The sequence below is a fragment of the Methylomusa anaerophila genome, assembly GCF_003966895.1.
Lineage (GTDB): Bacteria > Bacillota > Negativicutes > Sporomusales > Sporomusaceae > Methylomusa > Methylomusa anaerophila.
Map to the genome: position 1 here is coordinate 1,533,014 of NZ_AP018449.1, position 57,671 is coordinate 1,590,684.

Consider the following 57,671-nt stretch of genomic DNA (forward strand, 5'->3'; position numbering starts at 1 on the left):
TATCATTATGCTTTCCGCCGCCTATCTTGGTCCCAAAATTGACCGTCAGCGGCCGGTAACACTCTTTTCTTGGCCGGTGGCCGCGGCTCTGGTCATAGGCGGACTGGTTTTAAGACAGCCGGATATGGGAACGGCAGCGGTCATTGTAGGCCTTAGCCTGTTTTTGTTCCTTATGGCCGGCATTCCTCGCCGGGAGATAACCATCCTGTTTGCCGGCGGGGCAGCTATGGCGGTGTTTTTTATTCAGGCTGCCGCCTATCGGGCTGAACGGATTGCGGCCTGGTTTGATCCTTGGTCCTACCAGCAGACAACTGGTTATCAGACTGTACAGTCCCTGCTGGCCATCGGTTCGGGCGGGCCGTTTGGCATGGGATTGGGTATGGGCGCCAGCAAATTTCATTATCTGCCTGAGGCTCATACCGATTTCGCCTTTGCCGTTTTATGCCAGGAAATGGGATTTGTGGGAGCTTTACTTGTTCTGGGTGTATTAGCCGTGTTCGGATGGTATGCTGTTAAAATCGCCTGCCGGGCAGTTGACGGATACGGTCTGACGCTGGCATTAGGAATTACTGCTTTGATAGTGGGTCAGGCAGCCGGGAATATTGCCATGGTTGTCGGGCTGCTGCCGGTAACCGGCGTTCCGCTGCCGTTTATCAGTTTTGGCGGGACATCTCTTTTAGTTAACATGGTGGCCCTCGGTCTGCTGATAAGTATCGGGCGTCAGGCCAGCGGTAAAACAGACCCGGATTCCGGCCGCAGGGAAAGGCTGCAGCGAAGTCGCCGGCGACCAGTCAACAGCTCCGGTCCAACAAGTGCATAGAATATGGTAATATGTGGAAATTGATGTATGTTAAGTCCCCATTGTGGCAATAATGGTAGTAAAGCAATATACCGCCATTATTCTGAAAGGATGGTGCGACAGGCGCCATCCGGCTAGGGGGCGCTACAATGGGATGGCTGATTCGCGCCGGAGTTTATCTCTTGAGTGGTTTTACTATTTGGCAGTTTGTCCAGGGACCCGCAGACGTTGCAGGACTTCATAAACATTTGTCCCTAGACCAGGTCCACGGTATGGTATTGGGTGTTTGTGCCGGTATCAGCAATTATACAGGCATTGATGTGTCATTAATACGGTTGGTGTGGGCCCTGTCTGTCTTTTATCGCGGTATAGGCATTGCCTTATACATACTGGCGTTTCTGATTATGCCGGTATCATAAACGGATAGTCACGCAGCTTGTTTTTAAACAGCCAGCTAATTTTGCCCAGAAAAAGTCCGGTTACAGATTTTATCACTGTAGCCGGACTTTTTACTTGTGACATTTTCTCAATCATTCACATAAAATACATTAGGTAATAAAAAGGAGGCATTCTTTTTTATGAAAAAAACCAGAAGTCGTGGGTATTCTGGATCATCTAAACTGAAAAAAGTCAAAACAGAGATGGATATAATGGAACCCGACGATATTGATGAAATGGAAGAAATGGAAGATATGGACGTGGAAGGCATTGATAGGGATGAGGATGCCGGACAATATATGGAAGACATGGACTGCGAAGATAGAGAACCAAAAAAGAAAATGAAACACACGGAGTGCAAATGCACGGAGACGGGGATTCTTGCCCATGCGTATGTGCCATGGCAATGTTATGAGACGGCTTTTAGTCCCTGTGAAGCATTGATGAAAGGCACTCTTTTCCCCGAACTTTGGGGCGTATATCCTATCCCGGAATAATACAGGCATAGAGGGAGGTGCGGATGAATGGACGATGACAGACAAAGGGCATTGCTATTAAAAGTTCAGGAAATGGAATTCGTGGCCGTAGAACTTAACTTGTATTTAGATACTCACCCCTGTGATGCGGACGCGATAAATGATTACAATTGCGCCGTAAAAGAGTTGCGAAAATATAAGGAAAAATATGAATCTGAATATGGTCCGCTCTTAAATTTCGGATTCGGCGGTTTCAGCCGAAAACCATGGCAGTGGATAGAAAGCCCATGGCCGTGGGAACTGTAAGCGAATTAATGTAAGGGAGCAGTGAATATGTGGATATATGAGAAAAAGCTGGAGCACCCCATACGGGTTACATGCCCGGACGTTAAGTTTGCCAAGCTTGTCATTACCCAATATGGCGGTCCCGACGGAGAACTGTCAGCTTCGCTCCGATATTTGAATCAGCGGTATAGTATGCCGACAGATAAGGCGAAAGCCCTACTTACGGATATTGGGACAGAAGAATTGGCACATATGGAAATGATTGCCGCGCTTGTATATAAATTAACCCAGGGGGCAGACTGTGAAGACTTTAAGGAAGCCGGCTGGGGCGGACAGTTTGTGCAGCATGACTGCTCGCTTTTCTGGTCGGATGCCAATGGAATACCCTGGAGTGCCAAATACATCGCCTCCCTGGGCGACCCCATCACCGACCTGACGGAAGATATGGCGGCCGAGCAGAAAGCCCGGACCACTTATGAACATTTAATCGCCTGTACCGACGACCCTTGCGTGAAAAGCAGCCTGCGCTTTTTGTGGCAGCGGGAAGTTGTTCATTTCCAGCGTTTCGGCGAGACCTTAAACGACGTCCAGGAATGGATGGCCAAGTCGCACGTCTGGACGGGGCACAAGTGCGGGTGCGAGTAAAAAATTCATTACTTAAGAATCTTACACTAAATTGGGCCTCCGAAAATATTCGGAGGCTAAATTGGTTTTTCCTCATTGAAAAGTCAGTGGGAAACAATGGCTTTTCAATATAATATAATAAACACCTGACGGACAAGCCGGTAGTTATTCAGAGCTATGTAAGTAGCGCCTACAGATCTACTCCCCAGTATTTACGGTACTTAAGAAGGAAAAATGTAAAAAATAAGAATATTATTATGATATAATTGTTTCATGCTAAAAGTTGCAAATTCCCTATGAGGTGTTAAGGATGAGTGATCTACAGGCTGGAAGTTCCAATATATTGATGTATCAAACCGAAGATGGAAAAACCAAAATTGATGTTAGACTTGATAATGAAACAGTATGGCTTTCGTTAAATCAAATGACTGACCTTTTTCAAAGAGATAAATCAGTTATTTCCAGGCATATAAAAATGTTTTTGATGAAGGAGAGCTTGATTATAATTCAGTTGTTGCAAAATCTGCAACAACTGCTTCGGACGGAAAAACATATCAAGTAGAGTGAGGATTGTGCCCAAGTAAAAACATAAAGGTATGGCTTAGAGGAGGATGCATATGGCGGATATGGAAGGAATCGTGGATAGTGATATTATTTTTTATACGGCACCGGACGGGGCGATTCGTATTGAAGTCGTATATCAAGATGAGACTTTTTGGCTTACCATAAATCGCATGGCAGAGTTGTTTGGCACGAGTAAACAAAATATCAGTCATCACCTACAAAATATTTACAGTGAGAATGAGCTGGATCGAGAAGCAACTGTCAAAGAAATTTTGACAGTTCAAATGGAAGGGCAACGGGAAGTTTCCCGTAAGCTTGAATATTATAATCTGGATGCCGTTATTGCGGTTGGATATCGGGTGAGCAGTCGTCAGGCAACCCAATTTAGGGTTTGGGCAACACAAACCTTAAAGGAATTTATTATTAAAGGATTTGTTCTGGATGATGAACGCTTAAAACAAGGCAAGCGTTTTGGCAAAGATTACTTTGATGAATTATTAGAACGCATTCGGGAGATTAGAGCTTCCGAGCGGCGTTTTTATCAAAAGATTACTGATATTTATGCGCAATGTAGTATTGATTATCAACCCAAGGCCGAATTGACCATACAGTTTTATAAAACCGTTCAGAATAAATTGCATTGGGCTATTACTGGTAAAACAGCTGCTGAACTCATTGCGGAGCGAGCGGATGCCAACAAGCCTAATATGGGTCTTACTACTTGGAAGAACGCGCCCCATGGGAAAGTTTTAAAATCAGATATTACTACAGCTAAAAATTATTTAGTTGAATCAGAGATTAAGGAACTGGAAGGCATTGTCAGTATGTATCTTGACTATGCAGAAAATCAGGCCAGGCGTCAGATTGTCATGAAAATGCAGGATTGGGTTCAGAAATTAGATGCCTTTTTACAATTCAACGAATACGAGATTTTACAGGATGCGGGCAAAGTATCGCACCAGGTGGCCGTAACGTTAGCGGAAAAAGAATATGCCAAATTTAGAGTCGTCCAAGATCAAAATTTTGAATCGGATTTTGATAAAACAATTAAGAAACTGGAAAAGCGTTTAAAATAAAAAAACAAATTATGATCATTATTGAAAAACGCGGTGAAGCAACAGAGCAATATTAGAAGTAGGTATTTGCTTTAAATAAGTAATTGTGATACTTCTATCGGGACAGAAGAATTGGCATATATGGAAATCATCGTCGTGCTTGTATATAAATTAACTCAAGGGGCAGACTGTGAAGACTTTAAGGAAGCCGGCTGGGACGGACAGTTCGTGCAGCATGACTGCTCGCTCTTCTGGTCGGATGCCAATGGAATACCCTGGAGCGCCAAATACATCGCCTCCCTGGGCTATCCCATCACCGACCTGACGGAAAATATGGTGGCCGAGCAGAAAGACCGGACCACTTATGAACATTTAATCGCCTCTGCGTGAAAGCAGCCTGCGCTTTTTGTGGCAGCGGGAAGTCGTCCATTTCCAGAGTTTCGGCGAAGCGAACCGTACTGATTTAAGTAGATTTAAGGTCAAATCAACCACGCTGGAATGATCCAGTTGTTCTTGTCAATGGGTAGGACTTTGTTATACAAACATACCACCGCTCCCTCGCCCACAACGTTGCCGGAGTTTTCTAACACTCCAAAATTCTTGACCGCATCCTTGCCGGGGTTGCCGGTCTTTTTTATCTCAATCGGATACGCCGTACCGTTGTATTCCAAAATCAGGTCTATTTCCTTTCCGTCCGTATCCCTGTAATAATAAATGGGTGGGCGTTTACCGGCGTTATGATAGGATTTCAAAATTTCACTCACTACATATGTTTCAAATATTTTACCAGACATCGCCGAAGCCTCCAACGTTTTCGGACTATCCCAACGGGTGAGATAGACCGCCAGCCCGGTATCCATGAAATACATATTCGGAGACTTAACAGCCCTTTTTAGTCTATTGTTAAATAACGGCTGAACTAATTCCACAACGCCGCTTGACGCCAAAATCGACAGCCATTGCTTGGCGGTAGGGGCGCTGATGCCGACATCTTTAGCAAGGTCGGCATAGTTTACCATCTCACTTGTCCTAGCGGCGCAGGCGCTCATAAAGCGGAAGAAATCGAGTTCATCCGCCACTTGGGTAAGGTCTTTTATATCTCTTTGGAGATATGTGCTGACATATCCCGAATAAAACTCTTCCCGGTTAAACCCTTCTGAATAGGCGGCAGGCATGGAGCCTTTGAAAATCCGCTCATATATGTCGTAGAGCCCCATTGGTTTACGCGTTTTAAGACGTTCTGCCATAACCTCATGGTCACAGACGAAGGGTTCGCCGGAAGGTCTGGCGCCACTGTCCACGGCCTCGATCTCGCTCTGGGACAGCCCATACATCTCTATGACCGCAATCCGTCCGGCGAGGCTCTCGGACACGTTTTTCATCACATGAAATTTCTGCGATCCCGTCAACCAAAAGTCCCCTTTTTTTTGATGAGTATCCACATACATTTTGATGTAAGGCAGAAGGTTCGGTGCGTATTGGATCTCGTCAATGATAACCGGAGGCTTGTGGCGTTCTAAAAACAGCGCCGGCTCGCTAACTGCTGCCTCACGCTCCACGGGATCGTCAAGTGTGACATACTCCCGATCCGTATCAGCCAAATGTTTGAGTAACGTGGTTTTCCCAACCTGACGGGGCCCGGTTACAATCAAGGCACGGAACTGTTCGCTTGCGGTTAATATTCTTTTTTCCAAAGCCCGGCTTATATACATGGACGGCACACCTCGTTAAATCTAAAATATGCCTTTATTATAACCGTATTATTGCGAAAAAACAATCCTTAATTCTTGCCAATGGCCTTATCAGAGTGTACAGGAGTTGGAACGTCAGCTTGGAATGAACCGGGTAACGGGGTTTATAGAGAAGATACCGGGCTTTCGCACCGGGATATGGTGGAAACAAGTAGCCGCATCGGCTGTTTATATCATCATAGCGGTATCTATAACGGGCGCAGTTTTATATAGAGCGGAAAACAAACAGCCGCCAGTAGACAAGAAAGAGCACCCTGTAACCAAATGGCAGAAAAGGCCAATTATTCCTCTTGATCAAGTCAATATCACAACCTCTTTCGCAGGCATGGAAATGAAAGGGGCTAAATCCTTTGATGTGGCTATTGTTAACATTATGTTTCTGGCTGATAATTATTTGCCTATACAGAAGATACTGGTTAATTTCAAGTTAGCTGATCTGTAAACAGATAACTAATCCGACGTAATGGCTATCTAACAACGCACCAAAAAACGGTTGCTTTGCAGAGCAGCCGTTTTTTGTTACTCTCCTATCCTACTTCACCAGTTTTTTGATCTGATCAAGCATCGACATTACTTCATTAGATAATTTCTCAATCTCCGCCGCCATTTTTTGCGACCCGGCATAATCTTTTCGTTGGTAAAGTTCAATAGCTTCCGCGCAATATTCATGAAATTTATGATGAACCCCGTCCATATTTTTATATATCGCAATGTGGCCAAACAGCTTTTGTCCTTCTCCGAAATACCATTTACCCAGGCGGCATGCGTGATGATTTCGTACATTAGCCACCTCCAGCGTGAGGAGTCCTCGCAACATATAGTTAATGTGAGCCTTCCAAATCAGATGGTCGGTTTTCGCCAGTTCAATAATGTCAGCTGCCTTGTAAGGCAAATGCATACTGCTGACTTGGGTTCGAACCCCATTGATCTGATTCATAACACTCAAAACACCCGCATTGCACTTTTGAGTACCCTCATTCAATATGGCCGTTCTATCCGAAATATCCCGTATAGTAGCGCTAATTTCTTCAAACGTGGCCGATTGTTCCTCGGCGATAGGGGCAAGATTTTGCACCGCCTCGCCAATTTTATCAAATACTTCCATCAGTTTTTCCGTACTTTGAGTTGCCATGCTCACTGCATCTGCATTATGTTCAAAAGCTCCTCCCATCTCCTTGAATGCGAGACTGATATTCTCCACCTCATTGCGAATGTCCATAAGCTGGTTAGTAATCTCCCCCACCGACTGTCGTGACTGATCTGCCAGTTTACGGACTTCTTCCGCCACTACTGAAAATCCCCTGCCGTGTTCACCTGCACGAGCCGCTTCAATGGCGGCATTAAGGGCCAGGAGGTTTGTCTGATCTGATACCCCTTTCACCACCGAAACTAACCTATCGATATAGGCAGTCGAGGTATTTAATTGAGTAACTCGATTCGTCAGCTCCGTTAAATGAGTTTGCGACCGATCTGTCTCATTCGCGACTATTTGATATATAGGGAAGATAGAATGATTATAGGTAGTTATAGGTAGTTATATAAAATATTTTACGGAAACGGTTGTTATTAAACGTTTATATTAGTATAATAATGGTAATAATCGAATAAAGAGGTGATTATTTTGATGTTACCTAATCCATATACCCCGGGTGCTGGACTAGTACCGAGCTATTTAGCTGGACGTGACGATACAATAAGTGAAGCAAGAGAAGTTATTGTTAGTGTTGCCCATGGATTTCCTACACGCTCTATTGTTTATTATGGGTTGCGGGGTGTTGGTAAGACTGTACTGCTAAACAGAATAGAAGAAATTGCAGAAGAAAATCTTGTTTTATATGAACATATCGAAGTATCAGAGCGTTCTTCCTTTAAAATATCCATATCTTTTCATATCCAAAAACTGATTAGACAGTTGAGTACAAAAAAACAAGCCAAATTTTACTTAGATAAAGCACTTTCGATACTAAAAGCATTTCAAATTACCTATTCTCCTGAGGGAGAAGTAAGTTTAGGTTTAAAAGATAATATTGATGCAGCTGTGGGTGTCTCGGATACAGGTAATTTTCAAAATGATCTTACAGAACTATTTGTGTCATTAGGTACATTAGCTCAAAAGAATGATAATGCAGTCTGCTTATTTATTGATGAAATACAATATTTAAAAGATGATGAGTTTGAAGCTTTAATTGCAGCGATCCACAGAGTCAATCAAAAAGGATTACCCGTTACTTTATTTTCAGCAGGTTTGCCTAAAGTTGCCAAAATTGCTGGGGATATTAAGTCTTATGCAGAAAGATTAGTTAGTTTTATTTCCATTGATTCTCTAGAACCAGAGGCGGCCAAGCTGGCATTGACTGAACCTGCAAAAAAGTTAGGTGTTACATACACAGATGAAGCAATTGATAAAATTATTACAATAACAGATGGATATCCTTACTTTCTTCAAGAGTATGGAAAGCAAGTTTGGGCTTTTATTAAGGATAATAAGATTGATATTACATCGGTAGAGGCTGCTTATCCGATATTTGAAAAAAGTTTAGATGATAGTTTCTTCAAAGTTCGCTATGATAGAGCTACGCCTAAAGAAAAAGAAGTTATGATAGCCATGGCTGAATGTGGGGCGTTGCCATGTACTATGGCACAAATTGCCAGCAGGATGCAAACGAGTGTTCAAAGCATTTCACCAGTTAGAGGACAGTTGATTTATAAAGGTTTTATTTATTCGGCAAGGTACGGAGAAGTTGATTTTACTGTGCCTCAATTTAAACAATATTTAAAACGTATACAAAAATAATTAACAAAAGTTAATTCTAGTACTCTGCGTCACTTAAAACATTAGATAAGGTTGCAAGGCATCCGCAAGGAGAAAGTTATGTTAGGTGAAAACCAGCAATATATACGAAGCATGCAGCTACGCCGCCACGAAATTAATGATTATGAGAAATATCCTTTCTGTTTACCAGCCATTCATGACTTAACCGAGCTGCATTTTCATCCCCGGGTTACTTTTATCGTAGGGGAAAATGGTACCGGAAAATCAACAATACTTGAGGCAATAGCGGTTGCCTGGGGATTTAATCCGGAAGGCGGCACTATCAATTTTTCCTTTTCCTCCCGCGCGTCACATTCCAACTTGTATGAGTATGTCCGTCTAATCAAAGGAGTAAAAAAACCCCGTAACGGTTTTTTTCTGCGGGCCGAAAGTTTTTATAACCTGTCTACCAACATTGAGGAACTTGATGCCGGATCCGGCGGTCCTTCCATTATTAGTTCCTACGGGGGCAGGTCTTTACACGAGCAATCCCACGGCGAAGCTTTTTTCGCTACCTTCAACCATCGATTTGGTCCGCAAGGATTATATATTCTCGATGAACCTGAGGCTGCGTTGTCTCCCTTGCGGCAGATGGCGATTATCTCAAGGCTGCATAACCTGGTGCAGCGAAATTCACAGTTTATCATTGCGACTCATTCACCGATTTTAATGGCGTATCCCGATGCCGCTATTTTACAATTTAATCAGAATGGATTTACTGAAGTAGAATATGAACAAACAGACCATTTTCTTATTATGAAAGACTTCATAAATAATCCTCAAAAAATGCTGAAGATATTGATGGATAGTGACTGCTAAGTCTAAGGGAGCAATTGGCTATTATACTTTGCTGTTAGTGGGGCGACAAAGGATGTTTATGTTTATTCTGGCATTATTGATAGGAATATATATCACATTTCCAATAATATTGACAGGATATTTATCCGGCATTTTCCTATGTAAATCAGGACCCATGAAGTCTTCCGATTTACGAATACTACTGGGTCTATTTTTCGGAATTGCAATACTATGGATATATATCAAGCAAGTTTTCAGCGAAACCATACAACCTATAACTGAAAACTTGTTTTCCATAGCAAGTCATTATATGGTATCCTGGGAAATATTATCTTTTTGCCTTTTAATACTTTCTGCTATTATAGTTCAGCTTTTAGTTAACCTTGGGAAATCAAAGCGTTTCCCTTTCTTCATGGTGCATTCAATCACAGGTAATGTGTGTAATGCTCAGAATGAAGAGGGGGAATATTATATTTATGTTAAGCATATTGTCCAAATTGGCCCATGTAATCCAGAATATCCAATATCCGGTTAAATATGATCTTGGCTCCTACATACAAGTTCTAAAAGAAATCAATGCTGTCAAGCTCGACTCTTTCAGTGATCATGAACTGAAAGAACTGTCTTCGGACCTTAAAAGGCAGGTCTGCAACGGGGTCTCACCCGATAAACTTCTTGTGCAGTCTTTTGCTCTTGTTCGCCAGGCTGCCCGGCGTGTGTTAGGAATAAAGCCTTTTGATACGCAGGTTATTGCGGCTATTGCTCTGCACCAGGGCAAGATGGTGGAAATGCAAACCGGTGAAGGGAAAACATTGGCTGCCGTAATGCCGGCATACTTAAATGCGTTGACGGGTAAAGGCGTCCATGTGCTGACTTTCAATGATTATCTTGCCCGCAGGGATGCCCTGTGGATGGGGCCGATATATGAATTTTTGAGTCTTTCGGCGGGGTACGTAAATGAAGGGATGAGTACCAGCGAAAGACAGAATGCCTATGCCGCTGACATTACATATGTAACTGCAAAAGAGGCGGGCTTTGATTACTTGCGCGATTTCCTGTGTATGGAAAAAGAGATTGTTGTCCACCGGCCATTTCATTATGCCATTGTGGATGAAGCTGACTCAATCCTTATTGACGAAGCCCGGATACCTCTTGTTATTGCGGGAAATGTAGCGGCAGGCGAGGAAAATCTCCTTCATTTATCAAAGATAGTTCGAGGCCCCAGGCACGGCTCGTATTGGGAACTAACTACCATGATAGTCGCAGGATAGATAATCAGTTAAGAGGCAGAGCCGGTCGTCAAGGTGATCCGGATGAAAGCAGATTTTTTATTAGCCTGGAAGACCATCTGATAAAAAGATATGATATTGCGCAACTCATTCCTGCCAGCAAATTTCCGTTGAAACAAGAAGATCCGGTTAATGATCCCGCTGTATCCCGTGAGTTGCTAAAGGGGCGGCGGATTGCGGAGGGATATAATTCCGACATCAGGCGTCAATTATGGAAATACTCTTTTATCATCGAACAGCAGCGCCGTATTATTTACAATAAGCGTCAGGATGTCCTGATGGATACGGTGCCTTTAGTGCTATTATCATCGAAAGCTGCTGAACGTTATGATGCGCTCAAGGCTCAGGTAGGTGAGAAGGTTTTGCAGAAGGTTGAAAAACAGCTTACTCTGCACTATATAAACAAATGTTGGGCGGATTACCTGGATTATATCAATTATGAGCGGGAAGGCATACATTTGGTTGTCATTGGCAAAAAGGATCCTCTCGCCGAGTTTCACAAAATTGCCATCGAAGCATTTGATGAGATGATGGCCAAAATTGACGCAGAAACAATTAGGACATTTAATACGGTTGCGGTCGGCGAGGACGGGATTGATATGGTGAAAGCGGGGCTTAACGCTCCTTCATCCACTTGGACCTATCTTATTAGCGATAATCCGTATCAATTCAGCAGGCTATCCGGTTTAATCAAAGCTTACATCAGGTATGATTAACACAGGCCGCATTGTCTTTCAAGATAAACAGCGGTTGCAACCCATGTCTCATATAAGTAAAATATAATTCTATAAATTTGATGAAAATACGGCCTCCGAACTAGTCGGAGGCCGTATTTATGTTGGACGGAGCGAGGCGGCTTAAGGTATACGCATTAAAATTTTGTTAAAAAGTTCTAAAATTCGACAAAAACACGAAGGAAAATGGGAATTTGTAGCGAAAATTGTCGATATTCACCCAAAAAGAGGGTGACCGTAATAAGGACACGCTCCATCGGTTGCTACAAACAAGATTAGAGACAACTAGCTAATGGTTCAATGATCATGCATGTGGAGGTTGCCTGTGAAACAAAAAAGTACTGTTCAAAATAGTATTCTCGGCCTGTTTTTTCTGCTGCTTGTGTTGATGCCGGTATATGCCGCTTGCGCCGAAGAATATCATTTAGGCGTCGGCGACGTGTTTACCGTGAGTGTGTGGGGACTGGATGAACTCCAGGTAGAAGATATCATTGTCGGGGCTGAAGGAAACATCAATTTTCCGGTGGTTGGCCAACTTAAAGTCGCAGGCTTATCCACAAATGATCTGGCTGCGAATATAGCGGCCGGCCTGGCCAAATATGTTCGGGACCCTAAGGTATCGGTTATCATTACCAAATATCGTACAACGCGGGTTTATGTGCTGGGCGAGGTGGTTAAACCGGGAATGTATGAAATTGAGAAATACTGCAATATCCTGGATGCTTTAGGTGCGGCCGGCGGCTACACAGATAAAGCAGCCAAAAGAAATGTGTTTGTAATTCGCAGCAATCAGCAAGGGAAGCCGTTAAAAGTGAACCTGCTTAACCTCCTTAATAAGGGTGACATGTCCCAGAATTATGCTTTGGGCGATGGCGATGTATTGTACCTAACCCCCAATAATAAGATTGATATTTCGTCGATAATTTCTACTAGTCTTACATTTAGTAGAGGCAGTGCCAGCTATCAAGTGGGAAGCGGCATCAAATAACGCCGAAACGGATGTGCGTGCTCGCTGGGGGATTACATGGTGAATGGCTCAATATGGGATAAACAAAACATAATCCGGATAGCTATACAACGGAAAGGCTTGATCTTAGCCGTTTTCATACTGACTGTTATGTTGACTGTCGGCATGAACGCTTTGCTCCCGAAGGTTTACGAGGCGGAAACTACTGTCCGGATCAAGCAACCCAAAGCATTGGCAAACTCACTGTTAGCTGATCAACCTGTTGAAGGCGGCAATACCAAACAATTGATGCAGTCAAATACAGAGATTCTGAAAAGCCGTACTGTTGCGCAAGCGGTTATTGCCAAGCTGCCCCAGGACAGATATGCCGCAATTTCTCCTAACGATATTCTCAGACGGATATCGACTTCCTCGATAAATGGAGAAATTCTGAAAATTAAAGTTCAGGGCAAGACACCGGAGGAAGCACAAACCATAGCCACGGCGCTAATGGATGCTTTTGTCCAGCGCATTACCGGTTTAAGCCGGCGGGAACAAAAAGCGGCGCGGGAATTCATTGGGGAACGTTTGCTGGAAGCAAAAGCGGAATTGGAAACAGCGGAAAGCGCCTTTGAGGACTATAAGCGGGAACAGAAGATTGTGTCGCCGGCGGATGAGACCAAGGTCATGGTTGAAAATCTGGCCGGCATGAAAAAAGCTAATGACGAAAATACCACCGCGTTAGCTGCGGCGGCAGCCAAACTTAGTAATATCCGTGAGCAGTTGAACCGCCAAAAACAGGGAGTCTTGGCCGACAATCAGCTTATCCAACAGCAGAAGAACAAGTTGGCGGAATTGGAGGGGGAAAAAGCTGGTTTGCTTGCCAAATATACGGCTGACCATCCGCAAGTGCAAAGTGTGCAGGCGTCTATCGACAAAATAAAAGTCGATCTCAATGAGGAAATATCACGGGTTGTCAACGGCGACGCACCATCGACCAATCATCTCCGGCAGGGTTTGTTGGAAAATGAAATTCAGGTGGGAGCCGAACTTTCCACCGCAAGCGCCCGCAAGACAGCCACGGAACAAATCATTGCCAGCGATCAGCAGGACCTGGCCAAAATTCCGGCTAAAGAGCACGGATTAGCTATTGTGGAGCGGGATGTGACAGTTGCCCGGGAAAAATACGTCATGTTGGCCAAACGGCACGAAGAGGCCCGTATCAATGAGGTTATGCAGCCGCTGGAAGTTCAGGTGATAGACGAACCGGACGCTTCTCCCTCGCCGGTACAGCCCAAAAAGACGCTAAACCTCTTACTGGGAGCGGTCATCGGTCTCGTCAGCGGTATTGGATTAGCGGTTTTGGGCGAGCATGTGCAAAAGAAAATGGCCACGGAAGAGGATGTTAAAAGATATCTTGATTTGCCGGTTATCGGTATGGTTCCTGACTTTACTGATGAACCAAGGCCGGGATATATCCGGTATCGGAATAAATTGCGGGCTGTGTTCAAATGGTTAAGCGGCCAGGGCTAACCAGCTAAATACAAATATAGGAAATAGAAAATAGGAACGTATTAATTCAATTTTAGACAAAGAGGATCGGGGATAGTATGCCGCAAGATTACCAAGGGGCTTTCAGCGATCGTACCCAAGTATCGATTGCCGACGCTTATCGAATTATTAGAACAAACATTTATTTTAGTAAAGGCGAAGATCAGCCCAAGATTATTATGTTTACCAGTGCGCTTCCCGGTGAGGGCAAATCCACCATTGCGGCGAATACCGCCATTGCTTACGCCCAGACGGGGAAGAGAGTTATTCTCGTGGACTGCAATTTGCACCGGCCAGTGCAGCACAAGCTGCTGAACAAAGACAGCGGGACAGATCGTAATTTGGCCAATGCGGGCCTAGGGGACTATCTGCGAAAAAAGGTTGTCCTCAATCATATCATAAGCGACACCGGTACCAAAAACCTCCGCTTAATATCCAGCGGCTATTTGCCGCTCAACCCGGCGGAATTTCTGGCTTCCGCCGATATGGAAGCCGCCCTTGATGATTTGAAGACCAAAGCGGATATTATAATTCTGGATACCCCGGCGGTTACCTTTGCCACGGATGCCTGCATACTGGCAGCCAAAACAGATGGGATCGCGGTGGTGGTCAATGTTAACATGGCGCGGCCGGAAGTTGTTCGTAAGGCCAAGCAGGTATTGGAAAAAGCCAACGGCCAATTACTGGGCGTGGTATTAAATCGTGTCAAGTCAACTCAATAATTGTTTAAAGAATTGGGAGTGATTTAACACTGGCGGAAAATTGGCGCAGGGGGGGTGACAGCGTGAACAATGCAATCCGATTATTGTCAATGGTGCTGCTTGATGGTTTTATCGTGGGAACTGTTCCGTACATCGCCGCACTGATTCGTTTTGAGGGAGCCATTAGTGAGTTTTATAACAGTGTAATACTCTATACTATACCGCTTACTATTTTTATCCGGCTTGGGACCTTCTATGCTTTTGGTTTTTATAACCGGCTGTGGCGGTATGCGGGTGCCAAAGAACTGCTGGTTATTGTCGGGGCTGTTACCGTCAGCTCGGCAATTATTGCGGTGATTTCAGCGCTGACGGTCTATCCGATACCCAAGAGCATACAATTGATGTCATGGTTTATCAATATTGTTTTTATCGGTATCACCAGAGTCATAGCCCATGTTAGTAATTTTATGCCCCAGGGCTGGAGCGAGCATGATATCGGGGTATTGATTATCGGGGCCGGCGACACGGGCGCAATGGTTGCCAGAGCCTTGAGCAGGCAGGACCTTGCTATGCGCCGCAACGGCATCCGGAAACTGGTCGGCTTTATTGATGATGAACCCTACAAGCAAAACCGGCTGCTTTTTGGCGCGAAAGTATTAGGTAAAAGAAGTGATTTGCGGCGTATTATCAGCAAACACAATGTCCAGGAAATTATTTTGGCAATACCGTCGATTAACGGTGAATTTGTCCGCGAAATTCTCGCCGACTGCCGAAAAGAGCGGTGCCGGCTGAAAATAGCGCCTAACCTGGACGAATGGATTAAAAGTGGCGGCAAGACGCTTCAACTGCGCAGCCTTCAACTGGAAGATTTACTCCGGCGCAGCCCTGTCGAACTTAACATGGGGCAAGTGGCCGAGTTTTTGAAGGATAAAAGTGTATTGGTTACGGGGGCCGGCGGCTCTATCGGCTCAGAGTTATGCCGTCAGATTGCATCTATGTCGCCCCGTATTCTTTATCTGCTTGGCAAGGGCGAAAACAGTATTTACGCTATTGAGAGTGAGCTGCGGGAAAAATATCAGGATTTAACCATTGAACCGCTGATTGTGGATGTACGGGACAGCAAGCGGATAAACCTGATTTTCTCACGCTGCGCCCCGCAGGTGGTTTTTCATGCTGCCGCCCATAAACATGTTCCGCTGATGGAAAAGCAGCCGGATGAGGCTGTGAGCAATAATATTTTTGGGACCAAGACGGTTGCTGAGGCAGCCGACAGATTCGGCACCGAGGTATTTGTCATGATATCGACGGATAAAGCGGTCAACCCCACCAGTGTAATGGGGGCGACCAAACGGATGGCCGAATTGATTATTCAAGACATGAACAAGACCAGTCGTACTACCTTTGCGGCGGTTCGCTTCGGCAATGTGCTGGGCAGCCGCGGCAGTGTGATACCCCTTTTTCAGAAGCAAATTGCCGCCGGGGGACCGGTTACCATTACGCATCCGGATATGAAACGCTATTTTATGACCATCCCGGAAGCATCATCCTTAGTGCTGCAGGCAGGCGCCTTGGCCCAGGGCGGGGAAGTATTCGTCCTGGATATGGGCGAGCCGGTAAAAATTTTGGACATGGCTTGTTCTATGATCCAAATCGCCGGCCTGATTCCCCATGTGGACATCAAATTTGACTACATTGGTTTAAGACCGGGAGAAAAGCTGTTTGAAGAGTTATTAACAGCTGAAGAGGGCGTAAATGTCACTAAGCATGAAAAGATTTATACGGCCAAGCTGAAGAATGTTGACCGGCAAAACTTGCAAAAGGGGTTAACATTGTTGCAGCAGGCGGCTTCATTTTCGGAAATTATTCAGATTTTGTCCTATTTGATACCGTCTTACCGGCCACCGGCGATGGTTAAGGAAGCAGCTTCGTGAAATGGCCGGAAAGGAACCCCAAAATGGATTGCCATAATGAGCTCAATTACGGAAGTTTGCTGAAGAAGGTCATGGAGTATGCGCCGGGAAGCTTACTGCCGGCTTTGCTGGGACTATTGTCGGCCGCCGTTTTTACCCATATATTTGCGGCATTTGAGTACGGCCGCTATAGTTTGGCTTTGAGTATAGCCGCCTTTGCTTCCGTTGCGGCGGCTGCGTGGCTGCAAACCTCACTTGCCAGATACTTGCCGTCACTCCAGGACCAAGGGGAGATAAACAAGTTAAAAGAATGCATAGCCGGTGGTTTGGCGCTGATTGTCGGCGCGGAAGCTATCCTTGCCGTTATTATGGCGTATGGAGTTTATTTGTTTCAGCCGCCTGGCTGGCAGGATTTATATTTACCCACGGCAGGACTAATTATCAGCAGTTCTTTGTTTACTTCGTTGAGTGTCGTCCTGCAGGCTGAGATGCGGGCCCGGGAATATTCCCGCTATAACATACTCACTACCGGCCTTAAACTGTTGTTCAGCTTAACTTTTGTTCTTCTGGTGGCGCCGAAGGCAGAGTGGATAGTCTACGGCGCTGTGGCCGGTACTATTATTCTTATTCCTGTTATGTGGCGGGAAACTAAGCTTCTTCCTTTTGGTTCCCTGCTGCAGCTTAAGATGGACCGGCCGTTTTGGTCAGGGATCAAGCGGCTGGCTGCATACGGGCTGCCCATGATCGGCTGGTATTTGGCCGTAGCGCTGTTGGGAACAGGGGATCGCTATGTTATCCAGTGGTTCCGCGGGGCGGCGGAAGTAGGTATCTATTCTGCCAATTATGTCTTGATAACAGGTGCTGTGGGCCTGTTAAACGCCCCGGTAATATTGGCCGCTCACCCTTTTCTCATGAAGGCCGGCAGTGAGGGCGATCGCCGGCAGACAGGCCGTTGGCTGGGCAATATCATCGATTGGTTTATTGCGGCGGGGATTCTGCTTACCGGTTTTATATGGCTATTCAGCGGCGACTTTGCCCAATGGTTTCTCGGACCGCAGTTCCGGGAGGGGCACGTTATAATGCCGGTGATTACCGCCGGGTATGTTGCTTTTCAGCTCAGTATGTATACACATAAACCGCTGGAGTTTGCGGGGAAAACCCATGTCATGCTCATAGTCGCCGTATTGGCGGTTGTTGTCAGTGCGGTGTTAAATATATACCTGGTTCCCCGAATGGGTTATGGGGCGTCCGCCTATGCCGTCCTGGCCGGCTACTTGTTTTACAATATAATAGTAAGCTATGCCGGACGAAAAATGGTGCCTTGGCAGGTGCGGTGGCAGCTGCTGGCCGGCATAACCGCCATAACGATTCTCGGCAGCATATTTATCGCTTATGAGCGAAACTCGATCCAGTCCCAATGGGGCTATGCAGCCGGAATAATTGCCGCGGCAATTCAATTTTTACTATTAGGCGGCGGTATTTTTTATCTGTTTGGTTTTAGAAAACTGTTTAACGTAAGACCGACATAGACCACTAGCCTGACAGAGGGACAGCGGCAAGAGGAGGGAAGTTATGCGCCCGGGAAGATTGCGCGTCGTGATATTAAATTACAATCAACCGGCTATGACCGTTAAATGTGTTGCCAGCCTGCTGGCGCAGTCTTATCAGCCGCTGGATGTAGTAGTTGTCGATAATGCTTCCGCCCCCGCGAATTATGAGCAATTGAAACAAAGTCTGCCAGAGCGGGTGGTGTTAATAAGAAATGCTGTCAATGCCGGCTATGCCGCCGGCAATAATGTCGGCGCCCGGCTTAGCGAAGGACTGGAACCAGCGGAATATACCATGATTTTAAACAACGATGTATTCTTGCCGGAACCCGCGGCGTTGAAAAACATGGTCACTGCCTTGGAAAAAGATGCGGACCGGGTTGCCGTATCGCCCCTGGTACAGTTAATGGGGACGGACCTGGATCCGCTAACCGGCATACAAGTCCGGCGGGACGCCGACTTCACAACATGTTTGGTAGTAGCCAGCTGGTGGCTCAGACGCCTGCCCGGCGGCAGTCGCGTTTACGATCGGCACGTCTATCAGGACCATAAGCCTTATCAGCCGGGCCGGGAGTATGAATGCGACAGTATTAACGGCTGTTGTTTTATCATCCGTACCAATTTCTTGGCAAGTATCGGCTATTTTGATGAGGGTACATTTTTATACTTTGAAGAAATCATTCTCGGCCGGCAAATAAAATTGGCCCAAAAAAAGTGCTGCCTGACTACCGCCGTAACCGTACATCACTTTCACGGCGCGACTACCAAGCAACGGTTAGGAGTCTTTCGCTTCCATATGTATAAGGAAGATGTGAAAAGCCAGGTATATTACTGCCGTAAATACCTGAACGCCGGCTGGTTAGCCTGCAGCTTGCTGGTTTTTGTGCGGGCTGTGGATTTCATTTCCAAGAAACTGATACAGTCCATGCTGTTACGGCCGGCAGCCAGGGGGAAGAAGGTTATAAAACAGTGACGTACTACTGGCTTATTACCGTCCTTGGCTTTACGGTAGCAATTATTCTGTCACTGTTTATTCACCGGCTTACCCGGGACTTGTTTGTTTTTACAAATATATTTTCCCTGTTATGGGGGGCATCCATCCTTATTAATATCTGGTCATTAAACGGAATGATAAGGGTCGAGCCGGAAACGCTCACTATTTTGTTCGGCGCCTGGTGGTTGTTGTTAATCGGAGCGTTGTGCATACTGCAACCGTATGATAAACCGATGTTTGCGGATAAAATCGATAGAAAAAAGACGGTTTACCTCTTCCTTTTTTTAATAGGCGCCCATTTGCTGGCTTTTAGCATTGAAATCGCCAGCATGGGTATTAACCTGCAAGATCCGGTTGGCTCGCTGGCGGCCGCCAGAGTCAATCAAGATATTGATCTTAATGCCATACCCTGGTTTATGCAGCCATTTCGCAACGGTTACACCTTTTATATACCCCTTGGGGTCATCATGTTGCGCAAAGGGTGGATTTCAGGGAAGCTGCTGGCCGCGGTGTGTGTTATGGGCGCCATAACCAGTCTGGTTTTTTTTACCCGGGGACCGCTGTTTAAAGTGATAATGACGATTCTGGTATCGCTAAACGCGGTATTTCCCAAGGAACAGAACCGCATTATCCTGATATGCGGCCTGCTGGGATTGCTGGGGTTTTTGGTCTTTGGCTATATGCAGTCGGTTATTGACGATGTTCCTGCCGGACAGGCGGGAAATGGCTCCCAAACGCAGGCTTTTGCTTCGTATATAGGCGGGCCGATGCTGGCTTATGAGACTATCCTGGAGGGTAATTATCTGGCCAGTGAGTACGGCCTATACTCCTTTGATATACCAAATTATATATTGAAAAAGATGGGCTTTATTCACGACTACACAAGTTTGATCCGCGAGTACATGGAGTTTCCCATTGTTACCAATGTATATACCTTTCTGGACTGTTTTACCCTGGATTTCGGCATTGCCGGCGCCATGGCGGGTGCTTTGGGGATTGGAATGCTGGCGGCCGCCGCTTACAATCTGATGAAGGCCAAGGGAAGTTTCTTCGCCATCGCCGGTTACTCCATGGTGTCATATTGTCTGCTTATGGCTATTGCCAACAATGAGTTTATCAGGTTCTCCTTTTTCCTGTTTATTTTCAGCAGCTGGATTTTTGACAGGTATATTGCCGCGGATAGTGATGTTTAGAATGTATCGGGGTGAGATTTTTATGTTTTCCGAACCGTTGGTCAGTATCGCTCTACCCGTTTTCAACGCTGAAAAAACCATTGGCGCCGCCGTCCAATCCATTCTGAACCAAACATACCGGCGGTGGGAATTGCTGATTATGGATGACGGCTCTACCGATGCCAGTCTGGCTATAGTCGCTGCCTGGGATGACCCGCGAATCAAAGTTGTAGCGGCAGGATGCAACCGGGGAATTGCCTATCGGCTAAATCAGGCCTTGGATATATGTGAAGGAGAATATTTTGCCAGAATGGATGCCGATGACATTTGTTTTCCTCAGCGCCTGGCCGCGCAGGTGGATTATATGCGGGAACATCCTGAGGTTGATTTGGTAGGCGCTAACATTATATTTTTTCAGGGGGACGGAGCTGTTCAAGGTATTTTGCCGGCGAAGCAAAGCCATGAAGAGATCTGCCGTAGGCCCTGGGCCGGTTTTTATCTGGCTCATCCCACCATGCTTGGCAAAAGGGACTGGTTTAGAAAACACCGTTACCGTTCCGAGTATAACGGGGCGGAAGACCAAAACTTGCTTTTCCGGGCATACCAATCCAGTTGCTTTGCCTGTATTCCCGAAGTCTTGCTAGGCTATCGTCAGGAACGACGGACGTTAAAAAAAATGCTGCGCGGGCGGTATGCTTTTCTGAAAGCCGTAGGTTGTGAAGCAATGGCGGCTAAGCGGTATGACGTGGTTGTGAAAAATGCGGTCATCTTATTGCTAAAAGTGGTGGCGGATATATTGAATATCCAATTTGGCGTCAAGAGTCTCCGCAATCCCATGTTGCCGGCAGATCCGTTGTTGCTGCAACGCTGGCATGATGTCTGGCTTTGTTCTCATTCGTCAAGAAGCTGATTAGAACATGATTATGCATATAAGGAATGATCTACGTGATGAAGGCCAACCATAAACCACTCATACTGCTGGCGGTAACGGCGCCGATAAGCATGATGTTCTTTAAAGGACAGATTACCCATTTGCAAAAAGCGGGATTTCAGGTTGCCGTGCTTTGCTCGCCGGGCTGGGCGCCAACGGAAGAGGTGGAATATTTCCCGGTTGCCATGGAACGGCAAATTGCCGTCTTTAAGGATTTTGTCAGTTTAATCCGCATAATCAAATTATTGCGCACCGTTAAGCCTGATATCGTCAACGCCGGAACTCCCAAAGCCGGTCTTTTGGTAGGTATGGCCGCTTTTATAAATCATGTGCCTGTGCGCATCTATACTTGTCATGGGCTGCGGTTGGAGACGCTGACCGGTTTAAAACGCGCGATACTTTTGGCAACAGAATATATAGCCGCTTTTTGCGCCCATAAGGTGGTTTGCGTTAGTGACAGCCTGAAGCGCAATTTTATTAAATTCCGTTTGGCGCCAAGCCAAAAAGTTGCGGTAATCGGCGCCGGCAGTTGCAACGGCATTAACATGGAGCGGTTTGTAAATTCAAATGCCAAAACCGGCCGGCGCGAAAAATTGCAAGCGGAGCTGGGTATTCCGCCGGCGGCAACGATAATCGGTTTTACCGGGCGCTTTACCAAAGACAAAGGAATATACGAACTGATTGCTGCCTATGAACAATTAAAAGACAACCATGCTCAATTGTACTTGCTGCTCGTCGGTGATTATGACGCCGATGACCCGGTTGCCGCGGAATTGCAGCACAGGATCCAACAAGATCCCGCTATTGTTGTTACCGGGTTTGTCGCTGATGCCGCGCCCTATTATTCGTTAATGGAAGTACTTTTGCTGCCAACCTACCGGGAAGGGCTGCCGACGGTTGTTTTGGAAGCGGCAGCAGCCGGGAAGCCGGTAGTGGCTTTTGCAGCAACAGGCTGCGTGGATGCGGTTGTCGACGGGGTGACCGGGTTATTGGTTCCGGTGGGTGATTGGCAGGCTTTGGCCAATGCTGCCGCCAAGGTGCTGGCGGACCGGCAACAGGCTTTGCTTATGGGGCAACAGGGCCAGGCAAGAATCGCCGCGGAATTTCGCCAAGAACTGGTTTGGGAAAATACGGCCATATTTTACCAACGTACCTGGCAGGATAAGACGGGACAGAGGCCCACAGCTGAAAGGACCGTATCATGAACAGCGGGCTAAGGGTCAAACGAATTTTTGATTTAGGCTTCTCGGTGGCCTTAATTATATTGTTGCTGCCGCTCATGGGCGCGGTGGCCGCACTAATTAAAATAAACCTTGGCTCACCCGTAGTTTTCCGGCAGCAGCGGCCGGGGCTTAAGGGGAAACCATTTTATATCTACAAATTTCGTACCATGACAGACGCCGTGGATGGAAAGGGGAATCTGTTGCCGGATGAACAGCGCCTGACAACCACGGGACGCTTATTGCGCCGGCTTAGTCTTGACGAACTCCCACAACTGCTTAACGTTATTAAAGGCGATCTGAGCCTGGTGGGTCCCCGGCCCTTGTTAATGGAGTATCTGCCACGCTATAACAGGGAGCAGGCCAGACGGCATGATGTGAAGCCGGGCATAACCGGCTGGGCCCAGGTACAGGGGAGAAACGCGCTTACTTGGGAAGAAAAGTTTCGCCTGGATGTATGGTATGTGGATAATTGGTCCCTTGGGCTGGATATAAAAATATTACTTATGACAATATTGAAAGTAGCCAAAAGGGAGGGCATTAATCAGTCCGGACATGTCACAATGCCTGAGTTCAAGGGAGAACAGGGAGGTGATCTTTCTTGCCGGAACTGAAAAATAACGTAATCCTGGTGGGGGCGGGAGGGCATGCCAAAGTGATTATTGACATACTGCGCAGCCGGCAGCAGTATACAATTGTTACTTGCGTTGACCGCCCGGAGAAAGCCGGTGGAATGGTAGGCGGTGTCCCGGTCGTGAGCGATGCTTCCAGTGTGGACCGGCTGTTTGCTACCGTAGGACCGATGCTCGACAGCGGCATTACCAAAGCGTTTGTGGCCATTGGCGATAACCGGCGGCGAATGGTTATCGTTGACAAAATGCGTGAATGGGGCTTTACCCTGGTCAATGCCATTAGCCCTTTTGCCTATGTGTCCGAGACTGTAAAATTAAGCGACGGAATCGCAATCATGCCTGGTGCTGTCGTCAATGCCGATGCGACAATCATGGCGGATGCAATCATCAATACCAATGCTTCGGTGGATCATGATTGCATTATTATGAACTGCAGTCATGTTGCCCCCGGTTGCAGTATCGCCGGCAATGTGACCATCGGGCAAGGGACATTCGTCGGTATCGGCGCCAAAGTAATTCCGAATCTTTGCATTGGTGACTGGAGCGTTATTGGCGCCGGTGCAACAGTAGTATCGAATTTGCCTGCCCATGTGGTTGCGTTTGGTGTGCCGGCTAAAGTACAAAAATTTTTGGCGAAAATTTAATAATACCCCAAATTATAAATTATGGATAATAAAAAAATAAAAATCAAGCAATTGCGAGGAATTTTCATGCACAAGTTCGGCGTTATATTTCTGTTGCTTGGCGTATTGCTGACCGCTGTTATCTTTGCGGGACGAATACTGACTATCGATGAACAGCCCCGGCCAGCCGACGTCATCATTATTTTGTCAGGGGACCATGGGGCTCGTACCGAAAAAGGGGTCGAGCTTTGGCGTCAAGGATATGCACCCTATGTGATGGTTTCGGGGGGAAATATATATCATACCACGAATATTGCCGAACTCATGGCGGCCCATGCAAGCGAGCTTGGAGTACCCAAGCAGTCAATTGTCATCGAGGCCCGGGCTATGTCTACCTTCCAAAATGCCATTTATTCCAAAGCCTTAATGGAGCAACATGGCTTCCGGTCCGCGATAGTGGTGTCTTCTAATTATCACATGCAAAGAGCCCGGTTGATATTCCGCAAAGTATTTGCCGGCAGCGGTGTCCAACTTGCCTATTGTTCAGTGGGCGATCCGGAGTTTGCGCCAAACTATTGGTGGACCAATAACCGAAGCATTATGGTTGTTATTAGTGAATATGTGAAATTGACAGGCTATGCGTTAGGTCGGTCGCTTTAACCACCCCATGGGATCACGAGATATTGGGATATTGGGATATGAATGATAATATGTAATGGAGGCAGTTACCGATGGATACCAGTAACCGTATTTATTTGTCCCCGCCGCATATGGGAGAAATGGAGCAGCAGCTAGTTGCCGAGGCCTTTGCCACCAATTGGATAGCACCTGTTGGGCCGCATGTAAATGCTTTTGAAGCCGAGCTTGCCGAATATGCCGGCAGCGGCGGCGCGGTGGCGCTTAGTTCAGGCACAGCCGCTATTCATTTGGCTTTAAGCCTGCTCAATGTTGGTCCGGGGGACACGGTATTTTGCTCAACGCTCACATTTATTGCCAGTGCCAATCCGATTACTTATCAAGGCGCCATACCGGTATTTATTGATTCCGAGCCCCAAACCTGGAATATGTCGCCGGCAGCGCTAAAACGGGCGTTTAAAGACGCGGCAGAAGCGGGTAAGCTGCCCAAGGCAGTCATTGTTGTTGATTTGTACGGGCAGAGCGCTGATAAGGATAGCCTATTGGCGATATGCAACTCCTATGGCGTACCTATGCTGGAAGATTCCGCCGAGGCGCTGGGAGCCACCTATAAAGGGAAAAAGGCGGGAACCATCGGCAGGTTTGGCGTATATTCCTTTAACGGCAATAAAATAATAACCACCTCCGGCGGCGGCATGCTGGTTTCCGAAGATATTGCATCACTGGAAAAAGCGCGCTTTTGGGCAACTCAGGCGCGTGATGCGGCCAGGCATTATCAACATAGCGAAATTGGTTATAATTATCGTTTGAGCAATGTATTGGCGGCTATTGGGCGCGGACAGCTAAGAGTCCTGGAAGATCGCATCCAGGCGAAACATGCCGTCTACAATCGCTATTTTGAGGAACTCTCCCCCATGGACGGTATTGAATTTATGCCGGAGGCGTCTTATGGACGGGCAACGCGCTGGCTGACGGTTATGGTGGTAGATCCGGCCGAATGCGGCTTAACGGCGGCTGTTATCATGGATGCTTTGGAAAAAGAGAATATCGAATCGCGTCCGGTTTGGAAGCCTATGCACCGGCAGCCTGTTTTTGCCAACCACCGTTATTACCCCCATACAGACGGGAAAAGTATTTCAGATTATCTGTTTCAGCGCGGAATTTGCCTGCCGTCCGGTACAAGCATGACTGCCGGCGATCAAGCAAGAGTAATAAATAGCATAAAAAAAGTTTTCCGCCTGCAACAAAAACGCAAAATAAGTTAGCACCATCTTGGACAAAGCGGAATGGGAAATGGAAATAGTGAGGATAACTATGCGCGAAAGTATACGCAATGATGTATGGCGGAAACTGTTTTGGCTATGGCTGTCTTTGGCAATAGGAAGCGGGGCGGTTATAGCTTTTGTGGAAAGAAATGGCCAGCCCCTGAAAGCATTACTGGAAGTGGAAGCTGCCATTCTTGTTACCGTTGTGGCTGTATACCCCCTTATGCTGTTTTGCAACAAAGCGTTGATTGACCATTTACAGGAATTGGTTTCGGCCAATATCGAATTACTTGAGGTAATCGGGGCGGCTATCGCCCAGCGGGATAGCGAAACAAGCCTGCATAATTACCGGGTTGCTATCTATGCCATTCATTTGGCTGAGGCCATTGGTTTGCCGCCGCTAAAGATCGCGGAATTGATTAAGGGTGTATTTTTGCATGATATTGGAACCATTCTGTTTAGCGATGAACTGTTATTAAAGCCGGGAAAACTGACTCCTGATGAATTTGAGATCGTAAAAACCCATACCATCAAGGGCAGTGAGCTAATTCGAAAAACGTCCTGGCTGACGGAAGCGGATGAAGTGATTCGATTTCATCACGAAAAATATGGCGGTACAGGTTATATGGAAAACCTGGCCGGAAAGTATATCCCCCTGAATGCCCGTATCTTTTCCATCGTGGATGTTTTTGACATATTGACTTCCAAACGGCCGTATAGAGAAGCTTACACTTTCAATAAGGCCATGCGTATACTTGATGAGGGAAGCGGCACTCAGTTTGATCCGGAATTGCTGACCTGCTTTCACAAAATCGCCAAGTCCTTATATGACAGCGTTGTTGATATAAATGAAGAAGAAGCCAGGGAACAATTGCGTGGGTTGTTAAAGCAATATTTTTAGAATTTTAACCCCCAGGATGCCGAGAGTCAATGGCTGCCAGGGGTTCTTTTGTGAGGCAATCGTGGGACAATACGTGTATAAGAAAGTAAAAAAGGCTAGCTTTCAGACTGATTAGGAATATTTTTTTACCGAAAAGGTAAAAAATAATTGTAAGAAATTCCTGGCGGTGCTATACTTAAAGTATCCGGGGAAAGGGCTTTCTTTGTTTATGATAATCGAATATAAGGACAAAAAGCTTGAGAAGATATGTACTAACTTAAGGGAGGCAAAAAAGAAATATAGCGGTAGAATACCGGAAGCCCTGCTGGCAGCTATAAATTTTATTAATGAAGCAGAAACTTTGCGCGATGTCATTCAATATCCTCCTTTTCATTTCCATGACTTGGGCGGTAATATGGCTGGGTTGTATACAATTGACATAGCAGGTAGAAAATCTGGCTTTTGAATGTTGCTTATTCCTAAACGTGATGACGGAAAGCCCTGCAGTAATGCCGAAGTGTTTGGAGAATATGCAATCCGTATTGTCGTTGTACATATCGAGGAGGTGACAAAACACTATGAGTAAAATCGAATATGAAGAGCTAATTGCTTTTCACCCGGGATATTATCTACGGGAAATCATCGAGGACATGGGAATTACTCAAAGTGAGTTTGCCAAACGATTAGATACTACGGACAAAACACTGAGTAAATTGCTTAATGGGGAAATTCCTTTGTCAAACGACATTGCCCAAAAACTAGCACAAATGCTTGGAACTTCTGTGAAAGTTTGGTTAAACTTACAAAATGCATATAATGAAAAGCTTGTAGAAATTGAACAAAGAAAAAAACTCGATCAAGAGAAGCATTATCTTAAGTTTATTGATTATAATTATTTCTGCTGCTTAAAATTAGTCAAAGAAACTAAAAAAGTGGAAGAAAAAATATCCGAGTTGCATAAATTTTTTAAAGTGTCATCATTGAGTGTATTGACCAAAAAAGATTTTTTGGTTGCTTGTAGAACTGCCGTTTCGGATGTTGCTGAAAAAAATATTGTTAATTCTAATGCTTGGATTCAAACGGCAATGAATATGGCAGAGAAAATTAATTGTTACCCTTTTAATAGTAAAAAACTAAAAGGATATCTGCCTGAAATTAGAGGAATGACATTACAAGATCCACAAGTTTTTTGTCCGCGGCTATGTGAGATTTTTAAAGAGTGTGGAGTTGCTTTTGTCTTATTGCCACATTTGAAAAATTCTGGTGTTAATGGCGCCGTAAAATGGATTAGCTCTGAAAAAGTACTGTTGGCAATTAATAATAGAAGAATGGATGCTGATGTATTTTGGTTTTCTCTATTCCATGAAATTAAACATGTATTGCAGCAAAGGCTAAAGGAAACTTTTATTAGTTTTGATAAAGGTGAGAATTTTGATAGACTTGATGTAGGGTTAGAGCAGGAGGCGGATACCTTTTCCGGCGATTATTTGATACCAGGAGATCAATATTCTAGTTTTATTGAAAGCGGGAACTTTAGTGAAGGCAGTGTTAAACAATTTGCTTTAGAAATCGGCGTTCAGCCGGGTATAGTAGTTGGAAGATTGCAGCACGATAGGTTTCTGGAATTTAATAGATTAGCTCATTTAAAAGAAAGATATAAGATAGAACTTTGTTAGTGACCATCTGAGCCGATGTTATAGAAGCAAAACCTAATAGCCTGAGGCATTAAATTGCAGAATGCCCAGCGGGGATTCCTTACTATCATTTATGGTAACTTCCACCGTATCCCCCAACTTAACCAGGGGGATTTTCGGCGACGTATTTACCGTACCGATGAATATACGGGGATCATTCTCAATCGTAAAGTAAAAGTAGGATTCGCCGCCCTTTACCACTGGGGAAAAGCGGGTGACTTTGCCCTGCAAAGTAACTTGTTTGGTTTCATTACCGGGAACGTAGAGGTTTCCCTTGTCGATGAGGTTTTGCTGATAGGCGCGCGAAGCACTTTCGATATCCGGTCCGACCCCCACGATATTATAGTTTTCAACGGAGACGAAAGAAACGAGTTTTAAGAGGCCTTCCTTATCCTTTAGCGAGGCAATGTATGTCGCTGTTCCATTGATATTGTACAGTACCGGATCACCGGCGCGGTAGCCTTTTTCCTGCACTTGCCCTTCGGCCGACCGTTTGGCGGCGTCTTCGGTGGCGCCGGCCAGTTTGTACCATTTGGCTTCCTTATTACGGGAATCGACCAAAACAAAGCCGACGGTGCTTTCGTCGCGGCCGGCGGAAGTGATGCCGGTATACCAATAGGTCCGGTTGTCATTGCCGTATATCAGATTCAAATGGTCTCCTGCCGGTCTCAAGATGCCGGTTTTGGCAAAGATGGCATTCCAGAATCCGTTAATGTATTCTCCCCAGTCCCGGATTTGCTTATAAATAAACCCTTCCGGCTGAATACGGTCAACCCAGGCGGGAACGTCATTCATCCCATATTGGCTTATTGCTCCCGTCTGGGCATTGACCAGTACGGCGCCGACAGTGTCCGGCCCATTGTAGCCGATTGTATTCTTATATAAGGTAACGACCCAGTAAGGGTTCAGGTCGTCGTCGATTTCGAAAGAATAGTCGGTCATCCCAATATTAAAAAAGCCGTGAAAGTACAAATATCTCGGCAAGTAGTCAAACAAAAAAGCGTTGGTCTGATACTTAAGATAGATATCATGTCCCTTTACGTTCTCGATAAGCCGTACATCCTGGGGATCAGTCGCGGATACCATGATATAACCGCGGCTGCCCTGAGAGAAATTGCTCAGCCACTGAAAGAAGCCGCGATGTTCCAACGGCGCAACATAGAATAACTTATCCTGAACCTTTTGGAGGTCCATTTCACCCAACCGGGTTGCACTGCCCAGCGCCGGGATTTCACCAATTTTTTTATCAGCCAGTTTGATCGCTGTTTCCTGATCAATTATCCTGATTTGTGATAATTTTATCGGTTCGACGTCGGCGGTAAACGAGCTTTCCTGTACATTGCCAATCAAATTGCGATAGGCTTGATTGAAGAATAGCGGATTGCTTGCCAGCATGGGCAATAGCAGGGAATTGAGAAGGCTGATTATGATGAATGCAATACCAATTAGGGCAATGCGCTTATACTTTTTTACAATTTTTTGCACGGTAATATTAATGGTATTCGTATTTTCCGGTGTCCTACCGCCCAATTTGCCGCTTAACTTGTCCAGGATGGAATTGCCGAAACCGCCGCGGCCATGTTTTATAATGCCGGTTACAGCAAGCCAGATAAGGAATAAGCCCCACAACATCAAAGGATTGGACCAATCTGTAAACCAAAATGCCAATACGGGCCTTTCAAGATAGAAGTATGCCAGGTTAAATAGGATAAACGCCGTCACTAATCCCATATTTCCACCTCATATACGCTTTCTTTCTTCGGCATGTATGACCGGTTCCTGCTGCCGAGCATTCTGATAAGCCTTTCGCTATTTATCCCCAAACTCCTCCAGTAGGCTGGCAAGTTTAAAAGGCAGCAACGTTTATCAGCGCTTTTATGGTTATCCCATTCATAAACGTCACCTTTCGCGGTATAATTGTACTTATAATGGCTTACAACGGGAGAAAATATAACAGGCGCGGATTATGGCAGGAGATGAGATCAGGATGATATGGCTTTTGTTGGTACTTATTATTGGCGTAATCGTGGTTATAATATTAAAGAAAAACGGGGAACAGCCGGAAACGGCGGTTACCGCAAATGATTACCGGGAGGGTACGGAACTGATGGAAGATGCAAGCGATGTGATGGGCGGCGAAATACTCGGATACCTTTTGAACAATTTTTTGCTTGATCCGAAGCAGTACCAGGAATGGCGGGGCTTGACGCCGGAAAAATTGAAAAGTACCTTGGCGGCCAACGGTATTTTAAGCGAGTCTGATTTTGATAAACTAGCCGGGCAGATTGCTGTTAGCCAGCAAAGCAGTGTTCCGGGCGCCGGCACCGAAACATTCCATGCCGGCAATCCTGGCCCGGGGGAAACAGAAAATTTCGGCGGCGATTCCGACAGCGGCAACAGGTAACAGGTAATAGGTAATTGAAGCAATGCATCACCACTAAACTTCAGGCAAATTTGCGTGGTGATTTTTTTCGTCTTTTTATCCCTCTTGACAAATCCCAGAAATGATCTACGATAGTAATAATTATACACGCAACAAACACTCCCGGCATTCCCGGCGTAGAATAAGTTGAATCGACAGGATATAGCGGATAATTATAGAGGAGGTTACCGGATTGGAACACCCGTGGATCGAATACTGTAAGCGGATTCAAGCCATTGCCCAGGCGGGACTGGAGTATTCCGCCAATACGTACGACAGGGAACGCTATGAAGAATTACGGGAAATCAGCGTGAAAATGATGGCGAATATTTCCGGGAAATATGTAGAAACCGTGAAGGAACTTTTCGCCAATGAATCCGGGTATCAGACACCGAAAGTTGATATTCGCGCCGTCATCTGTAAAGACGACACAATATTGCTGGTAAGGGAGAAAATCGACGGCTGCTGGTCGCTGCCCGGTGGTTGGGCCGATATTGGTTTAAGTCCGAAAGAAGTTGTGGTAAAAGAAGTGAGGGAAGAGGCCGGACTCAGTGTCAGTCCCATCCGCTTGCTGGCGGTAATGGACAAGAAGTTCCACGCCCATCCGCCGTCTCCCTATCATACCTATAAAATATTCATGCAGTGTGAGATTGCCGGCGGCGACATGACGCCGGGATCGGAGACAACTGAAGTCGGCTTCTTTCCGGTAAGCCGGCTGCCCCAGCTCTCTGCCCATAGAATTACCGCCGAGCAGATTTCGATACTGTATGAATTGGTAAATGATGAAGAAAAGGCTCCTGTTTTTGACTAAGTTACTTAAGGAGAATCAATGATGACGGCAATAACGGAACTCAACCAGTTAATTATTTATCGCAACCTCCTGGCTAATCCGGTTGTAAAGAAACTCCTGCTATTCTTGTCAGGTGAAAGCAGTGAAGATGTGCGGCCGGCAGTGGTGTATGATTTTATCCGGCAGGCGGAACAACTGGGCTTAGCCGGCGATGTGGTAAAATCTTATCTTCTCTATCTAATCTCTGTGGATGAGAATATATTCAGCGCTATGGCCGAAAAAACCAACGGACAAATGGGCGACAGTCTTTTTGCCACTGCCCGGCAGGATATCGCCATTTTGAAGCGATTCTTCGACAATGCCCTGAATCATCTGCCGGGCCTGGATATGCTGCGGCAATATCAGCCTACTTCACCCCAGAATCACAAGGCGCTGGGGGAATTGGCAGCCTATTTTTTTGCTTCAAACGCTTTTTCGCCGGATGAAGCGGTAAGGCGGCTAATTGCCCACTATGTCCAGCACGGCTGCGGTAAAGCGGCCAATGTGGCTTTCTTCCGCTGGGACAGCGATGCTGGGTTACAGGGCGTTCAAAATCCTGATCCCATCAGGCTGGCGGATATTGTCGGCTATGAATACCAAAAATCCCTTCTCATTGGCAATACCCAAGCTTTTCTGGACGGCAGGCCGGCCAACAATGTTCTCCTGGTGGGGGACAGGGGTACCGGCAAGTCTTCTTCCGTAAAGGCTTTGGTAAATGAGTATTACATGAATGGCCTTAGACTGATTGAAGTACCGAAATATGAATTGAGGCATCTTAACAAAATCATGGATTTGCTTCCGGGTCGCGGCAAAAAATATATTTTGTTTCTGGACGATCTTTCGTTTGAGGAAAATGAAGCGGAGTTTAAGTACTTGAAGTCTGTCATTGAGGGGGGAGTCGGGACTAAGCCGGAAAACGTGCTGATCTACGCCACTTCCAACAGACGGCATATCATCCGGGAAAACTGGAGCGACAGCGGGGAAAAGTCGGATGACAAACATCGCGGCGACACCATCCAGGAAAAAATATCGCTGGCCGACCGTTTTGGCATCACCCTCATATATACGGCGCCCAGCCAGGATGAATATCTGCAAATTGTCGCCGGCATTGCGCAAAGGAACAATATCGGCTTATCACCGGCGGAACTCAGGAGTGAGGCTATCAAGTGGGAAATGCGTCATTCCGGCCGGTCCGGCAGGGTTGCCCGCCAATTTGTCCAGCATCTGCTGGGATGCCGGCAGTAGATCATTTTGCAGTAGATGATTTTTGGGGAGGAATGTGAAAGTGACAAACATCGACTGGGTAAAAGAATTTCAAGGTTCGGCAGTAGTTTGCGACAAAAACGGTATTATAATATATATGAATGATACGGCATGTAAGACATTTGCAAAATACGGCGGTTCAGAACTTGTGGGCGCCAGCCTCTTTGATTGCCACACCGAACGGTCCCGGCAGATCCTCCGGACGATGATGGATGAACGGAAGGTAAACAGCTACACTATTGAAAAAGACGGGGTGAAAAAGCTCATTTACCAGGCTCCCTGGTATCAGGACGGCGAGTATATGGGTTTTGTGGAACTTGGTCTGGAAATTCCTGCCGGGCTACCGCATTATGTGCGGGGATAGTATGCGTGCGGAGATTGGACCGGGTCGAGGCAGGCGGTAATCCCAAGAAGGAGGCGATTTCTTGATCATTGATTTGCATTGTGACACCATTCGCAGACTGAATAAATTGCAAGACGGAGCAGGACTTCGGCGTAACAATCTGAATGTGGATATCGAAAAACTGCAAAAAGCCGGTTCCCTTGCTCAGTTTTTCGCCATGTTTGTTGATATTAAGCAGGACGGAGATTCTTTGGAATATGCGTTAACGCTTATTGACCGGTTCCATCAGGAAATAGCCGCTAACGCCGATGCCATTGCTTTTGCCGGCAACTGGGAAGACCTGGAATACAACCGGCAAACGGGTAAAATCTCAGCTTTCCTTACCATTGAAGAAGGCGGAGTGGTCAAAGGCAATTTGGCCAACTTAAGAATTCTGTACCGTTTGGGAGTCAGGCTGGTGACTTTAACCTGGAATTATCCCAATTGCATTGGTTTTCCTCACTGTGACGCCGCCGGGCAGGATAAAGGGCTAACTTCTTTCGGCATAGACATGGTGGGGGAATTGAACCGGCTGGGGATGATTATCGATGTTTCCCACCTCTCTGATCAAGGTTTCTATGATGTGGCCCGCCTGTCGACTCAGCCTTTTACCGCTTCTCATTCCAATGCCCGCGCCATGGCCGGCCACACGCGCAATCTGACCGACGACATGATTCGAACGCTGGCGGACAAGGGCGGCATTATGGGCATCAATTTTGAACGATCCTTCCTCGGTAATGGGCCGCAAAGTAAAGTGGCGGACATGGTGGCTCACATCCGCCATATCCGGAACATCGGCGGCCGGGAAGTAATTGCCCTGGGTTCTGATTTCGACGGCATCAGTCAGGAACTGGAAATCGCTCATATGGGTGAAATATACAAATTAATTGACGGGTTAAAGGCAAGCGGGTTTACTGATGAGGACATAGACAAGATCCTGTGGCAGAATGCCGCCCGGTTGATACGGGCGGTAATGAAATAGGCAGCTATTATGATTCTATTACCTTTTTCAGCCCTTCGAGATCCTTGATTTTTACAGATGAGCGATAGAATTCAATCATGCCTTCGTCGCGCATGCGGCCCATTTCACGGGAGAGGGCCGTGCGGGATACATTGAGAAAATCGGCTAAATCATTGCGGTTTAACGTCATGATAAAAGTGTTTCTTGCCGTTAACTTGTGCTGTTCCAGCAGATAGGTGCTTATTTTTTCCCGCATCCCCTTAATGGCGAGGTATTCCACTTTGCGATTCAACATAACTGCCTGCTCGGACACTATCTTCAACATGTTGGTGATAAGCTGCTTGTGGCTGCCGCATATATTGGCACAGGTCCCCATAATTTTTACCGACGGCAAAAACATCACTTCACATTCGGTCTGGGCATTAACTGACATGGGCCAAATCTGGGTGGAGGAAAATGTAATTATCTCCCCGAACATATCGCCTGCGCCCATCATTGTCATTACAATCCGGCTGCCGGCCGCATTTTCCTTTATTACAGTCGCCTTGCCGGCCAGAAGAATGCCCAGGCCGGTAAAAGACTCACCCTCAACAGCCACGTAGCTGTTCCTGGGATAGGCAGATACCTTCGGCTGCAGGCAGTTGATCACAGCCGCCAGTGAATCGGCGTTAATGCCGGCAAACAGCGGTGAATGCAGGAGAACATCATAATGGATAGTCAAAACTTAACACAACCTCATTTTTGGTAGCCATGGCTATCAATTTTTTATTTTCATTTTCATTATATTACAATGAATTTAACAAAAACAAGTTACGTTAATGTGACCAACATAAAAAACACAATCCTTGAAGTCTTGTGTAGCAGACTTCAAGGATTGTGGGAAAAGATGGTATATGTTTCCCCGGACATGGTTAGAAAACATCAGGTTTTTGAGGTTGCCGTTTTGCTTATTAAAAACTAACGATTTCAACTTAAAAGGATGGAAATGGAAAGAGCCTATGAACCCTTAATTTATAAGGATTCATAGGCTCTTTTTCAAAAAGCAAATGCCGGTTGATATTCCTTTGCGCCGATAAGTGGTTTATACGTGTCTAGTCAAAAATTTCTATTTCGAATGCGTCGCCGGAAAGCCGAAGATGGAATTCGTTTTCATCATTTTTATGCCATTTATACCAGTCGGGCCACATTTTCGCATGTTCTTCCCGCCAATCTCTATCCTGGCGATGTTCTTTCCATTCGCGGTCATGCTCTTTCCATTCCTTCTCGTGGTCTCGCCATTGCTTTTCGTGCTGCGCTCGCCGGTCATCCTGTTGTACTGCTTGATTGGGATGCTGTTGATTGCGGTCACGGTCGCCATGATGGTCATCAGCCAAAGCCGCCAAGGGGAAAATGGTAATGGCGAAAACGATAGTCAACAGAGCCATTAATTTTTTCAAGGGGACACTTCCTTTCAACTTGGTGTATTGATATTTTTTATTATTTTTATACTTACGTAAGCGCGGGATAAGCCTTTTTCGGGTCTCTTCGCAGCTTAAAGTGAAAGAAGCTATTTTACGGTATCAACATTAAGCTACGGTATTTGCCGTACTAATAGCGTTAGCGGTTTCATCTTGCGTTTTTGCTTCTCGCTTTGCAATTTCAGTATTGTATTCATTCTGCGTGATTTGGCCCTTGTTCAGCATGCTTTTTAGTTGATAGTCGGTGTATTGTGACAGATTAGTTGCAGCAGATGCAGAATCAGCATCTGCGGTGCTTTCGACATTGCTTGTGGTTGCACCGGAAGCAGATGAACCTGATGTTTGCGAAGCAGCATTTACAGATGAGGTTGCGTTGTCAGATGAACTGGCAGACTGCTTGCCTGTTGGCGACTCGTTACCAGATTTTGAAGCGTTGAGTGCATTCAAACCTTCCTCACTGATGTCAACCGAGTAAGCCGGGGAAATAGTGGTTCCTGCAGAGGGAACAGATTGAGCGGCGACGGTTCCCTCTGCTGACGTAATAGTATTGATCGAACCGGTTGCTGAATTTGTCTGTTGTAACTGGGCGTCATCTTCTTGCGGCTTTTTTGCCTGAGTTGAAAAAACATACAAGGAACCCGTAGTATTTCCGCTCGGGAGAGTATTACCAATCTGATTCATTTAAAAACCTTCCTTCCTCACCGTTATTTTCGATTTTCCTTATTATTTGGAGTATATTAGAAAAGGCTTTAAGTTACTTTTTCCCGCTTAAAAATTGTTTTTCAACGATATTATCGCAGTTCATTATTAAAAAATCCTTAGAATCGCTTTGGCTTCATGTCATATAGCTTTCTTTGGCTATATCGACATATCGACCGTTTCCTACATAGTCATTTACCTTGCTATAGATCTACTAGGGTTAGCTTATCACACCAATGTTACGATTGTGTTACAGGTTACTAGATTTGACTTTACCACTCAGGCAGCTCCCGAAGCACCTGTTCTAACAGCGGCCTCATTTTACTTCAGCTGTGCGCCGACAGCTCAGTCGTTTCTAAGCTTGAGGAGGAACTTAAAGTCATTCCGAATGTTAAAGTAAAATACATGACATTAGATTTTTAAGTTTAGCGGAACTGCTTTTAGTAGCCATGGCTACCGATTTATTATGGTTATTATATTACAATGAAGACAATCAAGACAATGAAGCAAACAAATTCATTCCCTGGCGTGTTGTTACCATCAGTACCAATGGAAATATAATCTTATCCACAACTGCGACAAATTGAGGAATTGAAAAATGAAATTGAGGAGGAGAAAAAATGTCAGACATGTTTTGTTTTCAATGTGAACAAACCGCAGGCGGTAAAGGCTGCACCAAAGGAGGAGTCTGTGGGAAAAAGCCGGAGGTCGCCAATAAACAGGACGAACTTACCGGCGCCTTGATCGGCCTTGCCCGGGCGGCAGCCGGCAAAACACCCGGCAAGACGGCCGACGAACTTATGATGCAGGGGCTGTTTACCACTGTAACCAACGTCAACTTTGACAGCAGCCGCATTGACGAATTCATCCGGCTGGTTGCGGCGGAAAAAGCCAAATTAGATCCTGGTGCGCAGGATTTTCCCGCCGGCACCCTGTTCACCGGCGGGGAAGAGGATATCGTATCACTCCGCTCCACCTTGCTGCTGGGTCTGCGCGGCATGGCCGCCTACGCCTGGCACGCCTATGTGCTGGGCAAGCGGGATGATGAGCTTACCGCCTGGTTCTATAAGGGAATGCGCGCCATTGGTGAAGAGCATACAGCGGAAGAATGGCTCAACTTATTGATGGAGTTTGGTCATATCAACCTGAAATGTATGGCCCTGCTGGATGAAGCAAACACATCGGCCTACGGGCACCCTGTACCCACCGAGGTTTCCACCCTGGTGGAAAAGGGTCCGTTCATTGTCATCACCGGCCATGATCTGCATGATTTGAAACAACTCCTGGAGCAAACAAAAGATAAAGGGATCAATATTTACACTCATGGTGAAATGCTGCCGGCTCACGCCTACCCCGAACTGAAAAAATACCCCCATCTTAAAGGCAACTTCGGTACTGCCTGGCAAAATCAGCAAAAAGAATTTGACAACCTTCCCGCGCCCATCCTGTACACCACCAATTGTCTTATGCCGCCCAAACCGTCCTATGCCGACCGGGTGTTCACAACCGCGGTTGTGGGCTATCCTGAGCTCAAACACATTCCGGGGGAAAATGGCAGCAAGGATTTTACCCCGGTCATCAATAAAGCATTGGAACTGGGTGGCTGGAAGGAAGACAAGCAGTTCACCGGCATCAACGGCGGCGCCGGGCTGATGACCGGCTTTGGCCGCAATGCCGTATTGGGAGTGGCCGATAAAGTAATCGACGCCGTCAAAGCGGGGGCCATCAAGCATTTCTTCCTCGTCGGCGGCTGCGACGGAGCCAAGCCGGGGCGCAACTACTACACCGAGTTCGTTCAAAAGACGCCTAAAGATACGGTTGTTCTGACCCTGGCCTGCGGCAAATACCGGTTCAACGACCTTAACGCCGGCGATATCGGCGGTATTCCCCGCATCCTGGATATGGGCCAGTGCAATGATGCCTACTCGGCAATCCAGGTTGCCGTGGCTCTGGCCGGCGCCTTCCAATGCGGCGTGAATGACCTGCCCTTGACCTTGGTCCTTTCCTGGTACGAGCAGAAGGCGGTCTGTATACTGCTCACCCTCCTTGCTCTCGGTATAAAGAACATCTATATCGGGCCGTCCCTGCCGGCTTTCCTGTCCGGCAATGTGCTGAATATTTTAGTGGAAAAGTTCAACCTGAAACCCATTAGCACGCCGGCCGAAGATATGCAAGCCATTCTCAGCCGCTGCTAAATACAAAAAATAATTAAGTGATAAGGAAAAGGCGGTGAGGATTTTCACCGCCTTTTATGTCAAATAATGAATAATTAACCTAAACTATAAAATTTGCAGTTTGGAATTATTCGATATCAATAAAGTAGAAAGGATGAGCGGACAATGGATGGATACCTAATGACCGCAGAACAGTGCGGCCACTATTTCGAACGTCTAAAATCTGAATATTCCTTATTCGCGCCGGTGGTGCTAAAAGGTAAAGGCAGCTTTACCGACACTGACTCGGTACGTTATCAGGAAGTTAGTACTGTAGAGGAAATTGAGTTTAGGCAAAAGTCTCATTTCTCGGCCAGAGAGGTATTGCTGCCCATAACGCAAACGCTGTTTTACTTTACGGAAGATCACTGGCTGGAGCCAAAGACCGGGAATAAGAAGATACTTCTCTTTTTACGCAGCTGTGACATTCACGCCATCAAGCGACTGGACGAAATATACCTTAGAAATGGATCAGAAGACCCGTATTATAAGGCGGTACGGGAAAGAATCCGTTTTTGTCTCATTGAATGCACCGCCAGTTTTCCCAATTGCTTTTGCGTAAGCATGAATACCAATCAAACCACCGATTATGACCTTGTGCTGAGATCTGAAGGCGAATACGTATATGTGGGGGTAAATAATAAGGAGTTTGGCTGTTCTTCTGGCCAACCGGTTACATTTGAACCACAGTTTGTAACCTGTAACGAAACTGCCCTATCCGTGCCGGAAAGTCTCCCGGCTTCGGTTGCCGCTGCCGGAGTATGGCAAGAATATTCGGCGCGGTGCAGCGGCTGCGGTCGGTGCAGTTTTGTATGTCCGACCTGCACTTGTTTTTCCATGCAAGATATTTTCTACAAAGATAATGCCAACGCCGGGGAAAGAAGAAGGGTCTGGGCTTCCTGCATGGTAGACGGCTTTACCGATATGGCGGGCGGCCATTCTTGCCGGAAAAGCCAGGCGGATCGAATGCGCTTCAGGGTTATGCATAAGTTTCATGATTACAGGAAGCGGTTTGGCTATGACATGTGCGTCGGCTGCGGCCGCTGCGATGATATCTGCCCCGAATATATCTCCCTTGCCGGCTGTATAAACAAGCTCAATGCTTATATAGAGGAGGTGGGGAAATGAGCAACGTGTACATGCCGGTGAGGAGCCGGATCTGCAAAATCATCCCGCATACCGCGACAGACTATACCTTTGTCATGGAGTATGCCGGTGATGTCAAGCCCGGACAATTTTTTGAAGTCTCCATCCCTAAATATGGCGAAGCTCCTATTTCCGTAAGCCATATCGGGGAAAATTTCGTGGGGCTGACAATACGCCGCGTGGGCGTTGTCACCAATACCATTCACAATATGAAGCCCGGAGATGCACTGTTTGTGCGGGGACCGTACGGCAATGGTTTTGATCTTGACTTATTTAGAGGACAGGAAATAATCGTTGCCGCCGGCGGCACCGGGCTGGCGCCGGTAAAGGGACTTGTCGATTATTTTTCCCGGCATCTGTCGGAAGTTAAGTCGCTGACACTGCTGGCGGGGTTTAAGTCGCCCGGGGATATTTTGTTTAAAGAAGATTTAAAAAGTTGGCAGTCGGTGATTCCTGTTACCGTCACCGTCGACAGGTCGGACGATCCGGCATACCGGGGCCGGACCGGGCTTATTACCGGCTGTGTGAAAGACGTGAATATCAGCAATATTGCCGGGGTGCAGGTGATTGTGGTCGGACCGCCGCTGATGATGAAGTTTACCGTGGACGAATTCCTGCGCCGGGGAGTTCGGGAAGAAAACATATGGGTGTCTTACGAGCGGAAGATGGGCTGCGGCGTAGGCAAATGCGGCCACTGCAAAATGGATGATACGTATATTTGCCTGGAAGGCCCGGTATTCAACTATGCCAAGGCCCAAAAGATGTTTGATTAGGAGGGAGCGTGGCAGTATGAACATAATTGTCAAGGACATCAACAAGGACATCAATACCAAACAGCTAAAGAAGAATGCATTCCGGGTAACCAAGGAGCGGTACAAAACAGCGGCCAGAATCAGGGTACCGGGGGGACACCTTGACGCCCAATACCTGACAGTGATTAAAGATATAGCCGAAACCTTCGGCAATGGCACCGTGCATTTCACCACCCGGCAGGGTTTCGAAATTCCGGGTATTGATATGGATAAAATACCCGAGGTCAATGCCAGGCTGCAGCCGGTGATTGAAGGACTGGGAATCAACCAGGCAAGTCCCAACACCGGTTATCCGGCGGCAGGAACCAGAAATGTGGCCGCTTGTATCGGCAGCCGGGTGTGCCCCTTTGCCAATTACGATACCAGCGCTTTGGCCCAAAGAATCGAGCAGGCGGTGTTTCCCAACGATTATCATGTTAAAATTGCGCTGACCGGTTGTCCCAATGACTGCATCAAGTCCCGCATGCACGATTTCGGCATTATCGGCATGAATGAGCCGCAATATGACTCTTACCGCTGCATCGGCTGCCAAGCCTGTGTAACCAACTGCAAACAGCGGGCAGCCGGCGCCCTTAAGTTCGAAAACTTCAAAGTAACCAGAGATGACGAAAAATGCCTGGGGTGCGGCGAATGTGTCTTAAAGTGCCCTACCGGCGCCTGGACCAGAGACCGGAAAAAACTGTACCAACTTGTCATTATGGGCCGGACCGGCAAAAAAAATCCCCGCATCGCCCAGACGTTTATCAAATGGGTGGATGAGGAGAGTATCATCAAAATATTGAAGAACACCTATGGTTATATTGACCGGTTTATTGACAGGGATGCCCCCGGCGGCAAGGAGCATGTAGGCTATATTGTCGACCGGACAGGTTATCAGGTATTTAGAGAATGGGTCCTGAAAGATGTGGTACTAAACCCCGAAGCCCAGGTGGCCCAGTCTGTAAACTGGTGAATATTCACGCTCCCCAGGCTATAGGGCGAACTCGGCCTGCACCGGCCTTTCACCGGTACATACATACTCTGATTTCAATAGTTCTTAAAAGCCATATCATGCTCTCCGATATTCCGCAAATAGATTGTATCGGGCTTGACATACTGGAAGGTCGCACGGACAGCCATATTAACTGACGCTTCAAAAATATCCCCGGTCCCTTGAATTTTCTTAATTCGTAGCGAAGGGTGGCGGGGATTTTTCAATATTTTCAGTATATCCGAATTTCGTACAAAAGGGAACAGTATTATATTATTATAATAGAAGAACTCTAGCCTCGGGACAATAAACCTGTCCCTGTCCTATAGCTTGTGGCGGTCTTTTTGCATATTTATAGGTGAGATATGATTATACTTTTTGAACAAACGGCTAAAATAATTGCTATCGTTAAATCCGACGATTTGAGCAACTTCGCCGACCTTCAAATGGTGGTGCTGCTCCAGTAATTTTTTAGCCTCACTGATACGTAAATGATTGATATACTCAATGGGGGGCATACCGATAATGCTTTTAAACAGACGACACAGATGGTAAGGACTCACATTGGCCAACGCGGCTAGTTTTTTAAGGGTAATTTTTTGTTGGTAATGTTCATCAATATATTCTAGTAGTGGACGGAGTTGAGGATGTTGTCTGTTTTTTACTTCATCAGTGACAAGAACTGTATGTCGCCGCATTAGTGAAACGAGAATACGGTAGACTTCAGCCTTAATCACCAGTTCATAGCCAAGTTTTTTCTGTTCATATTCCGCAATTAAGTTTGTGACCTGATGAACAAGATCTTCGTCATTTTCGATCTTATTCTGGAAACAAATATGATTTTCTAACAGAGGGGCAATGTACTTCGTCTGACAAACGTCTTCTTTATAGCTTAGCAGGAAGACAAGGTCAATGATAATATAGGATTCGATAAGATGGCTGCAACAGTTTTCTACATAATGGATGTCGTTGGGATTGATAATGACTAAGTCTCCTGCATTAACAGGGATTGGTTGAGAGTTGCAGTGAATAAGAGCTGTTCCCTTTTCTATATAGAAAATCATAAATTCTTTATGCCAATGCTTTTTTAAAATGGGTCCATGTTCATGATATTCTCTGCGTCTTATTATTATTGGAAAGTCACTTTTTATATTCTGATCAATCATTTGGCCGCTGTCCGTGATAATCATTATACTTTCCCCTTTTATTGCAAAATGTCAATATTGTGCTAAATCTAATCAATATTATTTATGGAATAATTCGGATTATATATTTATAATGAGTATAGCATAAATATTTATGAAATCAATATTATCCTAATATAAATGATACAAATGCTGTTAAATCAATAAAATGAAATGAATCTCATAAAAAGAAACAAAATTTATAAATTATAAAGGATGGCTGTGATTTGAATCAAAAATATGTTTATTTATTGGCATTAGCCCATTTGTCCTGTGATATTACCAGTGGGGCCTTACCAGCTATCTTACCTTTTTTTGTTTCCCAATATGGGATGGATTATAGTTCGGTGGCGGGACTAATATTTGCTTCCTGCTTTTTATCGTCAATCGTTCAACCTGCGTTTGGCTGGCTGGCAGACCGGAAACCGCAAACATGGTATATGTCATTAGGGGTCTTGCTATCGGGAGTAGCCATGGGAATGGCAGGACTATTCAGGAATTACTGGATTATTTTTACAATGATAACGCTTAGTGGCATCGGCAATGCAATTTTTCATCCGGAAGCGGCGCGGATGGTTAACGAAATTTCTGGTAATAAAAGAGCTACAGCATTAAGTATCTTCTCAGTTGGAGGTAATGCCGGTTTTGCTGTTGGCCCGATGATTGCCGTTGCTTCTATTACGATGTTTAGCATGAAAGGTACAGCGGTATTGTGTTTTGTGGGATTTATAATGGCAATAATTTTAATGATTCTTGTTCCGAAAATGAAAGCAAAAATTGCCCAGGCAACCGTTTCAGGAAATATTGCGGTTGAAAAATCAACCGAGCAAGAAAAAAATGGCGAGAACGATTGGAAAGCATTCGCGTATCTGACTTTATTGATTGTGTGTAGTTCCATTGTTTTCGCCGGGTTAAGGAGTTTTATTCCCCTTTATTGGGTAGATGTTTTGGGGTTTTCAGAGGCAGCGGCCGGCTCGGCATTAACGTTGCTCTTTACCCTCGGGGTAGTGACCACATTTATTGGCGGATTGATGGCAGACAGGTTCGGCTATTTAAAAGTTGTTCGGATGAGTTATATACTTTTGGCACCAATGATTGCACTTCTATCGCAGACGACAGATGCGGTAACGGGATATTTACTAATGGTGCCGATCGGGTTTGCCATGTTTTCACCATTTAGCTCGGTCGTTGTTTTGGGTCAAAGTTATTTAGCCCGCAGTATTGGCTTTGCTTCCGGTGTCACGCTGGGGCTTTCATTTAGCGTTGGCGGCCTGGTTATTCCACTGATTGGCTGGTTTGCTGATCATAATGGATTGACGGCTACAATGGAACTTCTGACAATGATTGCAGTCCTTGCCGCCCTATTTTCCTTCTTTTTGCCAGATCCAAAAAGACGCGAAATAGAAGATAAGGCCTTGCAACCGCACGGATAGCGCGGTTGCGGAACTTATCTTTACACTTCCTAAAGACCGCTTCGGTTTCAAAACTGAAGCGGTCTTTTTCCTTCTCACAGTGTTCTCACAAAATCCCACAGGAACATGCGGCGTTGTAGATTTAGATAATATTATATCGAAAAAAGGATTTTAATGTATATTGTTGAATACTATAATTCTGGAATCCGTGATACGCTACTCTCTGGCGCAAAATATTAAGCTGCTTCACCAGATGATTGGTTTGTCGTTATGAAAATTCAAAAACCGGAGGGAAAGACACATGAAACTTAGTGTTAGCAAAAAAATAATCTTGGGATTTTTTGTAAATTTATTGCTGATTGGCCTTATCGCAGGAGGCGCCTTCTGGGAACTCAGCGCTCTCGCAAGAAATGTTGGAGCCATTGGCCAGGATTACGAGCGTAGCAGTCTGGCCGTTAATTCGGATCGTCACTTTAAAGGGGCAGTTGCTGCCATTCGAGGTTACATTGCTTATGGCGAAGAGAAATTCCTTAGGCAAGTCGAGGAAAATCTTGAAAAAGCCTTGGAAGAACAAAACAGATTACTTGCCCTAGCAAGGCCAGAGGAAAAGGCTGAGGTGCAAAAACTAATCGATGCAACTACCAAGTACAAGGCTGGCTTAATAGACGAGCTATCGCCGGTTATAAATGCCTATTTCCGTGAGACCGCAGCCGGCAATCAGGAATTGGCCCGCCAACACAAAGATAAGATGGGGACGATTGCGACCGGCCTAGTGCCTTTTACTGAACAGATTTCTAAAATAACTGATGACCTATCAGAAAATAATGGTCAAGTCCTTTCTAAGGGAGTCACCGCGACTATTGGCGGTGCTCAAGATGCCATCACCATCGCGGCGGTATTGAGCGTATTATCGTTTATTATCGGCATTGCTTTAGCTATAATCATTCCACGGGCCATTCGCAGGCCAATAACAGCGATGCTTGCCGGGACTCAGAAGTTTGCTGCTGGCGATTGGCGTGATCAAATAAATGTATCGTCTAACGATGAACTGGGACAGCTAGCAACCGCTCTCAACACCATGCGTGATGGCATGTACGCAATTATCCGCGACATTCTAAAATCATCTGAACAGGTTGCTTCATCAAGTGAGGAGCTGACCGCCAGCTCGGAGCAGTCGGCCCAGGCGGCCAATCAGATCGCCTCATCAATTAACGGCGTGGCTAGCGGCGCTAACGAACAACTGGCGGCGGCCAACGATACTGCCGCCGTGGTGGAACAAATGTCGGCCAGCATCCAGCAGGTCGCCGCAAATGCCAACCAGGTGGCAGACCAGTCGGTTCAGGCTGCCGAAAAAGCCAAAGAGGGCGGAAAAGCCGTGGACAAGGCCATAAATCAGATGGGGCATATCGAGGACACGGTAAACACTTCCGCCAAGGTAGTAGCCAAGCTGGGCGAGCGTTCCCAAGAGATCGGCCAAATCGTGGACACCATTGCCGGCATCGCCGGCCAGACCAATCTACTGGCCCTCAACGCGGCCATCGAAGCCGCCCGGGCGGGCGAACAAGGCCGCGGTTTCGCCGTCGTCGCCGAAGAGGTGCGGCAGCTTGCCGAACAGTCCCAGGAGGCCGCCAAGAAGATCGCCGAACTGATCGGGGAAATCCAGGGGGATACCGATAAAGCCGTTGTAGCCATGGACGAGGGGACGCGGGAGGTCAAGACGGGGGCTGAGGTGGTCAACGCAGCCGGGACTGCTTTCCGGGAAATTGCCGAACTGGTGACCCAGGTGTCGGGTCAGGTAAAAGAAATTTCGGCGGCAATCCAGCAGATGGCGAGCGGCAGCCAACAGATCGTAGATTCGGTTAAGAAGATCGACGAACTCAGCAAGTCATCCGCGGGTGAGACGCAGAATGTTTCGGCGGCCACCGAGGAGCAGCTTGCTTCCATGGAAGAAATCGCAACATCCAGCGAAGCTTTGGCAAAACTTGCTCAGGAACTTCAGGCGGCAGTAGCCAGATTCCGCTTATAGCAAGACAGGCGAAAAATATGGCAGAAGAACAATTGGTTTTGTTTAGCCCCGGCAACGCGGAATAAGCAATCTCAATTTACCCAGTCAAAGAAATCCTCCAGGGAGGGGCATAGGCACAGAAGGTATATTGTTGACCGGACAGGCTATTGACAGACAGACTTAGTTAGTGTAGAGTTGAATATAGAGTGAACGTTCACTCCTGCTTCGTTATGTTTTTAATTTTTTATTTCGGAGACGATTATGCCGGAAAAAATACTGGATAAAAAAGCGGCAGTGCTGCGGGCAACCCTTGAGTTGATAGCCGAGCAGGGATTTCACGGAACTCCTATGTCGCAAATCGCTCAGAGAGCAAATATCGGCGTAGGAACCATTTACCGTTATTTCGCCAGCAAAGAGGATTTAATCAACGCGTTGTATCTTGAGGTTAAGACCTGCCTTGTCCGGCATATTGTGCGAAATTATTCGGAGACGATGCCGGCGCGGGAAGGTTTCTTAGTGATTGTCCACAATATCATCGAATACTTTCGGGAGAATCCCGCCGATTTGCTTTTTATCGAGCAATATGCCAACTCCCCGTTGATTACCGCCGCCAACCGCGAGGAAGGCATGCGGATTTATGGGCCCGTCTGGAACCTGTTTAAGCGGGCGCAGGCGGAGAGTCTGCTGAAAGACTTGCCGCTTGACATGATAAGCAGTATGACGTACGGCGCCGCTGTTTCTATCGTTAAACTCTATTTCTTCGGAGCAGCACCGGATAAACGGACCCTTGACGCGGCGGTAGAAGCAATATGGGATGCAATTAGACGCTGATCGTGATGCGGATAGGAAAGCGATGGCCATTCAACATTTTATTTCATATAACGGAATGAATATTCATTCCGTTATATGAAATAAAAGTATTAAGATAGTTAAATAATAAAAATATTTAAACCAGCTTAGTGAACAAAAAATACACGGAAAAGGCGGGATAATCTTGTTGTACAGAAAATATGGAAAAACAAACGAAATGGTTTCTGTTTTGGGGTTTGGCTGTATGAGACTGCCGATTATCGGCAGTGACCCAACCAACATTGATGAGGGTAAAGCGATACCTATGATTCGTGATGCCATTGATGCGGGCGTAAATTATGTGGACACCGCTTATCCTTATCACGGTACCGGCTTCACCCAAGGCGGGGCAAGCGAGCCATTTGTCGCCAAAGCCTTAAAGGACGGCTACCGGGAGCGGGTCAAGCTGGCGACAAAGCTTCCCAGCTGGCTGATCAAAACCCGGGCCGATATGGACAAGTACCTGAATGAACAACTGGAGCGCCTGGAGACGGAAGTGATAGACTTCTATTTGGTACATGCCTTGAATAAAGGGGTTTGGCCCATATTAAAGGAAGCCGGCATTAACGAATTTCTGGCGCAAGCGATCCAAGACGGGAGAATCAGATATGCCGGCTTTTCTTTTCACGATCAACTTGGGCTATTCAAGGAAATTGTGGATTGCTATGATTGGTCGTTCTGCCAAATTCAGTATAATTATTTGGACGAAGATTTTCAGGCGGGAACAGAAGGCCTGGAGTACGCGGCCCAAAGAGGGTTGGGCATTGCCATCATGGAACCGCTGCGGGGCGGCAATCTTGTCAGGCTGCCAACGGGGGCAAGGGCTATTATGGAGCAGGCCGGAGTGAAAAGAACACCGGCGGAATTGGCTCTCCGCTGGGTATGGAATCACCCGGAAGTATCCGTCGTGTTGAGCGGCATGACGGAAATGGATCAGGTTAGCGAGAATATACGCGTGGCCCAAGAAGCCGAGGCGAATTCATTAACGGCCAAAGAAACGGCTGTTATTGAAGAAATTAAGAAGTTTTTTAAAGAAAGAATAAAGGTTAATTGTACCGCTTGTTCGTACTGTATGCCTTGTCCTAGCGGGCTTAACATTCCTACATGCTTTGCCGCCTATAATGACTATTGGATCTTTGACGGTACCCCCGAGGCCAAGCAGAGGTATGAGATTTCGTCGAGGATTGCCGCCCCCGCGTCCAAGTGTGTAGAGTGCGGCGAGTGCGAAAGTCATTGCCCGCAAGCTATTGCCATTCGGGAAGAACTGAAGCACGTTAAAGAGTTGTTTGAGTAAATAATGGAAGACCTGGCCTTAGTCAAATCCCTGACTAAGGCCAGGTACTTTCTAGGACTCAGAAGACCGTTCGAAACCATGAAAAAGTCAATATAAGGAGTTGTAGGGTTTTGATGGAATAATAAAAGAGAATATATTGACTGAAATAAGTGACTGTGATAATATTGATATATCAACTATATTAAGGGAATAACTTATGAAAATTACCGGAGCAATATCAACCAGTTCTTTAATAACCAAAATGGCCTTACGCATCAAAGCTGAAATTAACAATGCCTTTCAAGAGAGCGGAGCCAATATTACCAGTGAACAATGGGGAGTATTGAAATGTTTATGGCGGAAAGAAGGCATCTCGCAAAGCGAGATTGCGGAGAAGGTGAATAAGGATAAAGCAAGCGTCACCAGGATATTGGATATTATGCAAAAAAATAAGCTGATAACGCGCTGTGATGATGAACATGACCGAAGAAGCTATCGTATATATCTGACAGAAGAAGGAAAAAATCTTGAAAACAAGTTGAAACCGGTCGTTCAGGCTACTATCCAGCGAATATACCAAAATCTGGATGAATGTGAACTGGAAGTATTACAGAAATTATTACTTAAATTAGTGAAGAATGGTGACGATCAGTAATTTTTTTGCCTATATAGTTGATATATCAATTATATATTTATCAACATTAACTGCCGGCATAATTGTAAGTGTGTGCAGATTCCTGTTATATCGCGTCAGCGGTGAAAAATTATCTATAATCCGGAGGTTTTCAGCATGTTATGGGCCAGGGATGCCTTTTTTTATCATATTTATCCGCTGGGCTTCTGTGGAGCCCCCCGGCATAATGACTACTCTTTGCCCGCCACGCCCCGGCTGTTAAAGATTCTCGACTGGATACAGCACATAAAGGAGCTGGGGGTAAATGCTCTTTTGCTTGGTCCGGTATTCGAGTCGGGTTCCCATGGTTATGATATCGTTGATTATCAGCAAATTGACAGGCGTTTGGGGGATAAAGGAACTTTTCAGCAACTGACAAGCCGGCTTCACGAAAACGGGATAAGGATTGTCGTCGACGGGGTATTCAACCATGTGGGGCGAGATTTTTGGGCCTTTAAAGATGTTGTCAAAAAAGGGCGGCAGTCTGAATATGTAAGCTGGTTCGACCGGGTCGATTTCACGGCAGGAAGTCCTTACGGCGACCCATTCAGTTATGAAGGCTGGGAAGGTCACTACAATCTGGTAAAACTGAATTTGCAAAATCCGGCGGTCAAAGCCTATATTTTTTCGGCGGTAAAAAAGTGGCTGGATTTATATGACATTGACGGGATACGGCTTGATGTCGCCTACTGTCTGGATAGTAGCTTCATTCAGGAACTGGCAGCCCTGGGCAAATCCGTCAAAAGGGACTTGTGGCTAATGGGTGAGGTAATACACGGTGACTATAACCGCTGGGTCAATCCTTCGCTTTTAGACTCGGTCACTAACTATGAGTGCTTTAAAGGGCTTTATTCCAGTCATAATGACAAGAACTATTTTGAAATTGCCTATTCTCTCAACCGGCAATTTGGCGAAAAAGGCCTGTATAAGGACCTGATGCTGTATAACTTTGCCGACAATAATGACGTTACACGAGTCGGCAGTATCCTTCATAATCCGGCTTACTTGTATCCTCTTCATGCCTTGTTGTTTACCATGCCGGGAATACCTTCCGTTTATTACGGCAGCGAATGGGGCATTGCCGGTAAAAAGGGCGATGGCTCGGATGAAGATTTGCGGCCGGCGCTTGATTTGACTGTTGTCAGTAAAAACAGCCCCAATAAGGATTTAGCGAAAGCAATCAGACGGTTTGCCCAAATAAGAAAAGAGCATAAAGCTTTGCGGGAAGGGAATTACCGGCAGCTCCTGGTACGCAGCCGGCAATATGCCTTTTTCCGGCAAACCCGGGACGAAGCGATTGTGGTAATCGTAAATTCGTCCTCCCAGAGCGCGGCAGTAGACTTGGAAATTCCGGTTGACGGTTCAATGCTTTTGGATTTAGTAAATAATGGGGCAAAATTTCCTATTCGTAACCGCAAAGCCTATATTCCTCTATCGCCCTACTGGACCAGAATTTTGGAGGTGAGGCGGTGAACATCCCCCGCTTGGCGCTGCCGGATGCGACATACCGGTGGTGGGCGCTGGCAGTAACGATTATCGGCAATTTCATGAGCATGCTGGACACTAGTATCGTCAATATCGCCATCCCCAAGCTGATGGCGGTCTTTGCGGTGGAAGCGAAAAATGCTCAGTGGATTTTGACCGCCTACATGCTGACCCTAGGGATGATGCAGCCAGTCAGCGGCTATTTCTGCGACAGGTTCGGCACGAGGCGGATGTACCTGTTCAGCCTGACCGTGTTTACTGGCGGCTCGGCATTGTGCGGTATGGCCTGGAGCAACGACAGCATGGTCCTTTTCCGCGTCATCCAAGCTATCGGCGGCGGCCTCGTTTATCCTGTGACCATGACAATCGTTTATCATAATTTTCCGTGCGAGGAGCGCTATCAGGCTATGAGCATCTGGGGCCTGTCGGCAATGGTTGCGCCGGCAATCGGTCCGGCTTTGAGCGGCTATCTCGTCGAGTACTGGGACTGGCGAGTGATTTTTGCCATCAATGTCCCGGTAGGTTTTATAGGTTATCTGCTGGCCGCGTTGATCCTGCGGGAAAGCGTATTGAACCGCAACGGCAAGTTTGACGCCGGCGGCTTTATCACGTCGTCCCTGGGGCTGCTGTGCCTGCTGCTGGCGCTCAACAAGGGGGCGGAAGAAGGCTGGACGTCGCCCTATATTATTGCTCTATTATATGTTTCCTTTGCCAGTCTGGCGTTATTTGTCGCTATTGAGCTTAAGTCTGAGAACCCGCTTCTTGACTTGACAGTGTTTACGAAATGGAATTTTACCTGCAGTTCCTGCGTTTTGTTCATCGGGACTGCCGGCCTGTACGGCGGTCTTTTCCTGGTGCCGCTGTTTATGGAGAATATCCGCGGCTATACGGCGATGCAGACCGGCGTCTTGCTGTTGCCGGCGGCCTTGGTTTCCGGCCTGATGATGCCCGTAGCAATCAGGATCGCCCGCAGAGTCGGCCCCAAACCGGTGGTAATTGCCGGTATAGTCATCCTGGGAATGGCTTCCCTGCCTTTTGTACACCTAAATATGGATACCGGCTACTACACCATACTTTTCGTCATGATGTTGAGGGGAGCGGGGCTGGGATTATTTCTGATGACCGCCACCACACTGGGGATGAACGCCCTTCCTCTGGCTAAAATGAGCCGGGCGACAGCGATGAAAAGCATGATCCGCCAAATTGCCGGATCATTCGGTATCGCCTTATTATCGACAGTGATCCAGCATCGTCAGGCATATCATCTGGCCCACATCGCGGAATACATGAATGCCGCCTCCTTGCCCATGAAGCAAACACTAGCGAATTGCCAAGACCTGTTTTTTAAGGTGGGGGGATCGCCCGGTGCGGCAAAACACATGCTGACCTACAGCGACAGCCTGTACGCCCGGGCTGGCTTCGCCCCGGGAATCATCCAGGCCAAGGCTTTGGCTCTGCTTAGTTCCGCCGTACAAAAGCAGGCGGCAATCTTCGCCTTTAATGACGCTTTTGCCGTTTTGGCGTTGATTTGTTTTTGCGGTATAATTCCCGCATGGTTGCTGCGAAGTCGGCAAAAAAGCAAAAATTAGTTGCAAACAATCGGCGCGCTGTCAGCACGTCAATACGAGTTGAAACAAATCAGATTAATTGCTTCTGCTTCCCTGGGAAGCGGTGCAATCCCTACCATTACTACCATCACTACCATCGCCGGAAACATTGAGTGGATCAGCGAAGTACGAGGCGAGCGGATAGAAGAACTTTGTTAAAAACCGTTATAGTATGTTAAGTTTCCGGGAAACTCATTGACGAGTTTACAGTAAGAGGCTTATACTAAGTTTAGACGACAATATAATCCAATAATCGACATTGATATGGCGTTCCTATATCATATTTTATGGCAAACTCGTTGAAAAACGAGGACGCAAAGCCGTGGGTCTAAGGGCGGGTGCTTCCTATGACTGCCTGGTTGCTCTTGTGAAAATTATTACAAGATGCTTAACCGGGTTTTTTATTGTCCTTATTTATTTATGGATATCTCGTACTGCCAAAAATTCAGTCACAGATATCTTGAAAAATAACTGCTGCCGGCTTAGCAAAGTCAACAAATTTACTGGACGGGAGATGGTTGGTCTATGAAAATCACTAGCATGAAAACGAGGTTGCTCATCATCTTATTGCCCTTTTTTATTCTATCTTTTGGAGCATTGGTCGGGATTAGCTACTATCTTTCTCTGCAGGCTCTAAGTCAGAGCGTTGATGAAACGGCGGCAGCGATGGGGTCGGATTATGCTTCCCGTATTTCCGGGCAGGTTTACAGTGCCAAAGTTCAGCTGGAATCGTTTGCCGGCATCAAAAGAATATACAATCCTTCTGACAGGCAGGCACTAAAGGAAGCTTTGTCTGAATGCGTTTCACGGCTTGATATTCTAGAGAATATAACTTATATAGCACCAGACGGCATAGCGCTGAGACCTGACGGCAGCACGGTAAATCTTGGAGATCGGGAATATTTCAAACAAGTAATCACAACAAAAAAACCGGCTGTTTCAGATGCTCTGATGAACAGGACAACCGGAAAAGCAGGAATAAATGTTGCTGTTCCGGTTCTTTATGAGGGGAAATTAACCGGTGTACTGACCGGTTCCATTTCGATAGAAAAGATGCATAACCTGGTCAAAGAAGCAAAATTTAAAGAAACCGGCTATGCTTTAGTACTGGATTCCAATGGCGTTGTCATCGTTCATCCGCGCTTTCCCGAGATGCAGGGTAAGCTCAATTTCAGCCAAAAGGAGATCAACCCTGAATTAAAGCTACAACGATCCGAACTTGACGACCGTCTGGTAAAGCTGGTTCAAGAAGCTGCTTCAGGTAAGACTGTGCGCGGCAAATATCAATTTGTTGACGGCATCGATAGAATCGGGACCATTGTCTCTATCAATCTGTTAGGCGGCCAGCGCTGGTTTATGATGGTAACAGCTCCGGAAGCCGAAGCAATCCATGAATTAAGCGCATTAAAACAGTCCCTGCTTGGGGGTGCATTCGTGTGTATTTTGCTGGCTGGCGTCTTCATTTTCATTATAAGCAAACGTATCGCGACTCCTATCACGTTGATTCGAAACGAATGCATGCAGTTGGCACAAGGTGATCTGCGGGAACGACCACTCAATATTTCTTCCTACGATGAGATCGGGCAATTAACTAGAGATTTCAAAGAAATGCGAAACAACTTGTATACACTTGTTTCAAAAGTATTGTCCCAATCCGAACAGTTGGCAGCATCCAGTGAAGAGTTAACCGCAAGCGCCCATCAATCCGCAGATGCGTCCAGTCAGATCGCCAGTTCCGTTGCCGAAATCGCCAGCGGGTCGGAGCAACAGGTAGCAGCCACCGGCCAGGTTGTAAAAGTGGCACAAGAACTGTCGGCAAGAACCGGGCAAATTTCCCTTGCTGCGCAAGAAGTGTCTTCGATTGCCCTTTCTACAGTACAATCGGCGGAACAAGGCCGTCAGGCAGTAGACCGGACTGAGGAACAAATGAATGGAATCGGTAAAGAATCGATTGCCCTTGAATCTGCCATTGTAGATTTAAGCAAAGGCTCTAGAGAAATCAGTGAAATTGTCACCTTGATTTCCACTATTTCCAATCAGACCAACTTGCTTGCCCTTAATGCCGCTATTGAAGCGGCACGAGCAGGTGAGGCGGGCCGTGGATTTGCGGTTGTGGCTGAGGAAGTCCGTAAGCTAGCGGAAGAATCGAATCAGGCTACGCAAAAGATTGGCACTCTTATACAGCAAAATCAGATCAATATGGACCGTGCTGTTGCCGCGTCCCAAACCGGGGCTGCAGGTATCAAATCAGGTATTCTTATGGTTCATAGCACGGGAGAAACGTTTAAGAATATCGTCGAAGCAATTCTCAAATTATCTGGAGAAATCAAAGATATCGCTGCAGCTATAAACCAGATGGCGGAAGGCAATCAATCTTTGTTTACCGCTATCCGCGAAATTGAGACTGTGGGTAAGACATCGGCGGCCCAATCCCAGACAATCTCCGGCGCGACCGAGGAGCAAACCGCGGCTATGCAGGAAATCGCAACTTCAAGTCAAAGTCTAGCTCAAATGGCAACGGAATTAACGCAAGCCGTCAGTAAGTTCAAGATATAGGAGGCGCGCGGATAGAAGAAAGACTGCTTTGGTTTCAAAACTGAAGTAGTCTTTTTCATTCTCACAGTGTTCTCACACCGCATTTCAATAGGGTCTTTTCTGCGTTGTCAAGGGACAGCAAATTGAGGAGTTCATCGATGGTATGACGATGGAGGGATACGCTCAAAATATAACCTGTGCGCTTTTAGTCAGCCATGGAATACCTGGTCCCTTGTTCCGCGTCGAAGGGGTTGAAAAAATATACACTGAATCAGCATCAACAGATAAGACACTTAAGCTCTGGAAAGATGGCAAGCATTGCGTGACAAATCACGCAACAGAGACTATCATGTTATTTGCAGATTTCTTCACGGACAAATTAAAATAATATATATCGTTGAAATTAGTATCCGAACTGCAAGAAGGGAGCGGAAAAAATATGGTTGATTTGACTTTAAAAGAAAAGTTTGCTTTTAAATTTATTTTTAATGAAAGCAGAGTTTACTCCAGATGGTATGGCAGATTTCTATCTTTTGGGATTGATTACGGAAGATTAAAAAGGGTCATTGCCAGAATACCAAATTGGTTAGAATGGTGCAATCAATGGACAAAAGAAGGTGATGAGCTTTATCGAAAAGCTGAAAAAGCTTTGAATGAGGGAAATGAGTTTAAATCAAGGGCATTATTTCACGAGGCGGTTGGATGCTATCACACTGGGCAGCATATATTCTTTATTGACAGCAGTCAGAAAGAAGCAACCCAAGAAAAGGCAAGAATGAGCTATCAGAGAGCTATTGCTTTATACAATGAAAAAGAATGTCCAATACGAATTGAGGTGCCGTTTGAAGGAGTGAAAATCCCAGGGTATTTAAGACTCTCAGGTGCACCTGGCAGTCCATTGATCATTTTTGTTAATGGAATGGACAATATAAAGGAGGCAGAGGGGCATTCCCAGGGAACGATGTTCAAACAGAATGGTTTCAACTATTTTACATTTGATGGGCCGGGCCAGGGTGAGATGTGGAAGAGCATGAAGTATGACGTTAAGAAATATCATAAGGCAGTATCTGCTATCATTGATTGGTTTGAGCAAAACCAGACCTATGGAATAAATATGGACAAGGTTGCCTTAGTGGGATTCAGTCTTGGGGGATACCTGGCTCCAATGAGCGCTGCACTGGATAAAAGGGTGAAATGTGTGGTAGGAAACAGCGGGCTTGTTTTCATTGGAGGTATAAATGGCTTAAAACGGCTTAACCCAATATGGCAGCGTGGAGTTACATACATGACAGGATGTAATACGCTTGAAGCGGCAGTGGACAAATTTGACTGGGACATTGAACAGGATGTAAGCCTGAAAGTACCTTTACTGTTCTATCATGCAGGCAGGGATGAGGTCATGCCTTCACCAAAGCTGCATGCAGATAAGGTTATGCGGTGGGCAAAGGGTGAAAAAACGCTTAAATATTTTGAACATGCAGAACACTGTACGCAGGATTATCTGGATGAGGTTTTTCCGGAAATAATTGACTGGTTTAAGAAAAAGCTTATTTAGGCCGGCATTCCGACTAACTCACAAGCGAAGAAAGAACCGCTGCTTTGGTCACAATTCCGACAAGTTGTTTGTTTTCATCGGTAACCGCTATCGGATATTTGGCTTCGGCAGCAACCGGCAAAAGTTCCTGCAAAGCAAAATCGGGACTTGTTAGCGGAATGTCGCGAACAACGGCTTCCTCCATACTTAGGAGACCGTTGCGGACATTCATCACATTATCAAGTGTCACCAAACCTAACAATTGCATATTATCGTTTACCATATAGACACTGGACACACCGTTGGATACCATTTGCCGCATGGCTACATGCCATCCGTCTCCTGATTTTACTATTGCCGATGGTGAGGACATGATATTTTTTACAGATAATATTTTTGTCCTGTCGATATCGCGGATCAAATTTTCGACATAACTATCCGCTGGTTTATCCAATACCTGTTCAGGCGATCCAATCTGGACTATACAGCCGTCTTTCATAATGGCAACACGGTTGCCGATTTTAAAAGCTTCATTAATGTCATGGGTAATAAATACGATAGTTTTTTTAACTTTTCTTTGTATGCTCAGCAGTTCGAACTGCATATCTCTTCTGATGATCGGATCTAATGCGGAAAAGGGCTCATCCATAAGGAGAATGTCAGGATTATTCGCCAGCGCACGGGCCAATCCAACCCGTTGGCGCATTCCGCCGCTCAATGCCGGAATCGGGTGGTTCTCCCAACCAGCCAAGCCGACAAGACCGATCATTTCTGATGCCCTTTGTTCGCGCTCCAGCTTGTTACAGCCCCGTATCTCCAGCCCATATACCACATTGCCCATGACATTGCGGTGATTCATGAGTCCGAAATTCTGAAATACCATCGCAATATTGTCTCGGCGATAGTCCATAAGCTGCTGCTTGGTATAATGCGTAATATCCGAGCCTTTAAAATATATTTGGCCGCGGGTCGGTTGATGCAATAGATTGAGACAGCGCAGCAGTGTTGATTTTCCACTTCCGGAAAGACCGATAATCGCAAAGATCTCACCTGGCGCTACTGACAAGCTGGCATCAAATACGCCAACCGTAACTCCGGTACGTTTTTGGATGTCTTCTTTGCTTTCGCCGGCCTCCAGCTGTTTTAAGGCTGCAGTTGGGTTAGACCCGAATAGCATAGTAAGATGCTCTACTCGCAGAATCTCATCCATTTCGCGTCTCCTTTCGAACTTGCTTACTATTTTTTTACACCCGCCCAGCTCTGCGTCAGGCGGTCCATGATAATTGCTATGATGACAATTACAATACCGGCGGTGAACCCGCGCCCGAGCTCTAAACGGTTGATGCCGATCAGAACCTCCATGCCTAATCCCTTGGCGCCGATCATGGAGCAGGTTACGATCATGGCAACAGCCATCATGATGGTCTGATTCACGCCAGTCATAATTGTCGGCAATGCCTGGGGAATCTGCACCTTTAATAAAGTCTGGAGCCAAGTGGAGCCAAAAGCCCGGGCGGCTTCGACTACTTCCGGGTCTACCTGCTTAATGGCAAGGCTGGTAAGCCGTATCACCGGCGGCACGGCGTAAATGGTGGTTGCAATGACCGCCGGCGCCTGACCTAATCCAAAAAAC

Annotated in this window: 58 protein-coding genes, 1 pseudogene and 1 riboswitch (2 of these 60 running past the window's edge); of the genes and pseudogenes, 49 read left to right on the forward strand and 10 right to left on the reverse strand. The window is 46.3% G+C overall.

Annotated elements, in window-relative coordinates:
- From MAMMFC1_RS06695 to MAMMFC1_RS06730, 8 genes are all read left to right on the forward strand, one after another.
- Positions 1 to 820, forward strand: partial view of an FtsW/RodA/SpoVE family cell cycle protein gene (locus tag MAMMFC1_RS06695; protein WP_126307566.1) — the 3' portion only. 368 nt of this gene lie to the left of the window's left edge; 820 of the gene's 1,188 nt are visible here — the last part of the coding sequence; its start codon lies beyond the left edge, outside the window; its stop codon occupies positions 818 to 820.
- A 128-nt stretch (positions 821 to 948) separates the two neighbouring features.
- Positions 949 to 1,218, forward strand: a complete 270-nt coding sequence (locus MAMMFC1_RS06700; protein WP_126307568.1) for a PspC domain-containing protein — start codon at positions 949 to 951, stop codon at positions 1,216 to 1,218.
- Positions 1,219 to 1,377: 159 nt separating this feature from the next.
- On the forward strand, positions 1,378 to 1,734 hold the full coding sequence (locus MAMMFC1_RS06705; RefSeq protein ID WP_232035714.1) for a spore coat associated protein CotJA: 357 nt from the start codon (positions 1,378 to 1,380) through the stop codon (positions 1,732 to 1,734).
- Positions 1,735 to 1,761: 27 nt separating this feature from the next.
- Positions 1,762 to 2,019 carry a spore coat protein CotJB gene (locus tag MAMMFC1_RS06710; RefSeq protein ID WP_126307570.1) on the forward strand — a complete coding sequence of 86 codons (258 nt, stop codon included), beginning with the start codon at positions 1,762 to 1,764 and terminating at the stop codon, positions 2,017 to 2,019.
- Between the two features lie 27 nt (positions 2,020 to 2,046).
- Complete coding sequence (locus MAMMFC1_RS06715; RefSeq protein WP_126307572.1) at positions 2,047 to 2,643, forward strand: manganese catalase family protein; 597 nt, start codon at positions 2,047 to 2,049, stop codon at positions 2,641 to 2,643.
- A gap of 289 nt (positions 2,644 to 2,932) precedes the next feature.
- Complete coding sequence (locus MAMMFC1_RS06720; RefSeq protein WP_197723932.1) at positions 2,933 to 3,184, forward strand: hypothetical protein; 252 nt, start codon at positions 2,933 to 2,935, stop codon at positions 3,182 to 3,184.
- 55 nt (positions 3,185 to 3,239) lie between these two features.
- Positions 3,240 to 4,262: a virulence RhuM family protein gene (locus tag MAMMFC1_RS06725; protein WP_126307575.1), complete on the forward strand. Its 1,023-nt coding sequence runs from the start codon at positions 3,240 to 3,242 to the stop codon at positions 4,260 to 4,262.
- A 120-nt stretch (positions 4,263 to 4,382) separates the two neighbouring features.
- Positions 4,383 to 4,631, forward strand: coding sequence for a manganese catalase family protein (locus MAMMFC1_RS06730; protein WP_232035715.1), 249 nt, complete (start codon positions 4,383 to 4,385; stop codon positions 4,629 to 4,631).
- Between the two features lie 89 nt (positions 4,632 to 4,720).
- On the opposite strand, the gene MAMMFC1_RS06735 is transcribed toward MAMMFC1_RS06730, so the two are convergent.
- The gene (locus tag MAMMFC1_RS06735) at positions 4,721 to 5,953 is read right to left on the reverse strand and encodes an ATP-binding protein (RefSeq protein ID WP_126307577.1); all 1,233 of its coding nucleotides are present in this window, start codon (positions 5,951 to 5,953) and stop codon (positions 4,721 to 4,723) included.
- Positions 5,954 to 6,077: 124 nt separating this feature from the next.
- Between MAMMFC1_RS06735 and MAMMFC1_RS06740 the strand changes: the two genes are divergently transcribed.
- Positions 6,078 to 6,434 carry a hypothetical protein gene (locus MAMMFC1_RS06740; protein ID WP_158618672.1) on the forward strand — a complete coding sequence of 119 codons (357 nt, stop codon included), beginning with the start codon at positions 6,078 to 6,080 and terminating at the stop codon, positions 6,432 to 6,434.
- Positions 6,435 to 6,524: 90 nt separating this feature from the next.
- Here MAMMFC1_RS06740 and MAMMFC1_RS22870 read toward each other — a convergent pair whose 3' ends face one another.
- On the reverse strand, positions 6,525 to 6,929 hold the full coding sequence (locus tag MAMMFC1_RS22870) for a CZB domain-containing protein (protein ID WP_408631242.1): 405 nt from the start codon (positions 6,927 to 6,929) through the stop codon (positions 6,525 to 6,527).
- Between the two features lie 117 nt (positions 6,930 to 7,046).
- Positions 7,047 to 7,520: pseudogene (locus MAMMFC1_RS22875) on the reverse strand (methyl-accepting chemotaxis protein); the annotation flags it as partial.
- A 96-nt stretch (positions 7,521 to 7,616) separates the two neighbouring features.
- Between MAMMFC1_RS22875 and MAMMFC1_RS06750 the strand changes: the two are divergent.
- The 20 genes from MAMMFC1_RS06750 to MAMMFC1_RS06840 all read left to right on the forward strand — a co-directional run bounded on the left by MAMMFC1_RS06750 (position 7,617) and on the right by MAMMFC1_RS06840 (position 28,309).
- Entirely contained in the window at positions 7,617 to 8,786 is a 1,170-nt protein-coding gene (locus MAMMFC1_RS06750; protein ID WP_232035797.1) for an ATP-binding protein, read from the forward strand.
- Between the two features lie 78 nt (positions 8,787 to 8,864).
- Entirely contained in the window at positions 8,865 to 9,623 is a 759-nt protein-coding gene (locus MAMMFC1_RS06755; RefSeq protein WP_126307585.1) for an AAA family ATPase, read from the forward strand.
- Positions 9,624 to 10,078: 455 nt separating this feature from the next.
- Positions 10,079 to 10,873 (forward strand): DEAD/DEAH box helicase, encoded by a 795-nt coding sequence (locus MAMMFC1_RS21970; protein WP_197723934.1) that lies wholly within the window; start codon positions 10,079 to 10,081, stop codon positions 10,871 to 10,873.
- Complete coding sequence (locus MAMMFC1_RS21975) at positions 10,840 to 11,607, forward strand: preprotein translocase subunit SecA (RefSeq protein WP_197723935.1); 768 nt, start codon at positions 10,840 to 10,842, stop codon at positions 11,605 to 11,607. Before MAMMFC1_RS21970 ends, MAMMFC1_RS21975 begins: the two co-directional genes overlap by 34 nt.
- 343 nt (positions 11,608 to 11,950) lie before the next feature.
- Positions 11,951 to 12,613 (forward strand): polysaccharide biosynthesis/export family protein, encoded by a 663-nt coding sequence (locus MAMMFC1_RS06765; protein ID WP_232035716.1) that lies wholly within the window; start codon positions 11,951 to 11,953, stop codon positions 12,611 to 12,613.
- A 36-nt stretch (positions 12,614 to 12,649) separates the two neighbouring features.
- On the forward strand, positions 12,650 to 14,104 hold the full coding sequence (locus MAMMFC1_RS06770; protein ID WP_126307589.1) for a GumC family protein: 1,455 nt from the start codon (positions 12,650 to 12,652) through the stop codon (positions 14,102 to 14,104).
- A 77-nt stretch (positions 14,105 to 14,181) separates the two neighbouring features.
- Entirely contained in the window at positions 14,182 to 14,844 is a 663-nt protein-coding gene (locus MAMMFC1_RS06775) for a CpsD/CapB family tyrosine-protein kinase (RefSeq protein ID WP_126307591.1), read from the forward strand.
- A gap of 62 nt (positions 14,845 to 14,906) precedes the next feature.
- A complete protein-coding gene (locus MAMMFC1_RS06780) occupies positions 14,907 to 16,754 on the forward strand; it encodes a polysaccharide biosynthesis protein (RefSeq protein ID WP_126307593.1) in 1,848 nt (615 codons plus the stop codon).
- A complete protein-coding gene (locus MAMMFC1_RS06785; protein ID WP_126307595.1) occupies positions 16,751 to 18,262 on the forward strand; it encodes a lipopolysaccharide biosynthesis protein in 1,512 nt (503 codons plus the stop codon). Before MAMMFC1_RS06780 ends, MAMMFC1_RS06785 begins: the two co-directional genes overlap by 4 nt.
- Before the next feature lie 43 nt (positions 18,263 to 18,305).
- Positions 18,306 to 19,253: a glycosyltransferase family 2 protein gene (locus MAMMFC1_RS06790; protein WP_126307597.1), complete on the forward strand. Its 948-nt coding sequence runs from the start codon at positions 18,306 to 18,308 to the stop codon at positions 19,251 to 19,253.
- Positions 19,250 to 20,467 (forward strand): O-antigen polymerase, encoded by a 1,218-nt coding sequence (locus MAMMFC1_RS06795; RefSeq protein WP_158618673.1) that lies wholly within the window; start codon positions 19,250 to 19,252, stop codon positions 20,465 to 20,467. The genes MAMMFC1_RS06790 and MAMMFC1_RS06795 overlap by 4 nt, the downstream gene beginning before the upstream one ends.
- Entirely contained in the window at positions 20,460 to 21,356 is an 897-nt protein-coding gene (locus MAMMFC1_RS06800) for a glycosyltransferase family 2 protein (RefSeq protein WP_158618674.1), read from the forward strand. The genes MAMMFC1_RS06795 and MAMMFC1_RS06800 overlap by 8 nt, the downstream gene beginning before the upstream one ends.
- A gap of 26 nt (positions 21,357 to 21,382) precedes the next feature.
- Entirely contained in the window at positions 21,383 to 22,582 is a 1,200-nt protein-coding gene (locus MAMMFC1_RS06805) for a glycosyltransferase family 4 protein (RefSeq protein WP_126307602.1), read from the forward strand.
- On the forward strand, positions 22,579 to 23,211 hold the full coding sequence (locus MAMMFC1_RS06810) for a sugar transferase (RefSeq protein ID WP_126307604.1): 633 nt from the start codon (positions 22,579 to 22,581) through the stop codon (positions 23,209 to 23,211). The genes MAMMFC1_RS06805 and MAMMFC1_RS06810 overlap by 4 nt, the downstream gene beginning before the upstream one ends.
- Positions 23,199 to 23,873, forward strand: coding sequence for an acetyltransferase (locus MAMMFC1_RS06815; protein ID WP_126307606.1), 675 nt, complete (start codon positions 23,199 to 23,201; stop codon positions 23,871 to 23,873). The genes MAMMFC1_RS06810 and MAMMFC1_RS06815 overlap by 13 nt, the downstream gene beginning before the upstream one ends.
- Before the next feature lie 21 nt (positions 23,874 to 23,894).
- Positions 23,895 to 24,512, forward strand: a complete 618-nt coding sequence (locus MAMMFC1_RS06820) for a YdcF family protein (RefSeq protein ID WP_126307608.1) — start codon at positions 23,895 to 23,897, stop codon at positions 24,510 to 24,512.
- Positions 24,513 to 24,583: 71 nt separating this feature from the next.
- Positions 24,584 to 25,753, forward strand: coding sequence for a DegT/DnrJ/EryC1/StrS family aminotransferase (locus MAMMFC1_RS06825; RefSeq protein WP_126307610.1), 1,170 nt, complete (start codon positions 24,584 to 24,586; stop codon positions 25,751 to 25,753).
- Between the two features lie 49 nt (positions 25,754 to 25,802).
- Entirely contained in the window at positions 25,803 to 26,654 is an 852-nt protein-coding gene (locus MAMMFC1_RS06830; RefSeq protein ID WP_158618675.1) for an HD-GYP domain-containing protein, read from the forward strand.
- Positions 26,655 to 26,862: 208 nt separating this feature from the next.
- Positions 26,863 to 27,099, forward strand: coding sequence for a hypothetical protein (locus tag MAMMFC1_RS06835; protein ID WP_232035717.1), 237 nt, complete (start codon positions 26,863 to 26,865; stop codon positions 27,097 to 27,099).
- A 112-nt stretch (positions 27,100 to 27,211) separates the two neighbouring features.
- Positions 27,212 to 28,309: a HigA family addiction module antitoxin gene (locus MAMMFC1_RS06840; RefSeq protein ID WP_126307616.1), complete on the forward strand. Its 1,098-nt coding sequence runs from the start codon at positions 27,212 to 27,214 to the stop codon at positions 28,307 to 28,309.
- A 33-nt stretch (positions 28,310 to 28,342) separates the two neighbouring features.
- Here MAMMFC1_RS06840 and MAMMFC1_RS06845 read toward each other — a convergent pair whose 3' ends face one another.
- On the reverse strand, positions 28,343 to 30,058 hold the full coding sequence (locus tag MAMMFC1_RS06845) for a hypothetical protein (RefSeq protein ID WP_126307618.1): 1,716 nt from the start codon (positions 30,056 to 30,058) through the stop codon (positions 28,343 to 28,345).
- A gap of 256 nt (positions 30,059 to 30,314) precedes the next feature.
- On the opposite strand from MAMMFC1_RS06845, the gene MAMMFC1_RS06850 reads away from it, so the two are divergent.
- The 5 genes from MAMMFC1_RS06850 to MAMMFC1_RS06870 all read left to right on the forward strand — a co-directional run bounded on the left by MAMMFC1_RS06850 (position 30,315) and on the right by MAMMFC1_RS06870 (position 34,205).
- Entirely contained in the window at positions 30,315 to 30,731 is a 417-nt protein-coding gene (locus tag MAMMFC1_RS06850; RefSeq protein WP_126307620.1) for a hypothetical protein, read from the forward strand.
- 211 nt (positions 30,732 to 30,942) lie between these two features.
- Positions 30,943 to 31,560, forward strand: a complete 618-nt coding sequence (locus tag MAMMFC1_RS06855) for an NUDIX hydrolase (RefSeq protein ID WP_126307622.1) — start codon at positions 30,943 to 30,945, stop codon at positions 31,558 to 31,560.
- Between the two features lie 21 nt (positions 31,561 to 31,581).
- Positions 31,582 to 32,823 carry an ATP-binding protein gene (locus MAMMFC1_RS06860; RefSeq protein WP_158618676.1) on the forward strand — a complete coding sequence of 414 codons (1,242 nt, stop codon included), beginning with the start codon at positions 31,582 to 31,584 and terminating at the stop codon, positions 32,821 to 32,823.
- Between the two features lie 40 nt (positions 32,824 to 32,863).
- Positions 32,864 to 33,205, forward strand: coding sequence for a PAS domain-containing protein (locus tag MAMMFC1_RS06865; RefSeq protein WP_232035718.1), 342 nt, complete (start codon positions 32,864 to 32,866; stop codon positions 33,203 to 33,205).
- 61 nt (positions 33,206 to 33,266) lie between these two features.
- Entirely contained in the window at positions 33,267 to 34,205 is a 939-nt protein-coding gene (locus MAMMFC1_RS06870; RefSeq protein ID WP_126307627.1) for a dipeptidase, read from the forward strand.
- Between the two features lie 7 nt (positions 34,206 to 34,212).
- Here MAMMFC1_RS06870 and MAMMFC1_RS06875 read toward each other — a convergent pair whose 3' ends face one another.
- The 3 genes from MAMMFC1_RS06875 to MAMMFC1_RS06885 all read right to left on the reverse strand — a co-directional run bounded on the left by MAMMFC1_RS06875 (position 34,213) and on the right by MAMMFC1_RS06885 (position 36,322).
- Positions 34,213 to 34,905, reverse strand: a complete 693-nt coding sequence (locus MAMMFC1_RS06875) for a Crp/Fnr family transcriptional regulator (RefSeq protein ID WP_126307629.1) — start codon at positions 34,903 to 34,905, stop codon at positions 34,213 to 34,215.
- 370 nt (positions 34,906 to 35,275) lie between these two features.
- Positions 35,276 to 35,620 carry a hypothetical protein gene (locus tag MAMMFC1_RS06880; RefSeq protein ID WP_126307631.1) on the reverse strand — a complete coding sequence of 115 codons (345 nt, stop codon included), beginning with the start codon at positions 35,618 to 35,620 and terminating at the stop codon, positions 35,276 to 35,278.
- Between the two features lie 129 nt (positions 35,621 to 35,749).
- The gene (locus MAMMFC1_RS06885; protein WP_126307632.1) at positions 35,750 to 36,322 is read right to left on the reverse strand and encodes a hypothetical protein; all 573 of its coding nucleotides are present in this window, start codon (positions 36,320 to 36,322) and stop codon (positions 35,750 to 35,752) included.
- A gap of 638 nt (positions 36,323 to 36,960) precedes the next feature.
- On the opposite strand from MAMMFC1_RS06885, the gene hcp reads away from it, so the two are divergent.
- The 4 genes from hcp to asrC all read left to right on the forward strand — a co-directional run bounded on the left by hcp (position 36,961) and on the right by asrC (position 41,463).
- Positions 36,961 to 38,535: a hydroxylamine reductase gene (gene hcp / locus MAMMFC1_RS06890; protein ID WP_126307634.1), complete on the forward strand. Its 1,575-nt coding sequence runs from the start codon at positions 36,961 to 36,963 to the stop codon at positions 38,533 to 38,535.
- A 159-nt stretch (positions 38,536 to 38,694) separates the two neighbouring features.
- A complete protein-coding gene (gene asrA / locus MAMMFC1_RS06895; RefSeq protein ID WP_126310487.1) occupies positions 38,695 to 39,681 on the forward strand; it encodes an anaerobic sulfite reductase subunit AsrA in 987 nt (328 codons plus the stop codon).
- On the forward strand, positions 39,678 to 40,472 hold the full coding sequence (asrB, locus tag MAMMFC1_RS06900; protein WP_126307636.1) for an anaerobic sulfite reductase subunit AsrB: 795 nt from the start codon (positions 39,678 to 39,680) through the stop codon (positions 40,470 to 40,472). Before asrA ends, asrB begins: the two co-directional genes overlap by 4 nt.
- A 16-nt stretch (positions 40,473 to 40,488) precedes the next feature.
- Positions 40,489 to 41,463: a sulfite reductase subunit C gene (gene asrC, locus MAMMFC1_RS06905; protein WP_126307638.1), complete on the forward strand. Its 975-nt coding sequence runs from the start codon at positions 40,489 to 40,491 to the stop codon at positions 41,461 to 41,463.
- 341 nt (positions 41,464 to 41,804) lie between these two features.
- Here the strand turns inward: asrC and MAMMFC1_RS06915 are convergent, their stop codons facing one another.
- A complete protein-coding gene (locus MAMMFC1_RS06915; protein WP_126307640.1) occupies positions 41,805 to 42,671 on the reverse strand; it encodes an AraC family transcriptional regulator in 867 nt (288 codons plus the stop codon).
- A 221-nt stretch (positions 42,672 to 42,892) separates the two neighbouring features.
- Between MAMMFC1_RS06915 and MAMMFC1_RS06920 the strand changes: the two genes are divergently transcribed.
- The 11 genes from MAMMFC1_RS06920 to MAMMFC1_RS06965 all read left to right on the forward strand — a co-directional run bounded on the left by MAMMFC1_RS06920 (position 42,893) and on the right by MAMMFC1_RS06965 (position 56,059).
- Positions 42,893 to 44,098 (forward strand): MFS transporter, encoded by a 1,206-nt coding sequence (locus tag MAMMFC1_RS06920; protein WP_126307642.1) that lies wholly within the window; start codon positions 42,893 to 42,895, stop codon positions 44,096 to 44,098.
- 280 nt (positions 44,099 to 44,378) lie between these two features.
- Positions 44,379 to 46,103 carry a methyl-accepting chemotaxis protein gene (locus MAMMFC1_RS06925; RefSeq protein ID WP_126307643.1) on the forward strand — a complete coding sequence of 575 codons (1,725 nt, stop codon included), beginning with the start codon at positions 44,379 to 44,381 and terminating at the stop codon, positions 46,101 to 46,103.
- Positions 46,104 to 46,343: 240 nt separating this feature from the next.
- Entirely contained in the window at positions 46,344 to 46,913 is a 570-nt protein-coding gene (locus MAMMFC1_RS06930) for a TetR/AcrR family transcriptional regulator (RefSeq protein WP_126307645.1), read from the forward strand.
- Between the two features lie 166 nt (positions 46,914 to 47,079).
- Complete coding sequence (locus MAMMFC1_RS06935; protein WP_126310489.1) at positions 47,080 to 48,225, forward strand: aldo/keto reductase; 1,146 nt, start codon at positions 47,080 to 47,082, stop codon at positions 48,223 to 48,225.
- Between the two features lie 196 nt (positions 48,226 to 48,421).
- Positions 48,422 to 48,859 carry a MarR family winged helix-turn-helix transcriptional regulator gene (locus tag MAMMFC1_RS06940; RefSeq protein WP_126307647.1) on the forward strand — a complete coding sequence of 146 codons (438 nt, stop codon included), beginning with the start codon at positions 48,422 to 48,424 and terminating at the stop codon, positions 48,857 to 48,859.
- Positions 48,860 to 48,994: 135 nt separating this feature from the next.
- Positions 48,995 to 50,350: an alpha-amylase family glycosyl hydrolase gene (locus tag MAMMFC1_RS06945; RefSeq protein WP_126307649.1), complete on the forward strand. Its 1,356-nt coding sequence runs from the start codon at positions 48,995 to 48,997 to the stop codon at positions 50,348 to 50,350.
- On the forward strand, positions 50,347 to 51,951 hold the full coding sequence (locus MAMMFC1_RS06950; RefSeq protein WP_126307651.1) for a DHA2 family efflux MFS transporter permease subunit: 1,605 nt from the start codon (positions 50,347 to 50,349) through the stop codon (positions 51,949 to 51,951). The genes MAMMFC1_RS06945 and MAMMFC1_RS06950 overlap by 4 nt, the downstream gene beginning before the upstream one ends.
- A 39-nt stretch (positions 51,952 to 51,990) precedes the next feature.
- Complete coding sequence (locus MAMMFC1_RS21385) at positions 51,991 to 52,128, forward strand: hypothetical protein (protein WP_232035719.1); 138 nt, start codon at positions 51,991 to 51,993, stop codon at positions 52,126 to 52,128.
- A 120-nt stretch (positions 52,129 to 52,248) separates the two neighbouring features.
- Positions 52,249 to 52,336: riboswitch (cyclic di-GMP riboswitch) on the forward strand.
- Positions 52,337 to 52,494: 158 nt separating this feature from the next.
- Positions 52,495 to 54,525, forward strand: a complete 2,031-nt coding sequence (locus MAMMFC1_RS06955) for a methyl-accepting chemotaxis protein (RefSeq protein WP_126307653.1) — start codon at positions 52,495 to 52,497, stop codon at positions 54,523 to 54,525.
- Positions 54,526 to 54,667: 142 nt separating this feature from the next.
- Entirely contained in the window at positions 54,668 to 54,892 is a 225-nt protein-coding gene (locus MAMMFC1_RS06960; protein ID WP_126307655.1) for a hypothetical protein, read from the forward strand.
- 51 nt (positions 54,893 to 54,943) lie between these two features.
- Complete coding sequence (locus MAMMFC1_RS06965) at positions 54,944 to 56,059, forward strand: alpha/beta hydrolase family protein (RefSeq protein WP_126307657.1); 1,116 nt, start codon at positions 54,944 to 54,946, stop codon at positions 56,057 to 56,059.
- A gap of 13 nt (positions 56,060 to 56,072) precedes the next feature.
- Here MAMMFC1_RS06965 and MAMMFC1_RS06970 read toward each other — a convergent pair whose 3' ends face one another.
- Both MAMMFC1_RS06970 and MAMMFC1_RS06975 read right to left on the reverse strand, forming a co-directional pair.
- A complete protein-coding gene (locus MAMMFC1_RS06970) occupies positions 56,073 to 57,248 on the reverse strand; it encodes a quaternary amine ABC transporter ATP-binding protein (RefSeq protein WP_126307659.1) in 1,176 nt (391 codons plus the stop codon).
- Positions 57,249 to 57,274: 26 nt separating this feature from the next.
- Positions 57,275 to 57,671, reverse strand: partial view of an ABC transporter permease gene (locus MAMMFC1_RS06975; protein ID WP_126307661.1) — the final stretch only. The gene runs 461 nt beyond the window's last position; the window shows 397 of its 858 coding nt (coding positions 462–858); the start codon falls outside the window, past its right edge — the gene reads right to left on this strand; the stop codon is at positions 57,275 to 57,277.

Coding starts and splice junctions, on each gene's coding strand:
- MAMMFC1_RS06965 (WP_126307657.1), top strand. CDS start 54,944: ATGGTTGATTTGACTTTAAAAGAAAAGTTTGCTTTTAAATTTATTTTT.
- asrB (WP_126307636.1), top strand. CDS start 39,678: ATGAGCAACGTGTACATGCCGGTGAGGAGCCGGATCTGCAAAATCATC.
- MAMMFC1_RS06860 (WP_158618676.1), top strand. CDS start 31,582: ATGACGGCAATAACGGAACTCAACCAGTTAATTATTTATCGCAACCTC.
- MAMMFC1_RS06970 (WP_126307659.1), bottom strand. CDS start 57,248: ATGGATGAGATTCTGCGAGTAGAGCATCTTACTATGCTATTCGGGTCT.
- MAMMFC1_RS06960 (WP_126307655.1), top strand. CDS start 54,668: ATGACGATGGAGGGATACGCTCAAAATATAACCTGTGCGCTTTTAGTC.
- hcp (WP_126307634.1), top strand. CDS start 36,961: ATGTCAGACATGTTTTGTTTTCAATGTGAACAAACCGCAGGCGGTAAA.
- MAMMFC1_RS06700 (WP_126307568.1), top strand. CDS start 949: ATGGGATGGCTGATTCGCGCCGGAGTTTATCTCTTGAGTGGTTTTACT.
- MAMMFC1_RS06945 (WP_126307649.1), top strand. CDS start 48,995: ATGTTATGGGCCAGGGATGCCTTTTTTTATCATATTTATCCGCTGGGC.
- MAMMFC1_RS06955 (WP_126307653.1), top strand. CDS start 52,495: ATGAAAATCACTAGCATGAAAACGAGGTTGCTCATCATCTTATTGCCC.
- asrA (WP_126310487.1), top strand. CDS start 38,695: ATGACCGCAGAACAGTGCGGCCACTATTTCGAACGTCTAAAATCTGAA.
- MAMMFC1_RS06925 (WP_126307643.1), top strand. CDS start 44,379: ATGAAACTTAGTGTTAGCAAAAAAATAATCTTGGGATTTTTTGTAAAT.
- MAMMFC1_RS06705 (WP_232035714.1), top strand. CDS start 1,378: ATGAAAAAAACCAGAAGTCGTGGGTATTCTGGATCATCTAAACTGAAA.
- MAMMFC1_RS22870 (WP_408631242.1), bottom strand. CDS start 6,929: ATGAATCAGATCAATGGGGTTCGAACCCAAGTCAGCAGTATGCATTTG.
- MAMMFC1_RS06740 (WP_158618672.1), top strand. CDS start 6,078: ATGAACCGGGTAACGGGGTTTATAGAGAAGATACCGGGCTTTCGCACC.
- MAMMFC1_RS21970 (WP_197723934.1), top strand. CDS start 10,079: ATGTTAAGCATATTGTCCAAATTGGCCCATGTAATCCAGAATATCCAA.
- MAMMFC1_RS06885 (WP_126307632.1), bottom strand. CDS start 36,322: ATGAATCAGATTGGTAATACTCTCCCGAGCGGAAATACTACGGGTTCC.
- MAMMFC1_RS06805 (WP_126307602.1), top strand. CDS start 21,383: ATGATCTACGTGATGAAGGCCAACCATAAACCACTCATACTGCTGGCG.
- MAMMFC1_RS06790 (WP_126307597.1), top strand. CDS start 18,306: ATGCGCCCGGGAAGATTGCGCGTCGTGATATTAAATTACAATCAACCG.
- MAMMFC1_RS06750 (WP_232035797.1), top strand. CDS start 7,617: ATGTTACCTAATCCATATACCCCGGGTGCTGGACTAGTACCGAGCTAT.
- MAMMFC1_RS06800 (WP_158618674.1), top strand. CDS start 20,460: ATGTTTAGAATGTATCGGGGTGAGATTTTTATGTTTTCCGAACCGTTG.
- MAMMFC1_RS06930 (WP_126307645.1), top strand. CDS start 46,344: ATGCCGGAAAAAATACTGGATAAAAAAGCGGCAGTGCTGCGGGCAACC.
- MAMMFC1_RS06720 (WP_197723932.1), top strand. CDS start 2,933: ATGAGTGATCTACAGGCTGGAAGTTCCAATATATTGATGTATCAAACC.
- MAMMFC1_RS06825 (WP_126307610.1), top strand. CDS start 24,584: ATGGATACCAGTAACCGTATTTATTTGTCCCCGCCGCATATGGGAGAA.
- MAMMFC1_RS06940 (WP_126307647.1), top strand. CDS start 48,422: ATGAAAATTACCGGAGCAATATCAACCAGTTCTTTAATAACCAAAATG.
- MAMMFC1_RS06730 (WP_232035715.1), top strand. CDS start 4,383: ATGGAAATCATCGTCGTGCTTGTATATAAATTAACTCAAGGGGCAGAC.
- MAMMFC1_RS06835 (WP_232035717.1), top strand. CDS start 26,863: ATGATAATCGAATATAAGGACAAAAAGCTTGAGAAGATATGTACTAAC.
- MAMMFC1_RS06755 (WP_126307585.1), top strand. CDS start 8,865: ATGTTAGGTGAAAACCAGCAATATATACGAAGCATGCAGCTACGCCGC.
- MAMMFC1_RS06725 (WP_126307575.1), top strand. CDS start 3,240: ATGGCGGATATGGAAGGAATCGTGGATAGTGATATTATTTTTTATACG.
- MAMMFC1_RS06775 (WP_126307591.1), top strand. CDS start 14,182: ATGCCGCAAGATTACCAAGGGGCTTTCAGCGATCGTACCCAAGTATCG.
- asrC (WP_126307638.1), top strand. CDS start 40,489: ATGAACATAATTGTCAAGGACATCAACAAGGACATCAATACCAAACAG.
- MAMMFC1_RS06850 (WP_126307620.1), top strand. CDS start 30,315: ATGATATGGCTTTTGTTGGTACTTATTATTGGCGTAATCGTGGTTATA.
- MAMMFC1_RS06820 (WP_126307608.1), top strand. CDS start 23,895: ATGGATAATAAAAAAATAAAAATCAAGCAATTGCGAGGAATTTTCATG.
- MAMMFC1_RS06810 (WP_126307604.1), top strand. CDS start 22,579: ATGAACAGCGGGCTAAGGGTCAAACGAATTTTTGATTTAGGCTTCTCG.
- MAMMFC1_RS06735 (WP_126307577.1), bottom strand. CDS start 5,953: ATGTATATAAGCCGGGCTTTGGAAAAAAGAATATTAACCGCAAGCGAA.
- MAMMFC1_RS06715 (WP_126307572.1), top strand. CDS start 2,047: ATGTGGATATATGAGAAAAAGCTGGAGCACCCCATACGGGTTACATGC.
- MAMMFC1_RS06770 (WP_126307589.1), top strand. CDS start 12,650: ATGGTGAATGGCTCAATATGGGATAAACAAAACATAATCCGGATAGCT.
- MAMMFC1_RS06710 (WP_126307570.1), top strand. CDS start 1,762: ATGGACGATGACAGACAAAGGGCATTGCTATTAAAAGTTCAGGAAATG.
- MAMMFC1_RS06840 (WP_126307616.1), top strand. CDS start 27,212: ATGAGTAAAATCGAATATGAAGAGCTAATTGCTTTTCACCCGGGATAT.
- MAMMFC1_RS06830 (WP_158618675.1), top strand. CDS start 25,803: ATGCGCGAAAGTATACGCAATGATGTATGGCGGAAACTGTTTTGGCTA.
- MAMMFC1_RS06845 (WP_126307618.1), bottom strand. CDS start 30,058: ATGGGATTAGTGACGGCGTTTATCCTATTTAACCTGGCATACTTCTAT.
- MAMMFC1_RS06915 (WP_126307640.1), bottom strand. CDS start 42,671: ATGATTATCACGGACAGCGGCCAAATGATTGATCAGAATATAAAAAGT.